Annotated in this window: 54 protein-coding genes, 1 pseudogene and 1 riboswitch (1 of these 56 cut by a window edge); of the genes and pseudogenes, 26 read left to right on the forward strand and 29 right to left on the reverse strand. The window is 73.1% G+C overall.

What is annotated here, in order from left to right:
• Positions 1-192: 192 nt before the first annotated feature.
• Positions 193-1,041: a dihydropteroate synthase gene (folP, locus tag ABT160_RS18640; protein WP_351648741.1), complete on the reverse strand. Its 849-nt coding sequence runs from the start codon at positions 1,039-1,041 to the stop codon at positions 193-195.
• Between the two features lie 177 nt (positions 1,042-1,218).
• Here folP and metF point away from each other — a divergent pair, with 177 nt between their 5' ends.
• From metF to ABT160_RS18665, 5 genes are all read left to right on the forward strand, one after another.
• The gene (metF, locus tag ABT160_RS18645) at positions 1,219-2,130 is read left to right on the forward strand and encodes a methylenetetrahydrofolate reductase [NAD(P)H] (RefSeq protein WP_351648742.1); all 912 of its coding nucleotides are present in this window, start codon (positions 1,219-1,221) and stop codon (positions 2,128-2,130) included.
• Between the two features lie 211 nt (positions 2,131-2,341).
• Positions 2,342-2,509, forward strand: a complete 168-nt coding sequence (locus ABT160_RS18650; RefSeq protein WP_351648743.1) for a hypothetical protein — start codon at positions 2,342-2,344, stop codon at positions 2,507-2,509.
• Positions 2,506-2,811: a hypothetical protein gene (locus tag ABT160_RS18655; RefSeq protein WP_351648745.1), complete on the forward strand. Its 306-nt coding sequence runs from the start codon at positions 2,506-2,508 to the stop codon at positions 2,809-2,811. Before ABT160_RS18650 ends, ABT160_RS18655 begins: the two co-directional genes overlap by 4 nt.
• 127 nt (positions 2,812-2,938) lie before the next feature.
• Positions 2,939-4,534, forward strand: a complete 1,596-nt coding sequence (locus ABT160_RS18660; RefSeq protein ID WP_351648746.1) for a right-handed parallel beta-helix repeat-containing protein — start codon at positions 2,939-2,941, stop codon at positions 4,532-4,534.
• Between the two features lie 247 nt (positions 4,535-4,781).
• A complete protein-coding gene (locus ABT160_RS18665; protein ID WP_351648747.1) occupies positions 4,782-5,162 on the forward strand; it encodes a hypothetical protein in 381 nt (126 codons plus the stop codon).
• Between the two features lie 105 nt (positions 5,163-5,267).
• Here the strand turns inward: ABT160_RS18665 and ABT160_RS18670 are convergent, their stop codons facing one another.
• Positions 5,268-6,140, reverse strand: a complete 873-nt coding sequence (locus ABT160_RS18670) for an SDR family NAD(P)-dependent oxidoreductase (protein WP_351648749.1) — start codon at positions 6,138-6,140, stop codon at positions 5,268-5,270.
• A 185-nt stretch (positions 6,141-6,325) separates the two neighbouring features.
• On the opposite strand from ABT160_RS18670, the gene ABT160_RS18675 reads away from it, so the two are divergent.
• Together ABT160_RS18675 and ABT160_RS18680 are read left to right on the forward strand one after the other, a co-directional pair.
• Positions 6,326-6,997, forward strand: a complete 672-nt coding sequence (locus ABT160_RS18675) for a TetR/AcrR family transcriptional regulator (protein ID WP_351648750.1) — start codon at positions 6,326-6,328, stop codon at positions 6,995-6,997.
• A 33-nt stretch (positions 6,998-7,030) separates the two neighbouring features.
• A complete protein-coding gene (locus ABT160_RS18680; protein WP_351648751.1) occupies positions 7,031-7,696 on the forward strand; it encodes an NAD(P)H-binding protein in 666 nt (221 codons plus the stop codon).
• Positions 7,697-7,715: 19 nt separating this feature from the next.
• On the opposite strand, the gene ABT160_RS18685 is transcribed toward ABT160_RS18680, so the two are convergent.
• Complete coding sequence (locus tag ABT160_RS18685) at positions 7,716-8,279, reverse strand: TetR/AcrR family transcriptional regulator (protein WP_351648753.1); 564 nt, start codon at positions 8,277-8,279, stop codon at positions 7,716-7,718.
• Between the two features lie 125 nt (positions 8,280-8,404).
• Between ABT160_RS18685 and ABT160_RS18690 the strand changes: the two genes are divergently transcribed.
• On the forward strand, positions 8,405-9,091 hold the full coding sequence (locus ABT160_RS18690) for an SDR family oxidoreductase (RefSeq protein WP_351648754.1): 687 nt from the start codon (positions 8,405-8,407) through the stop codon (positions 9,089-9,091).
• A gap of 16 nt (positions 9,092-9,107) precedes the next feature.
• Here ABT160_RS18690 and ABT160_RS18695 read toward each other — a convergent pair whose 3' ends face one another.
• Positions 9,108-10,556: a carboxylesterase/lipase family protein gene (locus tag ABT160_RS18695; RefSeq protein WP_351648755.1), complete on the reverse strand. Its 1,449-nt coding sequence runs from the start codon at positions 10,554-10,556 to the stop codon at positions 9,108-9,110.
• Between the two features lie 211 nt (positions 10,557-10,767).
• Here ABT160_RS18695 and ABT160_RS18700 point away from each other — a divergent pair, with 211 nt between their 5' ends.
• Entirely contained in the window at positions 10,768-11,025 is a 258-nt protein-coding gene (locus ABT160_RS18700) for a hypothetical protein (protein ID WP_351648756.1), read from the forward strand.
• Positions 11,026-11,127: 102 nt separating this feature from the next.
• Here ABT160_RS18700 and ABT160_RS18705 read toward each other — a convergent pair whose 3' ends face one another.
• Positions 11,128-11,640 carry a hypothetical protein gene (locus tag ABT160_RS18705; protein WP_351648757.1) on the reverse strand — a complete coding sequence of 171 codons (513 nt, stop codon included), beginning with the start codon at positions 11,638-11,640 and terminating at the stop codon, positions 11,128-11,130.
• Between the two features lie 236 nt (positions 11,641-11,876).
• Between ABT160_RS18705 and ABT160_RS18710 the strand changes: the two genes are divergently transcribed.
• The gene (locus tag ABT160_RS18710) at positions 11,877-13,670 is read left to right on the forward strand and encodes a SpoIIE family protein phosphatase (RefSeq protein ID WP_351648758.1); all 1,794 of its coding nucleotides are present in this window, start codon (positions 11,877-11,879) and stop codon (positions 13,668-13,670) included.
• 90 nt (positions 13,671-13,760) lie between these two features.
• Positions 13,761-14,360 carry a hypothetical protein gene (locus tag ABT160_RS18715; RefSeq protein ID WP_351648760.1) on the forward strand — a complete coding sequence of 200 codons (600 nt, stop codon included), beginning with the start codon at positions 13,761-13,763 and terminating at the stop codon, positions 14,358-14,360.
• Positions 14,361-14,435: 75 nt separating this feature from the next.
• Here ABT160_RS18715 and ABT160_RS18720 read toward each other — a convergent pair whose 3' ends face one another.
• Complete coding sequence (locus ABT160_RS18720; protein ID WP_351648814.1) at positions 14,436-14,876, reverse strand: DUF3159 domain-containing protein; 441 nt, start codon at positions 14,874-14,876, stop codon at positions 14,436-14,438.
• A gap of 418 nt (positions 14,877-15,294) precedes the next feature.
• On the opposite strand from ABT160_RS18720, the gene ABT160_RS18730 reads away from it, so the two are divergent.
• Positions 15,295-16,161 carry an alpha/beta fold hydrolase gene (locus ABT160_RS18730; protein WP_351648761.1) on the forward strand — a complete coding sequence of 289 codons (867 nt, stop codon included), beginning with the start codon at positions 15,295-15,297 and terminating at the stop codon, positions 16,159-16,161.
• Positions 16,162-16,201: 40 nt separating this feature from the next.
• On the opposite strand, the gene ABT160_RS18735 is transcribed toward ABT160_RS18730, so the two are convergent.
• The 8 genes from ABT160_RS18735 to ABT160_RS18770 all read right to left on the reverse strand — a co-directional run bounded on the left by ABT160_RS18735 (position 16,202) and on the right by ABT160_RS18770 (position 24,369).
• The gene (locus ABT160_RS18735) at positions 16,202-16,969 is read right to left on the reverse strand and encodes a L,D-transpeptidase family protein (protein ID WP_351648762.1); all 768 of its coding nucleotides are present in this window, start codon (positions 16,967-16,969) and stop codon (positions 16,202-16,204) included.
• Between the two features lie 216 nt (positions 16,970-17,185).
• Positions 17,186-18,790, reverse strand: coding sequence for an alpha/beta fold hydrolase (locus ABT160_RS18740; protein ID WP_351648764.1), 1,605 nt, complete (start codon positions 18,788-18,790; stop codon positions 17,186-17,188).
• 164 nt (positions 18,791-18,954) lie between these two features.
• Positions 18,955-20,247, reverse strand: coding sequence for an adenylosuccinate lyase (purB, locus tag ABT160_RS18745; protein WP_351648765.1), 1,293 nt, complete (start codon positions 20,245-20,247; stop codon positions 18,955-18,957).
• 82 nt (positions 20,248-20,329) lie between these two features.
• Positions 20,330-20,752 carry a GNAT family N-acetyltransferase gene (locus tag ABT160_RS18750; RefSeq protein WP_351648766.1) on the reverse strand — a complete coding sequence of 141 codons (423 nt, stop codon included), beginning with the start codon at positions 20,750-20,752 and terminating at the stop codon, positions 20,330-20,332.
• A gap of 145 nt (positions 20,753-20,897) precedes the next feature.
• Positions 20,898-21,563, reverse strand: a complete 666-nt coding sequence (locus tag ABT160_RS18755) for a pyridoxamine 5'-phosphate oxidase family protein (RefSeq protein WP_351648767.1) — start codon at positions 21,561-21,563, stop codon at positions 20,898-20,900.
• 162 nt (positions 21,564-21,725) lie between these two features.
• On the reverse strand, positions 21,726-23,132 hold the full coding sequence (locus ABT160_RS18760; protein ID WP_351648768.1) for a NarK family nitrate/nitrite MFS transporter: 1,407 nt from the start codon (positions 23,130-23,132) through the stop codon (positions 21,726-21,728).
• A 92-nt stretch (positions 23,133-23,224) separates the two neighbouring features.
• A complete protein-coding gene (gene merB / locus ABT160_RS18765) occupies positions 23,225-23,848 on the reverse strand; it encodes an organomercurial lyase (RefSeq protein ID WP_351648769.1) in 624 nt (207 codons plus the stop codon).
• Positions 23,849-24,087: 239 nt separating this feature from the next.
• Entirely contained in the window at positions 24,088-24,369 is a 282-nt protein-coding gene (locus ABT160_RS18770) for an STAS domain-containing protein (RefSeq protein WP_351648770.1), read from the reverse strand.
• Positions 24,370-24,842: 473 nt separating this feature from the next.
• Between ABT160_RS18770 and ABT160_RS18775 the strand changes: the two genes are divergently transcribed.
• A complete protein-coding gene (locus tag ABT160_RS18775; protein WP_351648772.1) occupies positions 24,843-26,555 on the forward strand; it encodes a PP2C family protein-serine/threonine phosphatase in 1,713 nt (570 codons plus the stop codon).
• Between the two features lie 34 nt (positions 26,556-26,589).
• Here the strand turns inward: ABT160_RS18775 and ABT160_RS18780 are convergent, their stop codons facing one another.
• Complete coding sequence (locus ABT160_RS18780; protein ID WP_351648773.1) at positions 26,590-27,363, reverse strand: SDR family NAD(P)-dependent oxidoreductase; 774 nt, start codon at positions 27,361-27,363, stop codon at positions 26,590-26,592.
• A 117-nt stretch (positions 27,364-27,480) separates the two neighbouring features.
• On the opposite strand from ABT160_RS18780, the gene ABT160_RS18785 reads away from it, so the two are divergent.
• Positions 27,481-28,314 (forward strand): helix-turn-helix transcriptional regulator, encoded by an 834-nt coding sequence (locus tag ABT160_RS18785; protein ID WP_351648774.1) that lies wholly within the window; start codon positions 27,481-27,483, stop codon positions 28,312-28,314.
• Positions 28,315-28,406: 92 nt separating this feature from the next.
• Here the strand turns inward: ABT160_RS18785 and ABT160_RS18790 are convergent.
• From ABT160_RS18790 to ABT160_RS18800, 3 genes and pseudogenes are all read right to left on the reverse strand, one after another.
• Positions 28,407-28,814, reverse strand: a pseudogene (locus ABT160_RS18790) (DoxX family protein); the annotation flags it as partial.
• 327 nt (positions 28,815-29,141) lie between these two features.
• A complete protein-coding gene (locus tag ABT160_RS18795; protein ID WP_351648775.1) occupies positions 29,142-29,990 on the reverse strand; it encodes a polysaccharide deacetylase family protein in 849 nt (282 codons plus the stop codon).
• Positions 29,991-30,117: 127 nt separating this feature from the next.
• Complete coding sequence (locus ABT160_RS18800) at positions 30,118-30,822, reverse strand: NADPH-dependent F420 reductase (protein ID WP_351648776.1); 705 nt, start codon at positions 30,820-30,822, stop codon at positions 30,118-30,120.
• Positions 30,823-30,922: 100 nt separating this feature from the next.
• On the opposite strand from ABT160_RS18800, the gene ABT160_RS18805 reads away from it, so the two are divergent.
• Positions 30,923-31,273, forward strand: coding sequence for a winged helix-turn-helix transcriptional regulator (locus ABT160_RS18805; protein ID WP_351648777.1), 351 nt, complete (start codon positions 30,923-30,925; stop codon positions 31,271-31,273).
• Positions 31,274-31,308: 35 nt separating this feature from the next.
• On the opposite strand, the gene ABT160_RS18810 is transcribed toward ABT160_RS18805, so the two are convergent.
• Positions 31,309-31,776, reverse strand: coding sequence for a GNAT family N-acetyltransferase (locus tag ABT160_RS18810; RefSeq protein ID WP_351648778.1), 468 nt, complete (start codon positions 31,774-31,776; stop codon positions 31,309-31,311).
• 109 nt (positions 31,777-31,885) lie between these two features.
• Positions 31,886-32,896, reverse strand: coding sequence for an NADP-dependent oxidoreductase (locus ABT160_RS18815; protein WP_351648779.1), 1,011 nt, complete (start codon positions 32,894-32,896; stop codon positions 31,886-31,888).
• A 181-nt stretch (positions 32,897-33,077) separates the two neighbouring features.
• Here ABT160_RS18815 and ABT160_RS18820 point away from each other — a divergent pair, with 181 nt between their 5' ends.
• On the forward strand, positions 33,078-33,659 hold the full coding sequence (locus ABT160_RS18820) for a TetR/AcrR family transcriptional regulator (protein ID WP_351648780.1): 582 nt from the start codon (positions 33,078-33,080) through the stop codon (positions 33,657-33,659).
• A gap of 32 nt (positions 33,660-33,691) precedes the next feature.
• Here ABT160_RS18820 and ABT160_RS18825 read toward each other — a convergent pair whose 3' ends face one another.
• On the reverse strand, positions 33,692-33,883 hold the full coding sequence (locus tag ABT160_RS18825) for a DUF4236 domain-containing protein (RefSeq protein WP_351648781.1): 192 nt from the start codon (positions 33,881-33,883) through the stop codon (positions 33,692-33,694).
• Between the two features lie 262 nt (positions 33,884-34,145).
• Between ABT160_RS18825 and ABT160_RS18830 the strand changes: the two genes are divergently transcribed.
• Positions 34,146-34,697, forward strand: coding sequence for a CchlQ (locus ABT160_RS18830; protein ID WP_351648782.1), 552 nt, complete (start codon positions 34,146-34,148; stop codon positions 34,695-34,697).
• A 128-nt stretch (positions 34,698-34,825) separates the two neighbouring features.
• Here the strand turns inward: ABT160_RS18830 and ABT160_RS18835 are convergent, their stop codons facing one another.
• Positions 34,826-35,143 (reverse strand): STAS domain-containing protein, encoded by a 318-nt coding sequence (locus ABT160_RS18835; RefSeq protein ID WP_351648783.1) that lies wholly within the window; start codon positions 35,141-35,143, stop codon positions 34,826-34,828.
• 404 nt (positions 35,144-35,547) lie between these two features.
• On the opposite strand from ABT160_RS18835, the gene ABT160_RS18840 reads away from it, so the two are divergent.
• On the forward strand, positions 35,548-36,585 hold the full coding sequence (locus tag ABT160_RS18840; protein ID WP_351648784.1) for an FG-GAP repeat domain-containing protein: 1,038 nt from the start codon (positions 35,548-35,550) through the stop codon (positions 36,583-36,585).
• A complete protein-coding gene (locus ABT160_RS18845) occupies positions 36,582-39,011 on the forward strand; it encodes a GDSL-type esterase/lipase family protein (protein WP_351648786.1) in 2,430 nt (809 codons plus the stop codon). Before ABT160_RS18840 ends, ABT160_RS18845 begins: the two co-directional genes overlap by 4 nt.
• Before the next feature lie 59 nt (positions 39,012-39,070).
• On the opposite strand, the gene ABT160_RS18850 is transcribed toward ABT160_RS18845, so the two are convergent.
• From ABT160_RS18850 to ABT160_RS18865, 4 genes are all read right to left on the reverse strand, one after another.
• A complete protein-coding gene (locus ABT160_RS18850) occupies positions 39,071-39,481 on the reverse strand; it encodes a hypothetical protein (protein WP_351648787.1) in 411 nt (136 codons plus the stop codon).
• Positions 39,482-39,499: 18 nt separating this feature from the next.
• Entirely contained in the window at positions 39,500-40,228 is a 729-nt protein-coding gene (locus ABT160_RS18855) for a 2-phosphosulfolactate phosphatase (RefSeq protein WP_351648788.1), read from the reverse strand.
• Between the two features lie 151 nt (positions 40,229-40,379).
• The gene (locus tag ABT160_RS18860) at positions 40,380-42,110 is read right to left on the reverse strand and encodes an amidohydrolase (protein WP_351648789.1); all 1,731 of its coding nucleotides are present in this window, start codon (positions 42,108-42,110) and stop codon (positions 40,380-40,382) included.
• Positions 42,111-42,324: 214 nt separating this feature from the next.
• Complete coding sequence (locus tag ABT160_RS18865) at positions 42,325-43,962, reverse strand: penicillin-binding transpeptidase domain-containing protein (protein ID WP_502984258.1); 1,638 nt, start codon at positions 43,960-43,962, stop codon at positions 42,325-42,327.
• A gap of 331 nt (positions 43,963-44,293) precedes the next feature.
• Between ABT160_RS18865 and ABT160_RS18870 the strand changes: the two genes are divergently transcribed.
• The 3 genes from ABT160_RS18870 to ABT160_RS18880 all read left to right on the forward strand — a co-directional run bounded on the left by ABT160_RS18870 (position 44,294) and on the right by ABT160_RS18880 (position 46,324).
• The gene (locus ABT160_RS18870; RefSeq protein ID WP_351648791.1) at positions 44,294-44,974 is read left to right on the forward strand and encodes a DUF6585 family protein; all 681 of its coding nucleotides are present in this window, start codon (positions 44,294-44,296) and stop codon (positions 44,972-44,974) included.
• 65 nt (positions 44,975-45,039) lie between these two features.
• Positions 45,040-45,312, forward strand: a complete 273-nt coding sequence (locus ABT160_RS18875; protein WP_351648792.1) for a DUF6332 family protein — start codon at positions 45,040-45,042, stop codon at positions 45,310-45,312.
• Between the two features lie 130 nt (positions 45,313-45,442).
• Complete coding sequence (locus ABT160_RS18880; protein WP_351648793.1) at positions 45,443-46,324, forward strand: aldo/keto reductase; 882 nt, start codon at positions 45,443-45,445, stop codon at positions 46,322-46,324.
• Here ABT160_RS18880 and ABT160_RS18885 read toward each other — a convergent pair.
• Positions 46,321-47,424 carry a cobalamin B12-binding domain-containing protein gene (locus tag ABT160_RS18885; protein WP_351648795.1) on the reverse strand — a complete coding sequence of 368 codons (1,104 nt, stop codon included), beginning with the start codon at positions 47,422-47,424 and terminating at the stop codon, positions 46,321-46,323. The two genes, ABT160_RS18880 and ABT160_RS18885, sit on opposite strands and share 4 nt — an antisense overlap.
• Before the next feature lie 55 nt (positions 47,425-47,479).
• Positions 47,480-48,856, reverse strand: coding sequence for a PP2C family protein-serine/threonine phosphatase (locus ABT160_RS18890; protein ID WP_351648796.1), 1,377 nt, complete (start codon positions 48,854-48,856; stop codon positions 47,480-47,482).
• A 252-nt stretch (positions 48,857-49,108) separates the two neighbouring features.
• Here ABT160_RS18890 and ABT160_RS18895 point away from each other — a divergent pair, with 252 nt between their 5' ends.
• Positions 49,109-49,732 carry a hypothetical protein gene (locus tag ABT160_RS18895; protein WP_351648797.1) on the forward strand — a complete coding sequence of 208 codons (624 nt, stop codon included), beginning with the start codon at positions 49,109-49,111 and terminating at the stop codon, positions 49,730-49,732.
• An 85-nt stretch (positions 49,733-49,817) separates the two neighbouring features.
• A riboswitch (M-box (ykoK) riboswitch) is annotated at positions 49,818-49,986 on the forward strand.
• Between the two features lie 419 nt (positions 49,987-50,405).
• Complete coding sequence (gene mgtE, locus ABT160_RS18900) at positions 50,406-51,782, forward strand: magnesium transporter (protein ID WP_351648798.1); 1,377 nt, start codon at positions 50,406-50,408, stop codon at positions 51,780-51,782.
• Between the two features lie 284 nt (positions 51,783-52,066).
• On the opposite strand, the gene ABT160_RS18905 is transcribed toward mgtE, so the two are convergent.
• Positions 52,067-52,750, reverse strand: a complete 684-nt coding sequence (locus ABT160_RS18905) for a GAF and ANTAR domain-containing protein (protein WP_351648799.1) — start codon at positions 52,748-52,750, stop codon at positions 52,067-52,069.
• Positions 52,751-53,184: 434 nt separating this feature from the next.
• Here ABT160_RS18905 and ABT160_RS18910 point away from each other — a divergent pair, with 434 nt between their 5' ends.
• On the forward strand, positions 53,185-53,667 hold the full coding sequence (locus tag ABT160_RS18910) for a hypothetical protein (protein WP_351648800.1): 483 nt from the start codon (positions 53,185-53,187) through the stop codon (positions 53,665-53,667).
• A 222-nt stretch (positions 53,668-53,889) separates the two neighbouring features.
• Positions 53,890-55,534, forward strand: partial view of a helicase-like domain-containing protein gene (locus tag ABT160_RS18915; RefSeq protein ID WP_351648802.1) — the 5' portion only. Its footprint extends 26,930 nt past the window's final position; 1,645 of the gene's 28,575 nt are visible here — the first part of the coding sequence; it begins with the start codon at positions 53,890-53,892; its stop codon lies off the right edge, out of view.

Raw genomic sequence — 55,534 nt, forward strand, 5'->3', positions numbered from 1 at the left:
GGGGGGGGGGCCCCCCCCCCCGGGGCCGTCGCCGGGGGCGGGGGGGGGGGCGCCCCGCCCGCCGCCCCCGCGGCGGGCCCCCACCGCCCGCCTCGCGTGGTGACGGGACGCACCGCCCGCTTCGTGTTTCGAGTGGTGACGGGACTCACCGCCCGCCTCGTGTGGTGCGCGGGTCCGCCCGGGAGGGGACGGTCAGTGGCGGGTGGTGGTCAGGGGCGTGGTGGTGCGTGCGCGTGCGCGGTGCTCGGCGGCGCGCAGCGCGGACCCCACGCGCACGGCGTCGGCGGAGTCCGCGACGTCGTGGACGCGTACGGCCCACGCCCCCCGGGCGGCGGCCAGCGCGGACACGGCGGCGGTCGCGGCGTCCCGGGCGCGGGCGGGCCGCGGCTCACCGGTCTCCGGGTCGGCGAGCAGCGTGCCCAGGAACCTCTTGCGGGAGGCGCCGACGAGCACGGGACGGCCCAGCCGGGACAGCGCGTCGATCCCGGCGAGCAACTGCCAGTCGTCGTCGCGGTCCTTGGCGAAGCCGAGGCCGGGGTCGACGATGACCTGACCGGGATCGACGCCGGCGCCCACCACGTGATCGAGCTGCCGCGCGATCTCCCGGGTGACGTCGGCGACCACGTCGTCGTAGGAGGCGAGCTCGTCCATGCCGCGGGAGTGGCCGCGCCAGTGCATCACCACGAACGGCACGCCCGCGCGGGCCGCCGCACGGGCCATGTCCGGATCGGCGCGTCCGCCGCTGACGTCGTTGATCACCCGGGCCCCGGCGTCGACGGCGGCCCGCGCCACCCCGGCCCGCATCGTGTCCACGCTGACCAGCACCCCGGCGGCGGCGAGGTCCCTGACCACGGGCAGGACCCTGCGCAGCTCCTCCTCGTACGGGATGCGCCGGGCACCGGGCCTGGTCGACTCCCCTCCCACGTCGATCACGTCGGCGCCCCGTTCGACCAGGCGCAGCCCGTGCTCGACGGCGCGGGCCGGGTCGATCCAGAGTCCGCCGTCGGAAAAGGAGTCCGGTGTCACGTTGAGAATGCCCATGACGCCGCAGCGTCCCCAGACCGGAAGGGAATGCGGAAATCCGGTGTCCGTGTTCTTCATGATGGGGATTGTGCCGGTTCGGACGCCGATTGTGTACCGGGGGACGGCATTTATTCGGCGCGTATCAGCAAGTGGATGCGGACTGCGTCGATTTCACACGACGGATAGGGTTGAGCCATGTCTCTTGGAACTCCAAGTACCCGTTCGGACAGTGCCCGTTCCATTCGCGACCTCCTGGCGCGCGGAGGCCGTTCCTATTCGTTTGAATTCATGCCTCCGCGCAGCGAGGAGGCCGCGGTCGGGCTGTGGAAGGCGATCCGGCGGCTCGAAGCGCTGTCGCCGACGTTCGTGTCCGTCACCTACGGCGCCGGGGGGTCGACGCGCGGGCGCACCATCGACGTCACGGGCCGCATCGCCGCGGAGACGACGCTCACCCCGGTCGCCCACCTCACGGCGGTGGACCACAGCGTGGCGGAGCTGCGGAACATCCTGGGCCACTACGCCGACCAGGGGGTCCGCAACGTCCTCGCGCTGCGCGGCGATCCGCCGGGCGACCCGCTCGGGACCTGGACCACGCATCCGCAGGGGGTCGGGTACGCGGCGGAACTGGTCCGCCTCATCAAGGAGTCGGGCACCTTCTGCGTGGGGGTGGCGGCCTTCCCCGAGATGCACCCGCGCTCCACGGACCGGGCCCTCGACGTCCGCCATTTCGTCGAGAAGTGCCGGGCCGGGGCCGATTACGCGATCACGCAGATGTTCTTCGACGTGGACGAGTACCTGCGTTTCCGCGACGCGGTGGCGGCGGCCGGGTGCGATACGCCGATCATTCCGGAAATCATGCCGGTGACCACGATCCGCTCGCTGCGCCGCATCCCGACGCTCTCCACGGCGCGGATCCCCCGGGCCCTGTCCGACCCCATGCTGGCGGCCGAGGACGATCCGGCCGCGGTCCGGGCGGCCGGGATCGAGTACGCGACGGAAATGTGCCGGCGCCTGCTCGCGGAGGACGTGCCGGGCCTGCATTTCATGACGATGAACTTCTCCACGGTGACGACGGAGATCTACCAGAACCTGGGGTTGCACGCGTAACCGTCGAAACCCCCCGCACCCGCGCGAACAAACCCCTCGCACGAGCGAACAGAACAACTGCTCGCACGCGTGAACAAAGGAACAGGAGTGCGTACCGGGTGAATCGGGTGCACCGCGTCCCGATTCGGCGGAGTTCAGCGGACCTTCGGGGACGTAGTCCTTCCGATACCGCAGACGAGTGCGCGGTTCAGTGACACGATATGAACGGACGGTGATCAGGGAAGGGGAGGCCATGCCCGGCGACGACGAACAGCTGCCACGCCAGAAGACGTGCACGGACTGCGGGGGAACCGGCACGACGGAGTGGACCAACCACCACGGCGACCTGGTGAAGCGCCGGTGCTCGGGGTGCATGGGCTCGGGGACGGTCCTGGCATGAGCTCACGCGCACGACTCCAGCCCCTCGACCCCGAGGTCGTGGGCAAGCTGCCGTGCCAGCGGTGTGCCAGAAGACCGATGAAGCTCCCGGCGCCCACCTCCGCCAAGGTGATCGGCATGTGCATCGGCTGCTACTCCGACACCCGGATCGCGCAGATCCAGCGCGCGGCGAACACCGGGACCCCCACGCCGGCCTGCTTCGTCGGCGACCCCTGCCTGGGCTGCGGGAGCGACGACGTCGACGCGGACGGTTCGTACTTCTGGTGCAACGGCTGCGGCATGCAGGTCACCATCGCCTCGTGAGCGGCACGGGGCGCGCCGTCGGGCGTGCGGGCGACCGCCGCGGCGTCGGTAGGCCCGCGGCGTCGGTGGCCCCGCGCCCCCTCCCGTACCCTCCCCGTGATCACTGATCACGAACTGGGGAGGACGCATGGAGCGTCGGGCGTTGATGCTGGCCATGGGCGGTTTCGCGGGGGCCTGGGGGGCCGGACAGCTGGCCGGGGCCGCACCGGCGGCGGCAGCGGGCACGGGCGGGGCCACCGTGGTGGACGTGACCGCGCACGGCGCCCGGGGCGACGGATCCACCGACGACACGGCGGCCTTCCGGGCCGCGCTCGCCGCGCTGAAGGCGGTTCCGGGCGGGGCCACGCTGCTGGTCCCGCCGGGCACGTACCCGATCGGTACGGCCCTGGTGCTCGGGGCGGGTTGCACCGTCGTCGCGTACGGCGCGCGGGTCGTGCGCACCGGGGACACCGGGGCGCTGGTGAAGAACTTCGACACCGCGACGCCCGTGTCCGGCTACGCGGGTGCCGGGCGCGTGGCCGTCCTCGGCGGGGTGTGGGACATGCGCGGCGCGCGGTTCAGCCGGCAGAGCGACGCCTTCGGGTTCGCCCACTGCGACGGGGTCCTGGTCAAGGACTGCACGTTCGTCGACGTGCCCTCCGCCCACGCGGTGGAGTTGAACGCGGTACGGAACGCGGCCGTGGTGGACTGCGTCTTCGACGGCCACCACCCGGGCGACGGCGCGAGCCTCACCACCAAGGAGGCCGTCCAGATCACCTGCGCCACCGAGGGTAACCTGCCCGCCCCGGCCTACGACTCCACGCCCTGCGAGAACGTCCTGATCACCGGCTGCACCCTGCGGGCCGGCACCACCACGGGTCCCTTCGGCGCGCTGTGCGGCGACCACTGGGGCGCGAAGGGCGTGTTCCACCGCGGGATCCGGGTGATCGGCAACACCGTGGAGAAGAGCGGCGCCTTCGGCGTCCGTGCCGCCGACTGGCAGGACTCCGTCATCGCGGACAACCTGATCGAGAACGTCGCCTCGCACGCGATCTACCTCAACTCCCCGCAGGGCAACGGCCTCAGCGGGATCACGGTCAGCGGGAACACCGTCCGCGCCGTCGAGGGCGGGGGCGGCATCTCGGCCACCGTCCCCGCGAACGGCGCGCGCCACCGCTCCCTCACGATCAGCGGGAACACGCTCACCTCGGTACGGGGCGAGGCGGGGATCTACGCGTCGCAGACCGACGGCCTCACCGTCAGCCGCAACACCGTGACCACCACCCTGCGCACGGCCCCGACCGGCAACGCCCAGGGCATCCACGTCCAGAACGCGCCGAACGCCCTGGTCGCCGGCAACCGCGTGAGCGACGTCCAGGGCGACGGCATCGGCGTCGACACCGGCTCCACCGGGGCGCTGGTCGCCGACAACACGGTCCTCACCACGACCGGCCCCGGCATCAACACCGGGTCGGACCGCACCACCGTACGGGGCAACCGGGTGGACGGGGCGACCACCTACGGGGTGCGCGTGGGCGGCGCGGCGGCCGACACTCTCGTACAGGGCAACACGGTCACGGCCGTCAACGCCGCACCGGGCTCGGCCGAGACGGCCGCGATCTGCGTGGTGGCGTACTCCAGCGGTACGTGGGTGGTGGGCAACGACCTGACGGGGCGCGGCGCCCAGGCACAAGCAGTCGCCGACCACGGCACGGGCACGACGGCCCAGCAGAACGCGAGCTGAGCGACTGGGGGCCGTCGCGGGCTGAGCGGCGGCGGGTGGCCGTCGCGGGCTGAGCGGGCAGGTCTCGGGCGACGGAGTTCCCGGCGCCGGGGGTGAACCCGACCGGGCCCGCGGGACGTTCAACCGGTGACGGGGCGTCCGCCGGAAAGGGCGTCCCGGCCCCGGGTCCGGCGCGCCCTCCCTGTCACCCCGAGCGCGCCGGACCCCATGGGCACTCCCCGCCGACACGCTCCCGGGAGGCTTCCCCGTGTCCCCGCACTTCCGCTTCGGCGCGCACCCCCGGTACGGCTTCGTGGCGTACGCCTCCCCGGGCGTCGCCCCGCACCTGGCCCGCTGGTTCATGTCCCGGGAGCAGTTCGAACCCGTTCCCGGCACGCCGGGCCTCTTCCGTCTGAGGGACCCGGACTGGGACGGCGTACGACGCACCCGCGCGGCGGTGTGTGCCCTGCGGGTGCACCGCTTCGAGGTCCGCGCCGACCCGGTCCTGGACCCTGACGTGCCGACCGGGGCGGCCGGGCCGGGCAACGGCCTGCTGGCCCGCCGGGCTCCCTCGGCCCCGGTCCCGGTCACGCTGCCGTCCTTGTCCGGCTTCGGTACGGAATCCGGGCGGGTGGCCGTCGAGGACTGAGGCGTGGAGGCCGAAAGCCCCCGGACATCGCCCAAGGCCCTGCCCCTGACATCGGCCAAAGCCCTTCCCCGGACCGTGCGCAACGCCCGCCCCCTGACCGGGACTTCAGACCCAGGCCGACTCGGAGACCTCGCGCCACTTCTCGTCCGACGCGGACAGTTCCTGCGCCGCGTCCCGCCACAGGCCCACCGCGTCGCGGCCCAGGAGCAGCCTGGCCGGGGCGTCGTCGCGGCCGGCGAGGTCGGCGATGATGCGGGCCACGCGCGCGGGGTCGGCGGTGGCGGCCGTGACCGCGTCGGCCTCCTGGTTCCTGATCATGTCGGCGAAGAGACCGACGGTCGCCCGGTACGGCTCGCTGACGGGCGGGACGGTCATCGAGGAGCCGGCCCAGTCGGTGCGCATGCCGCCCGGTTCGAGGACGGTGACCCGCACGCCGAACGGCGCGAGTTCCTGGGCGAGTCCGAGGGAGAAGCCACCGACGGCCCACTTGGCGCTCTGGTAGGCGGTGAGCCCCGGCGAGGCGATCCGGCCGCCGAGCGAGGAGACCTGGAGGACGTGCCCGTACCCCTGGCGGCGCAGCACGGGCGCCATCGCCTTGCTGACGTGGACGACGCCGTAGAAGTTGGTGTCGATCTGGGCGCGGAACGCCTCCATCGTGGTGTCCTCGACGGCGGCGAGGTCGCCGTAGCCGGCGTTGTTGACGACGACGTCGTAGCGCCCGAAGACCTCCAGGCCCTCCTCGACGACGCGCAGCACGGCCCGTTCGTCGGTGACGTCGAGGGCGACGGGGTGGACGCGGTCGCCGAAGCGGGCGACGAGGTCGTCCAGCCGCTCGGGCGTGCGGGCGGTGGCGACCACGCGGTCGCCGTCCTCCAGCGCGGTGGTGACGACGGCGCGGCCGAGGCCGCGGGAGCTTCCGGTGACGAACCAGACCCTGGGCGTGCGGGGCGCGGTGGACGTCTGCGAGGTACGGGACATGGGTGGGCTCGATTCGTACGAGTGGAGGGATACGAGTGAAGGAAGGGAAAGGGGCGCGCGGCGACCCGTGCGGGGTGTGCGCACGACCGTCACGCCGTTTCAGACCGGCGGTCTGTTGTTCCACGACCAACGTAAGGGACCGCCGGTCTGATGTCAAAAGACCGGCAGTCTGTAACATGGTCGGCATGACGACTTTCCAGCGCGCGCGCAGCGAGGAGCAGCGGGAGATCCGGCGGCGGGCCGTACTCGACGTGACCGCCGCCATGCTCGAAGAGCTGCCCGTCACCGCCGTCAGCCTCAACGAGCTGAGCCGCCGCGTCGGCCTCGCGAAGTCCAACGTGCTGCGCTACTTCGAGTCCCGCGAGGCGATCCTGCTGGAGCTCCTCGACCGCGCCTGGCGGCAGTGGAACGCCGACCTCCCCGCGCTCCTGGACTCCGCCGTCGACGCGGCGGCACCGGCGGACCGGCGCGGCGAGCAGCTCGCCGCCGCCCTGACCGGCTCGCTCGACGGCCGCCGGACCCTGTGCGACCTGCTGAGCGCCCAGGCGGGCGTGCTGGAGCACAACGTCTCCCCGGAGGTCGCCGCCCGCTACAAGAGGGCCGCCATCGCGCGCGTCGCGGAGCTGGCCGCGCTGGTCCGTGGGCACCTTCCCGAGCTGGGTGAGCACGGCGCCACGCGGCTGACCGCCGCCGTGATCATGACGGTCGGCGCCGTGTGGACCCACGCCCGGCCCTCGGAGGCGATGCTCGCCGCCTACGAGGCGGACCCGGCGCTCGCCGCGTTCACGATGGACTTCGCCGACTCGCTGGACGAGATGCTGACCACCCTCACCGCGGGCGCGCTCGCCCGCGCCTGATCCCCGCCCCGCCCCCGCACCCCAGGAGCCCCCATGCGCGTGATCGTCTTCGGAGCGTCCGGACTGGTCGGGCACGGCGCCCTGCGCGCCTGCCTGCTCGACGACGACGTCACCGAGGTGCTCGCCGTACTGCGCCGCCCCCTGCCCGTCAGCCACCCCAAGCTGCGGCAGGTCGTCCACGAGGACTTCACCGACTACAGCGCCCTCCAGGACCGGCTGACCGGTCTGGACGCCTGCCTCTTCTGCCTCGGCACCTCGTCCGTCGGCATGGACGAGGCCGCCTACACGCGCGTCACGTACGACTTCGCGCTCGCCGCGGCCCGGGCACTGCAGGCCGCGAGCCCGTCGCTGGTGTTCGCGTACGTCTCCGGCGCCGGCACCGACCCCACCGGGACGAGCCGCCAGATGTGGGCCCGCGTGAAGGGCCGTACGGAGAACGAGCTGAGCGCCCTGCCCCTGCGGACCGTGATGGTCCGGCCCGGCTACATCCACCCCGTCGGCGGCGCCGTCCCCCGCTCCCGCGCCCTGCGGGCCCTGCGGCCGCTGACCAGCGCGCTCTTCCCGCTGCTGCGGCGCGCCTTCCCCGGCCAGGTCACGACGAGCGACGCGCTGGGCCGGGCGATGCTGGCCGCGGTGCGCTCCGGCGGGACCTCCGGAGCCGTACTGGACACCCCCGCCATCAACCGCCTGGCGGCCTGAGGCCGCCGGTCCTGGCGGTTCACGCCCGCGGTGCGGTCAGCGCCGTGCGCACGGTGTCGAGGATGTCGTCCGACAGCGGCGTGCCGCGCGTGGCCCGGGCCAGCACCAGGGCGCCGACCATGGCGCTCAGGCGGGTGAGGCCGTCGCCGTCCCCCTCGCCCGCGCCGTCCGCGAGCTGGCGGGCGAAGGCTTCCACGCCGCGCGCGTACGTAAGACGGGCCTCGCTGTCCTCCTCGGACCGCGCCATGTCGGTGGCGAGCCCGGCGACCGGGCAGCCGACGGCCGGGTTGTCGCGATGGTCGGCGGACAGGTAGGCCCCGACCAGTTCCGCGCGGGCGTCCGGGCCGGGCGCGGCCCCTCCCCCGTACGCCCCGGCGCGCTCGGCGAAGGCGTGCGCGGTGGCCTCGTCGACCAGCGCCTCCTTCGAGGCGAACTGCTTGTAGAAGCCGCCGTGGGTCAGGCCCGCCGCCTTCATCAGGTCCGCGACGCTGACGTCGACGCCCTGCTCCCGGAACAGCCGCGAGGCGGTCTCCACGACCCGCCGGCGGTTCTCCCTCGCCTGCGCCTGCGACACCCGCCCCATGGGACACCTCCGCCTTCTCCGTATTCGATGACGCTTGACATCTATCCTACCCGGGCTGTTGGATTACATCCATCATCTATTGAGTGCGGCCGGCCACCGGCCGCACCACCCCCCTGGGAGGACCCGTGGAACTCAAGAACGCCGTCGCCCTGGTCACCGGCGCCAACCGGGGCCTCGGCCGCCACCTCGCGAGCCAGCTCGTCGAGCGGGGCGCGAAGGTGTACGCGGCGGCCCGGCGGCCGGAGACGGTCGACCTGCCCGGCGTGACCCCGCTGCGCCTGGACGTGACCGACGAGGAGTCGATCCGGAAGGCCGCCGCGATCGCCGCCGACACCACCCTGCTGGTGAACAACGCGGGCCTGTCCAACGGCGCTTCGCTGTTCACCGGCGAAGTCGACGCGGTCCGGGCCGAGATGGAGACGAACTTCTACGGCCCCCTGGTCCTGACCCGCGCCTTCACCCCCGTCATCGAGGGCAACGGCGGCGGGGCCGTGCTCAACGTCCTCTCCGTGCTGTCCTGGGCGCACCCGGCCGCCCTGGGCTCCTACGCCGCGACCAAGGCCGCCGCCTGGGCGCTGACCGACGCGTCCCGCGAGGAGCTCGCACCCCGGGGCATCGCCGTATCGGCCCTGCACGTCGGCTACATGGACACCGACATGGCCGCGCACGTCCCGGCGGACCAGAAGTCCGACCCCGCCGAGGTCGCCGCACTGGCGCTGCGCGGTGTCGCCGACGGGCTGCCGGAGATCCTCGCCGACGACCTGACGCGCCGGGTGAAGAAGGGCCTGGCGGTCGCCCCGGGCGCCGCGTGACCCGGCGCGACGCGCCTCACCCGAAGTGCCGGACGAACGTCCCGTCCGGCTCGTAGGGCCGCCAGTCGCCGACCGCGCCGGTCGTGACGAACTCGGCGACCGCGGCGGCGAACGCACGGCCGAGCACCCGGTCCGCCTCGGTGGGCGTGCCCAGCATCGGACTGTCCGGATAGGCGTCGAAGGTACCGAAGAGGAAAGGGAGTTCGCCGCAGTGGGTGGCGCCCAGGCCGTACGCGTCATCAGCCGGCCGGCGGTCGAACCGGTAGGCGTACACGGCGTTCCCGGCCGCCGCGTGGTGGTCGGCGACGCGCAGTGAACCGGTCCGGAAGAGGCCGTCCGTCCGCACCGCGGTGAGCACCTGCGCGGGCGTCGCACCGGGCCGCGGGCCCGCGTACCGCTGGTAGACCTCTCGGGCCCGTGCGCCGTACGGCGGCTCCAGTGACTCCACCGCGCCGTCGGCGGTGAGGCCGCGGAGCCCCGGGTCGAAGGCGGTGAAGGCCGTCGCCTCGTCCCTCGTCGTGCCGATCAGCAGCGGCCGGTCCCCCAGGCCGCCCCGTGCGACCGCCGCGAGCAGGTCGTCCGGGATCCCGGGCCCGCCCAGGACCGGGTACATCGGCGGGGTCGCGTCCCCGGGCCGCGCGAGCCGCCCCACGAGGCGTGCGTACGCGGACAGCAGGTGCTCGACGGGCTGGGCGCGCAGGGCCTTCACCGGATCGGCGCCTTCCCGGACGCCCAGGATCCGCAGGTACGCGGCGGTGACCTCGGCCGCCTGTTCCGGGTCCTGTGGCGGAAGGCCGAACGGGCCGCTCTGCAGCAGGACTTGGCGCACCATCCCGGCCGTTCCCGGATCGAGTGCCAGCGCCAGCGCGGAGTAGGCGCCGGCCGACTGGCCGCCCACCGTGACCCGGCGCGGGTCACCGCCGAAGAGGGCGATGTTGTCGCGGACCCAGCGCAGCACGGCGGCCTGGTCCCGGGCCCCCAGGTTCACGGCATCGGCCTCCGGCAGGTACGGGTAACCGAGCGGGCCCAGGCGGTAGTTCGCCGTCACCACCACGATGCCGCCCAGCGCGGCGAGGCGCGCACCGTCGTACCAGTCCCAGCCGCCGGACCCACTGCTGAAGCCGCCGCCGTGCCACCACAGCAGCACCGGCCGCAGCTCGTCCGCCTCCAACGCCCCCGCGGGGGCGTGGACGTTGACGGTCAGACAGCCCCCCTCGTCCCAGTCCGGCGCCCGACGGCCCATCACGCGTTCGAGCCGGGAGGGCCCCTGCGGCACGGCCGGACCCGCCGACACGACCTCCCGCACCCCGGTCCACCCGGGATGCCGACGCGGAGGAGCCAGGCGCAACTCGCCGACGGGGGACGCGGCATAGGGGACGCCCCGGAACGAGGCGACCCCGTCCCGCACCAGGCCCCTGACCCGCCCCCGGTCCGTCTCGGTGACCCAGTCCCCGGTCCCGGCCATCGCCCTCGCCCCTTTCGCTCGCGGCCCGTCCGTCCGGACCCGTACCCCCACACGACTGGCCCCGCACACGACACGACCGTGTGTCCACACGGGGCACTCCGGTCGGGGCACTCCGGTCCCCACCGGCGCGCGCCTTCCCGGTCGGCCGTGCCGTACGCGGTACACAGAAGCTCCCCACAGGAGACGACCGGAACCAGCCCAGGAGCAAGACATGAGCCTCGACCAGCTGTCAACGCCGGGTACCGACGGCGAACCCACCTGCGAACTCGACCCGGTCACCTGGGACGCGTTCGTCGACGCGCTCAAGCGCCACGGGGTCGACGACGACACCCTGAGCAAGGCGTGCCACGACGCGCTGCGCGCCATCAACAGCACCCCCGCGTGGGTGCGCGAGCAGTGGCTGGCCACCGGCGCCGACCCGCGTGCGACCGGGGCGTGCGAACTCCCGGGCACCGACACGGCGTCCTAGCGGGTCGCTGCGGACGGGTCGCGGGTCCGGACCGTGTCGCGGGGGCCAAGGTGTCCGGGCCGGATCGCGGGTCCGGACACTGCCCCGCCCTTCTTCCGCCGATCAGGAGCCGGGGGTCCGCGGGGGTACCTCGTGCCGGGCCGGGGCGAGGTGGCGCTCAAGTGTCTCGGCGCGGGGATCCGCCCACTGCTCCTCGTAACCGGGCAGCGCCTCGTGGCCGCTCAGGAGCAGGGGCAGGATTTCGCGCAACGTGCCCGGGGAGGCGAGACGCGGAACCGGCAGGGACGTCCACTGCTCCCCTGTCGTGCCCCGCTCGTCCCGCAGCGGTGCGTAGGACCATCCGTCGCTCTCGTTCCATCCCAACGCCAAGCCGTGCGGCCACACGTGGCCGTCGACCACGGGAGTCAGCGTCTGCTCCGCACCTCGGTGGTCGGTGACGGTCGTCAACTCGGTGCGGCGGTAGTGGAAGACCGCGGACATGCGTCCGCTCGCGTCGCGGTAGGCGGTCCACTCGTCCGGTGCGAAGGGCCCCGCAGGGCCGTTGTCGCAGTGGGCGACGGCCTCGGCATAGGAGTAGTGGGCCAGCCCGGCGGAGGACGTGGTTCTGTCGGTCATGGGTCGGTCCTCCCTGATCGTCCGGCATGTGAGGTGGTGCACGACCAGCTCCTGTCCCGTGCACCGCCTCGTATGCGTGGTGTGACGTGGAACCGGTCTCCGATTCGCTCAGGCATGCGGTGGGGCGGATCGCGGACGTGTGGAGGTGCGGGTCGAGCGGGTCGGCCGGTAGGGTCTGTCAGCTGCGTTGACGGCGTCGTGGTGACGACGTGCTTGAGCGGATGGTGGACGGACCCGTGGAGAACTTTGCGCGCCTGACGGCCGGCGTGCTGGGTGCCTGGGGGGCGGTGGTCGCGTCCGCGGCGTCGCTTCCCGGTGGCGAAGTGGATGTCGAGGTGGTCGGGAGCTGGCCTTCGGGCTGGGCGCACGACGTGCCGGAGTTCGCGGACGTGCTGCGTCGGGTGGCGGGCGCCGGGCGGCCCCGCCTCGTCGAGTGCGCTGCCGGCGTGGCCGCGCGGCGAGTGGGGTGTGAGGCGTTCGTCGCCGTTCCTGTCCGGGGCAGGGCCGGTGAACTGCTCGGGGTGCTGGCCGCCTTCGAGACGGAGGCGCGGTCCTGGAGCGACCAGAACCTCAGGGACCTCACGGATCTGGCGGATGCGTGCGCGGCGGAGCTGCGGCTGCGCGCAGGCGAGACGGCGCCGCAGGCCACCCGGCGCGGCGCACGGGAGCCGGGGCACGCGGCGGCGGGGACGCGGTGGGTGCCGGAAGAGAGCATCGGGCAGGCGCACGAGGGCGCGCGGGCGCTGAAGGACCAGCTGGACCGTTCGGAGCTGCTGCTGCGGGCGGCGGAGCTGCTGGCGGACACGTCCGGGCTGGGTGAGGTGCGTCGTACGGTCAGTGAGCTGGTCAGCGGGGACCTGAAGCCCGCGTACGTGGGTCTGGTGCTGCGTGAGGACGACCAGGTCCTGCGGCGGGAGGTGGACGCGGTCACCGGGCCGGTGGCCCTGGAGCAGGAGCTGCCGCGCTACGGCTTGTCGGACGCGTGGCCATCGGCGCAGGCCGCGCGGGAGAACCGCATCGTGGCCGTCCCGGACCGGCAGACCCTGATCGAGGGGTACGCGCCGCAGACGGTGGCGGTGTTCGACGCGATGGGCCTGGACTCGGCGGTGTGCGTACCGCTGCCCGGACCGAGCCGGGCCGCCTTGGGGACCCTGGTGGTGGCCTGGGACGAACCGCATGAGACGGACGTGTACGAGCGTGCGGTGCTGACGGTGATCGCCGGGTACACCGCGCTGGCCGTACAGCGCGCCCTGCGCCTGGACGAGCGCGTGAGCGTGGCGCGCCAGCTGCAACAGGCGATGCTCACCGCCCTTCCCCAGGCGCACGGTCTCGAGCTCGCGGCGCTGTACCGGCCGGCCTCGAAGGGGGACATGGTCGGAGGCGACTGGTACGACGCCTATCCCCTCCCCGGCGAGCGGGCCGCGGGTGAGGAGCGGCGGCCGTGGGCGGTCACGGTCGGGGACATCACCGGGCACAACACGCGTGCCGCCACCCTGATGAGACAGGCCCGCAGCATGCTGCGCCAGGCTGACGTCGACCGTGCGGGCAGCCCCGGGGCCGCGGTCGCTTCCGTCGAGCGCGCCAACGAGCACCTGGGGACGGGGATCAGCGGCACGCTCGTCCACGCCCACCTCCTGCCCCGCCCCGAGGGCAGCTGGCTGCTGCGGTGGATCAACGCGGGCCACCCGCCCCCGCTCCTGGCCCGCCCCGGCCAAGCGGTCGAGCACCTGTCCGAGCACGGCCGGCTGCTCTTCCCCGGACTCACCCCACGGGAGGGCCGACCGGTCTACGAACGCGTCCTCGAACCCGGGTCCGTGCTGGTCATGTACACCGACGGCCTGGTCGAGAAGCCGGCGCGCGGCCTGGAGGAGACCACCGCACACGCGGCCCGACTGCTGGGCCGCGAGGCGGACGAGCACACCCCGCTGCCCCGGCTGCTCGACCTGCTGGCCGACACGCTCGCAGGGCGGGAGCACACCGATGACGTCGTCCTGCTCGCGTTGCGGGTCGTCACCCCCGGCGCGACCTGACCTCCTTAGGATGGTTACTGCGTCGCGCACCACGGCCTCCGGCAACTCCGCACCCTGGTAGGCCACTTCGCGACTCAGGGAGGGGTATTCGTGTCGCACGCGGGAGTGCTCCAGGCAGGAGTGTCGCCAGGCGTGCTCACGGTGGGCGTCGTCGTGTCGGTGGCGGTCGCGGCGCTGATGGCGAAGGCGTTGGACCTGGCGGTCAGGCGGCGGTCGTGGGTGGCCGGGCGGTGGGGCCCATGGGCATGGCTCGAACTGCTCGGCCTGTGCGTGAGCACGGCCGTCGTCACCGTGGCGCTCCGGCGGCCCTTTTCCGTGGGCATCACGGACGAGGTGTGGGTGAGTTGCCTGCACGGCCTGCAAGGCCCGGGCGCAGGACGGCAGTTGGGTGAGCTCACCGCGCGCGTGCAGGTCCTTCCGCTGTCCTACGGATGCGAGTGGGCCTCCGGCGCGCATGCACAGGTGATGCCGTCGTGGGCGGCGCCGTGCCACTTCGCCGTCATGGCCGCGGCTGCTTCGCTGGTCGTCTTCGCCCGCCCCCTGGTCCGCTGGTGGTCCTCCGGCACCGGGGAGGAACCCACCTGGGACGTGCTCGTGGTCGAGGATCCCTGGCCCCAGGACCCGCGGGCCGCGGGGACGGAGCGCCTCGAAGCCCCGGACCCCCACCGCCGGCCGCCGCATCCGCACTGAGCCGCCTCGACGCAGGGCCGGGCGGGCGGCAGGGCTCCCGGATGCCTGCGCTCCCGGATGCCGCGCGCTCCCGTGTCAGTGGCCGCGGTGTACGGTCCGCGGGATGCGCGGGTACTGCGGCGCAGCGGGCGCGGTGGCGGCGGACGCAGTAGCGGCGGGCGCGGTGGCGGCGGCTACGCGGGCCTGGGCGGCGAGCCGCTTGTCCGACCGGCGGGCCGCCCACACCACGACGATCAGGGCCAGGGCGAGCAGCGGGTAGCCCATCGCGATCTTCGCCGCGGCCAGCCAGCCGGTGGCGTCCGCGTCGTACAGCCACTGCTGCACGACGAAGCGGGCGGCGAAGACGGCGGTCAGGGCGAGGGTGGCGAGGTCGTAGGCGCGGACGGAGGGCCTGTCGCGCAGCCAGCGCGTACCGGTGCCGTTCAGCGCGCCCCACACGAGGCCGGCCAGCGGACGGCGCACCACCACGGACAGCAGGAAGACCGCGCCCAGGAGGAGGTTGGACCAGATGCCCAGGAGGAAGTAGCCCTTGGCCGACCCGGTCTTCCAGGCGTCGAGAGCCCGACCGCCGCGGCGATCTGATCACCACTGGTCGCGTCGACGCCCTGGGCCCAGAACAGGCGAGCCGCCTCGCGGGAGATCTCCAACCGGAGCCGGCCGCGCCGCTGTTCGCTCATCGCGCCGCCGCCCCGACCCGCCCGAACCCCCTCGGGCTCCCCGGTCGCCCTCACCCTCGCGGCGCCCTCGGTCCCGTCGCGCGCCGAACCGGCCATCACAGCCACTCTCTCCTCGCAGTCCTGGTTCCACGATCGTGTCACCAAGTGACACGGAGGCACAGCCCATACCTAACCTCTCTAAGACACTTGACCGGTTAGCCCCTCGCATGCTTGCATGGCACATACCTAACCGGTTCAAGCACTCAAAGGGGTTAGACATGAGCTCGGTGCACCACCGGACCGCCACCGTCGAGGGCCGCGAGATCTTCTACCGCGAGGCCGGGCCCGCGGACGCCCCCGTGATCGTCCTGTTGCACGGCTTCCCGACCAGCTCGTTCATGTTCCGCGACCTCATTCCGCTCCTGGCCGACAAGTACCACGTCATCGCACCGGACCACCTGGGCTTCGGGTTCTCCGACGCCCCTCGCGCCGACGAGTTCACGTACACCTTCGACGCCCTCGCCGACCTCACCTCGGCGCTCCTCGACCAGCTGGACGTCGTCCGCTACGCCCTCTACGTACAGGACTACGGAGCCCCGATCGGATGGCGCCTCGCGCTCCGGCACCCCGAGCGCATCACGGCCGTGGTCACCCAGAACGGCAACGGCTACGAGGAGGGCTTCGTCGAGTCGTTCTGGAAGGACGTGTGGGCCTACGGGGCGGACCCCGGCCCCGCCACCGAACCCGCCGTCCGCGTGGCGCTGGACATCGACGCCATCCGCTGGCAGTACCTGCACGGCGTGGCCGACCCGAGCCTGGTCAGCCCGGACACCTGGGAACACGACTTCGCCCTCGTCTCCCGCGAGGGCAACGCCGAGATCCAGCTGGCGCTGTTCCGCGACTACCAGAACAACCGCCCGCTCTACCCGCGGCTGCACGAGTTCCTGCGCAGTAGCCAGGTACCGGTGCTCGCCGTATGGGGGGCCAACGACCAGATCTTCCAACCGGCCGGCGCCGAGGCCTTCGCCCGAGACGCCAAGGACGCCGAGGTACACCTGGTCGACGGGGGCCACTTCCTGCTGGAGAGCCACCTGGACGTGGTCGCCGGCCACCTGCGCGGGTTCCTCGGGCGAGTGCTGGGCTGAGGCAGCGGGCCTCTCCGGCCCTCGCCGTCTCCGGCACCGCTCAGGGCCTGCGCCCCCAGAGCACCACCTCGTCGCCCTGTCGCAGCACCTTCCACAGGGCCGCCGCGTCGGTCATGCGCAGGTTCACGCAGCCGTGGGAGGCGGGCTCCCGGTACACGCTCCCCCAGGTGCCGTGGAAGGCCTGGCCCCCGTCGAAGAACTGCGCGTACGGCATGGGCGCCTGGTACAGCGTGGAGTAGTGGTCGCGGTTGCGCACGCCGATGGCGTAGCGGCCCGGCCGGGTCGGGTACGCGGGCCGCCCCGTGCGCACCGGCACGGGGCCGAACACCGCCCTCCCCTTCCTCTGCACCCACATGATCTGCCGGTCCAGGTCCACGCACGCCACCGGCCGCGCGGTCCACGGGCAGCGCCCGCCCCGGTTGGGCCGCGCCCGCTCGCCCCGCAGCACGATTCGGCCCCAGGTCACCTCGCCCGCGTACCCGATGGCGGGCAGGATGCCCTCGCGGCTCTGGAAGCGCGCGAGCGCCGCGCAGTCGGCGGGCGACTGTCGCCCGTCGACGCGCAGCCGCAGGTGCCGCTCCAGCTCGCGCTGGCGAGGCCCGGTGGACTTGGTGCAGTACGGCGGCTGCTTGCTCGTCTGCCCCGCGGGCACGTCCTCCAGCCTGGGCCAGGACGGCTCGGGACCCGCGGGCGCCACCGCCTCGACGGGGGCGCTCCCCGCCCCCGCGGCCGAGCCCTGGGGTGCGGCGCCGAGGGCGAGGGCGGCCGTGAGGGCCAACAGCAGTACTGTGCGCGCGGTCGCGGCCACGGGCGGGCCTCCTCGTTCTCCGTGTTCTCGCGTTCTGGTGTTCTCGCGTTCTCGTGGTTCTCCGTCCGGTACGCCTGCCATCGTGGTCGGACCACGCGAACCCGGCGCGCCGGGCGTGCCACACGTGTGACGCGCGCGGTGAGGAGGGTGAGGGGGTGTCAGCGCCCGTTCCCGAAGGCGCAGGGCAGCGGCCCCGGCGTTCCGTACGGGCTCTTCTCAGCGACCGCGTCCGGCGGGCCCCTTCGGGAGGTCCGGGACGGGAGCGCCCTCGTACGCCGCCGCGGCGGGCATACCGGAGACGAGGAACGCGACGGCCGCGCGGGCGGGCGCGTCGAGGTCCTTGAGCGAGGCGTGCACGTCGTCGTCGATGACGCTCAGCGAGCCCCCGATGTTCTTCTTCATCTCCTTCGCCCACGTCAACGGCGTGTTGGTCTCGTACTCGTGGGCGAACATGAGCAGCGGACTGTTGCCACGCTCCAGCTTCGCGGGCCGCGCGGGCAGCGGCCAGCCTGAGCACTTGGTCGTGCCCGAGGCGGAGTAACCGCCCACCGGGTAGCGCTTCTTGAGCTCCTGGCCCTGCCTCCAGGCCGTCTCGAAGGTGCGATCGCCCGCCGCGTCCGTGCACTGGTACGCCTTGTTGTTGAACTCGTAGTCGCCGTCCGCCTCCGGCCGGTCGTAGCCGTTGGCAGCGGTGCCGGCACCGGGCTTCGGTGCGGGGGCGTCGCCGTCCGCCGGGGCCGCGGGCGTCCTTCCCGCGGCGATGTCCCGGAGCGCCTGGGCGGCCGAGGCCCACTCGGCGCGCGACGACGTCAGTTTCAGTTGCAGGTCCTCCGCCGTCAGGTCGCCCCGCGGCTTCTTCTCCAGCGCGTCGCGCAGGGCGAGGAGCTTCCTCGTCACCGCGTCGGGCGTGGCCCCCAGCCGCAGTTCGCCGTCGCGTGCCGCCATCCAGGCGGCGAACCGTCCGAAGAGGCGTTCCTTCGCCGCGCTCCCGGCTCCGATGTCGAAGGTCGACTGTCCCGGGGCGAGGATCGAGTCGAGCACCATGCGGTCCACCCGGTCGTCGAACTGGCTCCGGTAGGAGGCGCCCAGGGCGGTGCCCCAGGAGACTCCGAAGTAGCTGATCTTCTTCTCGCCCAGGGCCTCGCGGACACGGTCCATGTCCTTGGCGGCGGTGGCCGTCGACGTGGACCGGGCGAACGCCTCGTCCCGCTCCGCGCAGGTCTTCAGCCCGCGGCCGATGGCGTCGTCGAGGAACTTCGCCCTGGCCTTGCCCTTCAGCCCGGCCGGCGGCTCGGGGATGTTGTCGACGGAGAGCTCGGCGCACCCCGGTTTGTCGCTGTAGCCCATGCCCCGGTTGTCGAACCCGATCAGGTCGAAGCTGCGGCCCAGGTCCGCCAGGCGCGTACCGAGCAGTTCCCTGGGCTGGTCGACGCCGCCGTAACCGGGGCCACCCGGGTTCAGGAAGAGCACCCCGCGCCGCTTGGAGGGGTCGCCGGCCTTGATCCGGCTGACCGGGATCCCGACCTTTCGCCCCTCGGGCTTCGCGTAGTCGAGCGGCACCTCCACCGTCGCGCACTCTGTGGCCTTGTCGCCCTTGTCCCAGCCCTTGGCCACGTCCGCGCACCGGCGCCAGTCGAGCTTCCCGCCCGTGCCGCCCGGTTCGCGGCCCGCGGCGTGCGCCTCTCCGGTTCCGGGCAGGCCGAGCGACACCGCCAGGACGGCGACGGCCGCGCCGGCGGTGGCGCGCGCCCGGATCCGGGACGACGCCGGCGGTGCGGCCGGGCGGTGGGTGGCGGACAGGGCGGGGTGCGGCTTCGTCATCGAGGTCTCCGTTGTGTGTCGGAAAGTGCGAGAACTCCGTGAAGCCACCCTGTGGGGCGTTTGTGTACGTCTGGTCTCGGGTCCGTATCCCCCGGCGCGCGCTCCGGCGTCGGACCGGCGTCCCCACCCACCGACGTCCGGATCAGGACCCGCCAGCCCCCGCTTCAGGACCCGGTGCGCTCCCGCAGTTCCTCCAGGCGGCGGCGCAGGACGTCGTGGTGGACCAGGAAACGGTCCGGGGTGAGCGGGGCGCGCGGGGTGATGCCGTGGCGGGCCAGGGAGGACGCGAAGGGCTCGCCGGTGGTGGCGGTGTCCGTGGCGGCGGCCTGGACGGTGCGGTAGGCGTGCTCGCGCTCGACGCCCTCGTCCAGGAGGTCGGCCAGGACGGCGGAGGAGTGGACCAGGCCGTCGGTCTGGTCGATGTGGGCGGCCATCGCGTCGGTACGGACCGTGAGCCCGGCGACCAGTTCGGCGGCCTTGACGCTCTGGAAGTGGGCCACGCAGAAGGCGTCGGGGAGGACGACGCGCTCGACGCACTGGTGGGCGAGGTCGCGCTCGTGCCACAGGGCGACGTTCTCCATGGCGGTGTCCGCGTAGCCGCGCAGCAGCCGGGCGAGGCCGGCGAGGCGTTCGCTGGTGGTGGGGTTGCGCTTGTGGGGCATGGCGCTCGACCCCTGGTAGGCGCCGGTGCGGGGCTCCTCGACCTCGCGCACCTCGGTGCGCTGCAACAGGCGCAGTTCCAGGGCGAGGTGTTCGACGCAGGCGCCGAGGAGGGCGAGTGCCTGGAGGAGCTGGGCGTGGCGGTCGCGGGCGACGACCTGGCTGGGGACCGGCTCGGGGGTGAGGCCGAGGGCGCCCAGGACGTCCTGTTCGACGCGGGGGTCGATGAGGGAGTACGTACCCACCGCGCCGGAGATCGTGCCGACGGCTATCGCCTCGCGGGCGGCGGTGAGGCGGGTGATCGAGCGGTCGACGGCGAAGGCGAAGACGGCGAGCTTGTGGCCGAAGGTGGTGGGCTCGGCGTGGACGCCGTGGGTGCGGCCGATCATCACGGTGTCCCAGTGCTCCAGCGCCCGTTCGACCAGGACGCGGCGCAGCCCGGCGGCGGCGTCCAGGACGAGGTCGGTGGCGCGGGCGAGGGTGGCGCCCTGGGCGGTGTCGACGAGGTCGTAGCTGGTCATGCCGTGGTGGACCCAGCGCGCCGCCTCCTCGGGGATGTGCTCGCAGTAGGCCGCGAGGAAGGACAGCACCTCGTGGTCCCGGACCTCCTCGTGCTCGGCGACCCGGGCGCGGGTGGGGACGGGTGCCTGGAGCATGGCGTCGACGGCGCTCTGCGGTACGGCGCCGATGCGGGCCTGTGCCTGGGAGGCGAGGACCTCCACCTCGGCCCACAGGGCGTAGCGGGCCTCGTCGGTGAACAGTGCTCCCATGGCGGGGAGGGTGTAGCGGGGGATCACGCGGTGCCTTCTTCCTCCGCGGACGCGGGGGCGCCTTCGCGTCCCCGGCGTCCGCCCGGACTGCTGGTTCGGTTCGGGGTGGTCAGCCCTCGCGGCCCGGCAGCGGCCCGCCCAGGGTCCAGGCCGATTCGTGGCGGGCGAAGCCGATGCGCGGGTAGTAGTCGACCGCGGCGGGGGCGGCGAGCAGGATGACCTTGGCCTGCGGGGCGGCGGCCTGGGTGGCGGCGAGCAGGTCCCGGCCCACGCCCCGGCGCTGGAAGTCCGCGTCCACGGCGAGGTCGCTGACGTACGTGGCGTAGGCGCCGTCGCTGACGGAGCGGGCGATGCCGATCAGGCGGCCCTCCGGGGTGCGGGCGGTGAGGACGAGGTTGGCGCCGGCGAGCATCCGCGTGAAGCGGTCGGTGTCCTCGACCGGGCGCCGTTCGGCGAGGGTGGACGCCCGGTAGAGGGCGGCGACTTCGGCCACGTCCAGGCTCGCTCCGACGACCTGCTCACACTGCCACATGGACAACCCGCTTTCTCGTTTGAACTAGTTCAATCACTGTATTGCACTAGGTTGACCAGTTCATCGTACGGGATAACCCCGGGGACGCGTCGAGGCCCCACCGTGGATAACGGTGGGGCCTCGGAGTGCGTGCGTACGGCCGGGCTCAGCGGTCCTGGCGGAAGCGGTGGACCTCGGGGTCGTAGACGGGGGGCGGGAAGCGGTCGCCGGTGATGGCGTCCGGCACCGGCTCCCCCGGGGTCGCGGTGAGCGGGATCCACCCCGCCCACGCCTCGACCGCGTCGTCCTTGGGCTCGTCCCTGGCGAAGCCGGCCCGCACCTTGATCGAGAACTCCTCGATGGGCACCTTCAGCACCGCGGTGTAGTGGGCCTCCTCCACGCTCGGCCGTCGCGCCGCGTTCGGTCCGGACAGGCGGCCGGGGATGACGCTCTCCACGACCCGGGCCAGCACCTCGGCGCGCTCCCGCTCGTCCTCCACCGCCGTGGCCCGCCCGAAGATCATCACGCTGCGGTAGGCCGCCGAGTGATGGGAGGAGGCCCGGCCGAGGATGACCCCGTCGATGAGCGTCGCCGTCACGCACAGCGGCGCACCGGCGGCGGCGGTCGTGATGAACCGGCCGAACGCCGAGCCGTGCAGCAGGAGTTGGTCGCCCTCGCGCATGTGCAGCGTGGGCACGACGACGGGGCCGTCCTCGGTGGTGAACCCGACGTGGACGGCAAGGGCTTCGTCGAGGATCGCGTACGCGTCGTCACGGTCGTAGGTGACGCGCTCCGGGTATCGCACCGCTGTCGTGCGTTTCGTGGGGGGCATGACGCGAAGATAAGTCGATGAGTCGACGAATCGTCGCATTGAACGGGCGGGAATCGTACGGAATGTCGCACCCGGCCCGACGCCCGGCACGCCAGCGCGTTCTCGTGCAGGCCGGACCGGCCCGGGTCGGTCCGGGCCGGTCCGGGGTCAGCAGGGCCGGGGTCAGCTCGGGGCTTCGGCGCCCTTGCGGGCGTAGAACCACCAGCAGACCACCAGGCACGTGGCGTAGAAGGCGACGAAGCACCAGAGGGAGCTGGTGACCGCGAAGTTGGCGAACATCGCGGGGATGAAGAAGAAGCCGTACGCCGCGATCGCGGAGGAGAAGCCGGTGACCGCGCCCGCCTCCATCTCGGACTGCTTCAGCGCCGCCGCCTGGGCCTCGGGGCCCTTGCCCGCGGCCATCTTCGTGTGGTGGTCGCGGAAGATGACCGGGATCTGGCGGAAGGTCGAGCCGTTGCCCAGGCCGGAGAAGAAGAAGGCGACCAGGAAGCCGATGTAGAAGGTCCAGAAGTTGCCCCCGTCCCCGCCGCTCGGCAGCGCGGTGATCACCACGACCAGCGCGGCGGCCATGCCGACGAACGACACCATGGTGACCCGGGCGCCGCCGATCTTGTCCGAGAGCCAGCCGCCCGCCCAGCGCATGACGGCGCCGACGAACGGGCCGATCCAGGCGTAGGTGGTGGCCTGGTAGCCCTGGGACTGGAAGTTGTCCTTGATCAGCAGCGGGAGGCCGGCGGCGAAGCCGATGAACGAGCCGAAGGTGCCCACGTACAGCCAGGTCATCACCCAGTTGTGCTTGCGCTTGAAGATGATCTTCTGCTCGCTGAAGGGGGCCGCCGCGACCTTCAGGTCGTTCATCAGGAACCAGGCGAGCAGGGCCATGATGACGAGCAGCGGCACCCAGAGGAAGGCCCCGTTCTGCAGCCACACGTCGGTGTTCTTCTTGGTGTCGCGCAGCGGGTCGCCGGCCGGGGCGCCCAGCACGGCGGCGGTCACCACCAGCGGCGCGACCAGCTGGACCACGCTGACGCCGAGGTTGCCCAGGCCTCCGTTGAGGCCGTTGGCGCTGCCCTTCTCGCGCTTGGGGAAGAAGAAGCCGATGTTCGCCATGGAGGAGGCGAAGTTGGCGCCGCCGATGCCGCAGACGGCCGCGATGAGCACCATCTCCCAGTACGGCGTGGAGGTGTCCTGCAGCGCGAAGCCGAGCCAGAGCATCGGCGCGACGAGGATGAGGGTGCTGAACGCGGTGAACTTCCGCTCGCCGAAGATCGGCCCGATGAAGGTGTACAGGATGCGGAAGGTGCCGCCGGTGATGCCCGGGATCGCGGTGAGCCAGAACAGCTGCGACTTGGAGAAGCCGAAGCCGACGTCACCGAGCCTGACCACGGTGACCGACCAGACCTGCCAGACCACGAACCCCAGCATCAGCGCCGGGACGGAGACCCATAGGTTGCGGTTGGCCACCTTGCGGCCCACCGACTCCCAGAACTTCTCGTCCTCGGGGCGCCAGTCCTCGATCGTCGAACCCGGACGGTACGTGTCCGTGGACCCGCTGCTCTGAATCGTCACACGGTCACGTTATGAGCGTTTCGCCGCTTTCGCCCGTTTTACTGCTCCGCTGCGCTGCCGCTCCGGTGCGTGCGGGGCGCGCCCCGCACGGCTCAGAAGAGGCCCGCCAGGCGCTTCCCGACCTCCCAGGCCTCGTCCACCGTGCACGGCTCCAGGTCGTGGTCGCGGTCGGCGGCCTCGGCGGCCAGCTCCGGCGTGGCGTAGAAGTTGACCCGGTCGCAGAAGACCTCGCGGTATTCGCCGCCGCGCGAGGGCGCGAGGGTCACCGCGACCGTCCCGGACGACAGGTCGCGCACGCCGTCGGGGGTCACGACCAGGGATATCGGCTCGCCCGAGGCCGCGCAGCGCGAAGTGACCCTGCTGTTGGGCTCCTTGAAGACCACGGGGAACATCAGCACGTCCATGGCGCACCAGCCGTACCGCCGCGCGCCCTGGATCTCCATGGTGTGCGGGCGCTTGTCGTCGAGGGAGACCCCGGCCCCGGTGATCCGGCCCTCGCCGTCGGTCTCCAGGTCGAACTTCATCCCGTGGAAGCGCTCGTGGACCTCGCCCTCGGGCCAGCCGAGCAGCTGGGCGGCCTGGGCGGTGGTGAGGGGACCTCTCTCCAGCAGGCCTCCGACGAGGGTGGCGCCCGCCGCCATGAGCTTCACACCCTGCGGCGAGGCCCAGGTGGCGACCAGCTGATTCGACAGTTCCTGAATACGCGCCTGCGGCATGAACAGCCTTTCCTCCGGGTCCGAGCAGCGCCGGAACGTCCGTCCCCCTTCCAAAGTACGGGTTGCGGCCCGATGGGGACATTCATTGGCTGAATGGTCACGGAACGCACAAGCTTGGCCCATGACTGCCCGGACCACCCCTGACGCGGACCACGCCCGGCTCGGCACCCCCGCCGGTGCCCCGATCGCCTCCGTCACCTACTGACGGCGGGCCGCCGTCCGCCGGCGGCGGGCCCGGCTCACGCGGCGTCGAGCGCCGACGCGGTGTCGACGTGCAGTTCGAACGCCTCGGTCGTGCCCGTCTGCTCAAGCAGGTGCAGGACCGAGGGGGACGCCGCGATCAACATCACGGGCCGGTGGCACCTGGTCGCCAGGAAGTGGTTCAGGAGCGAGGAGTCGCATCCGCGGACCTCGCCGAGCCGGAAGGCGATCGGACCGTGCTGCTCGGCCATGCCGGCCGCCGTCGCGGTCGTCAGGTCGTCGATGAACGTGTAGTCGATGTGCCCTTCGAGTTCGATCACGTATCCGCGACCGTAGGCGTAGGACTGGGAAATGAGGGACCGGCGCACCGTGATTGATCCTCTGGAGCTCTGAACCGTACGAACTGGACTGCTCGGCACACCGTAGCCGCCGAAGTGGCGTGACGTTTTCCCGCACGACGCCTTCCGTACGACAACTGGGCCCGCCCCTGGGCCATTTCACCCGTACCGGCTATCCGGGGAACGCGTGCGCGAGCCGAACTCGCTTCTGCTTGAGCGCCGTTCGCACCTCTGTCACCTGCGCCGTCTCACCCGTCGGTCACGAGTGGGACGAGTAGTACGGAAATCGGAAAGCCTTTGCTTGAAGCCCGGGTAGGAGGGTGGTGAACTGGCTCCGGAAGCAGCGGAGTTCGACATCCGCTCGGCTTGCCATTCGACTCGTCATCCGGAACCCCATTCGACACCCCTTTCGACACCCCCGAGGGAGTGAGGGCGCTGGCACAGGCCCACCACTGATGCGTACTTCACGAGTGAAGTCCTGTCCCGAAGCCGCCACGGCGGTCGCGGCGACCGGAGCCCCGGCGCCCGAAGTCGTCCCCGCACCGCGCCCCATGGTGTCGCTCAACTCCTGCGGACGGCTCGTCTCCCTCAACCCCTCTGCCCGCGAGCTCTTCCCGGGCGCGCGCCCGGGTCAGCTCCTCTCCGCGTTCGCCCCCGCCTGGCTCGTACGCGCGCACGTCCGCCGCACCGGCCTGGCGGCCCGTGACGCCTGCCAGCCGGTGCGCGGGCACCTGGGCGGGCGCACGCTCGACGCGCTCCCCGGGTACGCGCCGGACGGCTCGGCGGTCTGGTGGCTCGTCGACGCGTCCCCGGCCCAGCTGCCGGAGGACAGCTGCGGACCGGAGTCGGCCGCCGAGGCCCTCGCCGACGAGCGCGAGCGGACCCGCCTGCTGGAGGAGGTCTCGGGCCAGCTGCGCGGGCCTCCGGACGTACGGACCTGCACGACCACCGCCATCCGCCTGGCGGCCGAGCACCTCGCCGACGCGGCGATGGTCGTCGGCGCGGGCGGTGGCCACTCGCGTCCCGTGACCTGGTGCGTGCGGGGCGGAGAGCCCGTGCACGGCCGACTGGCCCTGGACACGTCCGAGCTGCCCGCCCTGGACGAGGCCCTGCACGGGCTGCCCACACCGGGCTCCGCGTGGCTCGACCCGGGCCTGCTGCCCTCCTGGGCCGTCCCCGACGACTTCGCCGGCACGGTCGCCGACATCGGGTCGGTCCTGGTGGAACGGCTCCCCGGCCACGGACGCGCGATGGGCGCCCTGGTGCTGCTCCGGCGGCGCGGCAGGGCGGGCTTCGACGCCGGGGAGGAGGCGTACGCGGCACAGTTCGCCGCGCGCGTCGGAGCGGCCCTGGAGACCACCCGCCTGCACTCCCAGCAGGCCCAGCTCGTCAGCATCCTGATGCCCGACCTCGGCCTGCCGCTGCTTGAGCGGGCCCAGGGCACGGACTTCTCCGGGCGGCGGCGCGGGCACACCACGTCCATCACCGGCCACGGCGACTTCTGCGTCGTGTACCCCGCCGCGACCGAGGACGGGGAGAGCCTCGCCGTCCTGGGCGACGTGGCCCTCAAGGACATGGAGGGCATCGTCGTCGCCAGCCGGATGCGCAACTCGCTCGACGCGCTGCTGCCGTTCGCGGACGACCACGAGCACATGCTCACCCTGCTGAACCGCGCGCTGCTCGCGGCGCGCCCCCTGTCGTACGCGACGCTGGTGCTGGTCTCCGTCGGTCGCGAAGGCGCCCACACGCGGCTGCGCGTGACCAACGCGGGCCACCCCTCGCCGCACGTGCTGCGCGCGGACGGCGAGGTCGAGGAGGTCCGGGGCCGGGGTACCGCCGTGGGCGCCCTGCCCGACATCAAGGTCACCACGACCACCACGACACTGGCTCCGGGCGAGACCCTGCTGCTGCACACCAGCGCGGTGACCCAGGCCCAGGGCGGCCCCGTCGGCGACGAACCGTTCGACGACGAGGGGCTGCGGGCCGGTCTCGCCGAGTGCGCGGGGCTGCCCGCGTACGCCACCACGGAACGCGTCCTGATGCTGGCCTCGCAGTGGGCGGGCCGCACCCCGCACGGCGACATGGCGCTCCTGGCCGTCAGCGCCCGGCACGGCGCGCACCTGTCGGCCGTGGACGGTCACACCAGGGGGCGGTACACCCCGAGTTGACGGCACGTCAGCCCTAATTTCCGGCGCGACGCGGTCAGTCGAACCGGCGGGTCGCCGTGATGCCCCCGTCCACCGGCAGGGTCACACCGGTCACGTACGAGGACCGGTCGCTCAGCAGCCAGGCCGCCGCCTCGGCCACCTCGGCGGCCCGGGCCGGGCGGCCCAGCGGCGTGGAGCGGGCCACGAGCGCGGCGAACTCCGGGCCCGCCGCGAAGTAGGGCTCGGTGGCGGGCGTGCGCACCACGCCGGGCGCGACCGCGTTGACCCGGACGCCGTGCCCGGCGCACTCGGCGGTGGCCGCCCTCACCAGGCCGGTCAGCCCGTGCTTGGCGGCCTGCTGGGCGCCGTCGCCGAAGCCGCCGACCAGCGCGCCGACCCCGGAGTTGAGCACCACCGAGCCGCCCCGTCCGGCCGACCGCAGCGCCCGCAGTTGGGCACGCAGACAGAGCCAGGTGCCCCGCAGGTTGAGCGCGTGCACCTCGTCCCACTCGTCCGGAGAGCGCTCGGCCAGCGGCGCGGGCACCGGGCCGTTGCCCGCGTTGTCGAACGCGCCGTCCAGCCGGCCGAAGGCATCGAGCGCCGCCTCCACGGGCCGCTCGGCACCCGCCTCAGTGGTCAGGTCGGCGGCCACCGCCACCGCCCGGGCGCCGTCGGCGCGCAGTTCCGCCGCGAGCGCCTCCACCTCGTCGCCCGAGCGGGCGGCGAGCACCAGCAGCGCGCCCTCCCGGGCGAACAGCCGGGCGGCCGCGGCGCCGATGCCCCGCCCGGCACCGGTGACGATCGTGACCTTGTCGTCGAGGAGTCCCATGAGGCGAGCCTGCCGCCGCCCGGACCGTGCCACCAGCGGCCGGTCCTTCCGGGGACCGGCCAACCAGGGACGGCCGGGTCCTGGTTGACCCCGCCGGGCTGTGGCAGCCTGGCGCCCATGCCCGAGACCCCGCTGGGCGCGTTCCTGCGCGCCCGCCGTGCCCGACTCGCGCCCGCGGACGCGGGCCTGCCCGCCGCCGGGCGCCGCCGCACACCGGGACTGCGCCGTGAGGAAGTGGCCGTCCGGGCCGGGATCTCGGCCGACTACTACGCCCGCCTGGAGCAGGGCCGTCAGCGGGTGCCGACCGGGCCGGTCCTGGACGGGCTCGCCGAGGCCCTGCGCCTGACCGGCCCCGAACGCGCCTACCTGCACCGGCTCGCCGCCCGGCGCGACCGCGCGGTGCCCGTGCCCGACGAGCCCGCGGGCGTCCCGGCGACCACCCTGGCCCTGCTGGACACCCTGGACGCCGCGCCCGCCTTCGTCACCGGCCCCACCTTCGACCTGCTGGCCTGGAACCGGGCCGCCGCGCTGCTGCTGGCCGGGCCCGAGCGGCGGCCGCCGCACGAGCGCAACCTGCTCTGGCAGGTCTTCTGCTGCCCGTACCGCGATCGCTCGCCGGGCAACACGGCCGCCGACCGGTCCATCGGCGCCGACCTGGTCGCCTCGCTGCGCGCCCACCACGCCGACCGCCCCAGGGACCGGGCGCTGCTCGCACTGGTGCACCGGCTGTCCGGCGACAGCCCCGCCTTCGCCGCCCTGTGGGACCACCACCGCGCGGCGCCCCCGCGCCCGGGCCGGCTGCACGTGCGCCACCCCGCGCTGGATGCCACGGTCTTCGACTACACCGTCCTGCCCCTGCCCGAGGAAGGCCGACACGTCTTCGCCTTCCTCGCCCCGCCGGACAGCCCCACGCGCCGGGCCTTCGCCGCGGCGCGGGGGCTTGGCGTCTAACGGGGCACCCGGGGCTGGCGGGCGCCCGTGAAGACCACGCGGTTCGCGATCGCCGTACGGACACGCAGCACCGCACCGTTGCCGACCCGCCGGGCCTTCGACCGGGCCCTGTCCCTCCGGGGCGGGTCCGTACCGGGCGGGGTGGGCGGGCCGCCGCCCCGGAGGCCGCCGAGGGCGAGGGCGCCGGGGCCGGTGAAGACGAGCAGCAGGAACGCCCAGGCGAAGAGCGCCGAGAGCTCCCCCTCGTTCTGCAGGGGCATCAGGGCCTCGGGCTGGTGGACCGTGAAGTACGCGTAGGCCATGGAGCCGGAGGACACGAGGGCCGCGACCCGGGTGCCGACGCCGAGCAGGACCAGCAGACCGCCGGCGAACTGGATGAGCGCCGCGTACCAGTTGGGCCACAGCCCCACCTCCACGGCGCTGCCGCTGCCGAGGGCGCCGCCGAACCAACCGAAGAGCGACGCGGCGCCGCGCAGGGCGAAGAAGAACCCGAGGACCATGCGGAAGAGGCCGAGGGCCAGGGGCTGGGCGCGGTGGAGGCGGGCGGAGAGCCGGGGACGGTCGACGAGGTGACTCACGAGGGGACTCCTTCGATACGAGACCGGGACGCGGGACCGGGACGCGGAACCGACGCCGAACGCCAAGGTGGGCGAATCGGACAGTTTGTATCGAATGGGAACAAAGGAAACCCCAGACGCGCGCATGGTGACGCTCCAGAGAACCCCAGGTGAACAACAGGGGTGCTTGAACTAGTAAGCACCCCTGTGACCTGCATGTTTACAGATCACCATCGCTCCGCGTAATCGGGGCGCGACTCCCCCCGCGCTTCAGCGGACCGGGAAGCCGAAGGCGTAACCCTGCTCCTTGAGGTGCGGCAGAAGTCGGCGCAGGGCCTCGACGGTCTGGGAGCGGTCGCCGCCCGCGTCGTGGAACAGCAGGGTGGGGCCGTTGTGGAGTTCGCGCTCGACGGTGGCCACGATGGCGTCCGCGCCCGGCCGTTCGAAGTCCTTGGTGTCGACGTTCCAGCCCAGCGGGCGCATCCCGCGCGAGGCCGCGAGCTTGCGGCTGTACGGGGTGAACGCGCCGCCCGGGGCCCGGTAGTACATCGGCCGCACGCCGCCGGACGCCTCAGTGATCATCCGTTCCGCCGCCAGGATCTGGCGCGCCTGGTAGTCCTGCGAGCGCTTGTCCATGGCCGTGTTGTGCGACACCGAGTGGTCGCACAGCCGATGGCCCTCGGCCACGACCCGCTTCACGAGGTCCGGGTGCGCCTGGGCCTGCGTACCGACCATGCAGAACGTCGCCTTGATCCCGTACCGCGCCAGCAGCCTCAGCATCGGGGGCGTCCAGCGCGGGTCCGGGCCGTCGTCGATCGTGATGTTCACCGCGCGCGGGCCCGCCTCCGAGGCGTGGGCTATCGACTCCGAGACCGGCTTCACGGCCGGCTTCACGGCCGGCTTCCCGGCGGGTTTCGCCGACGGCTTCTTCGCGGGCTTCCCCGACGGTTGCGACCCCTTCGGCTTCTCCTTGGGGCTCGCACCCGCCGGGGCCTCGGAGTTGACGGCGTCACCCGCCTGCGCCGTCCACACCGAAGCCCCGGTCGCGAGCAGCGCCACGCCCAGCGCCGACCCCAGCACCTTGCCGTACCAACCCCGCCCACCGTTGTGCCGTGCCATGTCCGCCCCCTACAGCGCAGTCGGCCGTTCGCCGCCGGCCGCCGTCACCTCGTGACACCCCGACCATACGAGCCGGGCCCCGCCTGCGGATACGGCCGTTACCGACCTCGGACAAACCCGGTGCCATTCATGGCCGAAACGCCCCCTCGCCCCCGTCCGCGCGCCCGTCCGCCGCCCCTCGGTCGCCCGGCCCCGCCGCGTACGCGAGCGGCGGGGCGATCGCCTGCGCGTCCGCGCCCTCGCCGACCCACAGCGCGATGAAGAGCGCGGCCGTGGCCTCCAGTTGGCCCGCGCGGTCGAGCCCGCCGCCGTTCACCGGCGTGCAGCCCACGTCGCGCACCAGGACCCGGACGCGCTCCACGGCCTCCTCGTCGTCACCGCAGAGGGGCACGGCGAGCGGGCGTCCGCCGAAGACCGGAGGCCGCATGCGCCAGACGTCCTCGTGGCACAGGTTGAACGCCTTGACGACCCGCGCTCCCGGTGCCGCGTCGGCGAGTTGGTGTGCGGCCGAGGGTCCGCTCTCCGTGAGCAGCCGGAAGCCGGGACCCACCGGGTTGGAGCAGTCGACGAGGGCGGTGCCCTCCAGGGCCGCGCCCAACTCCCGTACGACGAAGGCCCCCGCACCGTAAGGCAGCGCGGCCAGCACGGCGTCCCGGCCGAACTCCGCCGCCTCGCGCAGCCCTCCGGCCCGCGCGCCTCCCCCGATACGCGCCGCGCGCAGCTCCGCCTTCGCCACGTCCCTTCCACCGACGAGCACGTGGTGCCCGGCCCGTGCCCAGTGGGTGGCGAGCGCGTCGGCCATGTTGCCCGTTCCCAGTACGCCGATCCTCATCAGCGGTTCCCCTCCCGTGCGTGGCCCGTGTCAGCGCCCTGCGCTCCGACTTCGGCCGTTCACCGAGACGTTAGGGAGTGGCTCGGGCACCATCTGGTACGTGACCACCGACGCCTTCCTCGCCGACTGCCGCGCCCGGCTCGCCTTCGACCTGTTCTCCCACACCTGGAACGCCGTGGTGCTGTGGGCGCTGCGCGACGGCCCGAGGCGCCCGGTCGAGCTCCGGGAGCACATCGGGGGCATCAGCTCCAAGGTCCTGACCGAGACGCTGCGCAGGCTGCGCTTCAACGGCCTGGTCGAACGCCGCTCCCACCCCGGCACCCCGCCCCGCGTCGACTACCGCCTCACGGACCTGGGGAGGACGCTGCTCGGCCCGATCGACGCCGTGGGCGCGTGGGCCTTCGAGTACGGGGACGCGGTGATGGAGGCGCAGGAGGCCGCCGAGGGGTAGGCCGGGGCGCGGGGCGGGCCGCGCCCGGGGCGCCGTCAGACGGCGGGCCGCGCCGTGGTGCGCGGGCAGCGGTAGAAGAGTTCGGGGTCGCCCTCGTCCAGGCCCTCGACGAAGCCGGCCGCCTGCCAGCCCTCCGCGTCCAGCAGTCTCCGCATCCGGAGGTTGGAGGTGTTGGTCGAGGTGTACAACTTCTCGGTGGTGCACTCCCTTTCGAGCGCGGCCAGCAACAGCCCGCCGACGCCGCGGCCCCGCGCGGCGGGTGCCACCATCAGCATGCTGACGAAGCCCTGCTCGAAGAAGGTGTACTCGAGCACCCCGTAGCCGATCGGTCCGGAGGCGTCCGCGGCGAGGTGCGCGAGCCCGCGTTCGCACCACTCGCGGATCGCCGTCGCCCGCTGCGGGCTCCCCGCCAGCGCGACCGAGTCCACGGCGGTGAGCGCCTCGGCGTCCGCGGCGACTGCCCGGCGGATCGAGGCCGTGCCCATGAGGTCGTCGTCCGTCATGCGCGCATCCTCCCAGGAACCGGCACGAGCGGGCCCGGCCCGGCACGAGCGAGCTCCGGTCCGGTCCCGACCCGTCCGGTCCCGACCCGTCCGGTCCGGTCCGGTCCGGTCATTCCACCGTGAGCACGATCTTCCCCCGGATGTGCCCCTCCGCCGCGCGTGCGTGGGCCTCGGCGGCCCGCGCCAGCGGGTACGTGCCGTCGATCGCGACCCGCACCGCGCCCGTCTCCAACAGCTTTCCCAGTTCGGCGAGTTGGGCGCCGTTCGAGCGGACCTGCGTGCTCGACACCGTGACGCCCAGGCGTGCGGTCTCCGCCGCGTCGAACTCCCCGGGGAACACCGGGAACAGGGCCCCGCCCCGCTTGAGCACGGGCAGGAAGCGGCTGGTGCGGGGGCCGCCGACCGCGTCGAGCACCAGGTCCGCGCCCCGTACGAGGTCCTCGGGGCTGCTGGTGGTGTAGTCGATGAACTCGTCGGCGCCGAGGTCGCGCAGGAACGCCTCGTGCCCGCCGGACGCCACCGCGACGACCCGCGCCCCCCGCCACTTCGCCAGCTGGACGGCGAAGTGCCCGACGCCGCCCGCCGCGCCGTTGACCAGGACCGTCGTCCCGGGGCCGAGCGGCACCGGCCGGTGGCGCTCCGCCTGGAACGGCGACGGCTCGTCGTGGCCGAGGTCGAGCAGGAACTGCCAGGCCGTGAGCCCCGCCATCGGCGCCCCGGCGGCGTGCACGTGGTCGACGCCGTCCGGCTTGCGGGCGAGGTCGGCGGCGGGCGCCGCCACGTACTCCGCGTACGCGCTCCCCTCGAAGCCCGGGAACCGCAGCATGCCGAAGACCTCGTCGCCGACGGCGAACGCCCCGACGTCCGGGGCGACGGCCGCCACCGTCCCGGAGACGTCCGTCCCCGGGATCAGGGGCAGTTCGATCGTCGGCCGGTAGTCCTCCGGCATGCCGGACAGACCGCCGCGGACGTACCAGTCGGGCGGGTTGACGCCGACGGCCCGCACCCGGACGAGCACCTCGCCCGGCCCCGGCTCGGGCGTCGGCACCTCTTCGTAGCGCAGTACGTCCGGGCCGCCGTGCTCGTGCAGCCGGATCGCCTTCATCGTCTGTGCCGACATCGCCGTTACTCCTGTCCGTGCCGTGCGGTTAGGCTGAGCGGACCAGCGATCCGTTTATCCGGATCACTGAACCGAATATATGGACCACTGATCCGGATAGTCAAGGAAGCCCGCCCCGGGAACACGCCGGGACAGGCTTCGGGCACCGGACGGGGCCGGAGAACGTACGAAGGAACGAACCATGCGGGCCGACGCCAGGAAGAACCGCGAGCACCTCCTCGCCGTCGCGGGCGACGTCATCACCGAGCAGGGCGTCGACGCCTCCATGCGCGACATCGCCCGCCGGGCCGACGTCGGACTCGCCACGCTGCTGCGCCACTTCCCCACCCGCGAGGCACTCCTGGAGGCGCTGCTCCGTACGAACTTCGACCAACTGGCCGCCACCGCAGCGGACTTGGAGACCTCACCGTCCCCCGACGACGCACTGGTCCGCTGGCTGCGGGACTTCGTCGCCTCCGCCCGGGACTACCGGGGCGTGATCGCCTCCATGGTCACCGCCATCGCCGACGAGGAGTCGGCGCTCCACGAGTCCTGCGTCGCGATGCGCGCGGCGGGGACGCGCCTGCTCGCGCGCGCGCAGGCCGAGGGCGGCGCCCGGAAGGACATCGACGGGACCGACCTCTTCGCGCTGGCCGGATCGCTCGCCTGGCTCGGCGACCAGCCCTCGCTCGCCCCGCGCGCCGACCACCTCTTCGACGTCGTCGTGAGCGCGGTCCTGCCCCTGGCCGGGCACGCCACCGCGGGGCGGAAGGACCGCCCCTGACGGCGACGCGCCCCGCGGCACGGAGCGCCGGATCAGCGGCGGGTGGTCTTGCGCCAGCCGAAGGGCCCCGGCAGGTCCACCGAGGTGGTACGGCGCCCGGTGCTGCTGTGGGTGTGGCGCGGGCCGTGCTTGCCACCGCCGGTGGTGATCGACCACGACTTGCGGTTGATGTTGAGGCGGACGCCGGGCAGGATCCTGAAGCTCTTGCGGAACGTCAGCGGCATGACGTCTCACTTCCTCACTCAGCGGAGAACGGGGACTCGGGAATCGGTGGGCCGGGGGAACGGGTCGTTCGACTGCGCGTTCTTTTCGGCCACTTGACATGCGTGTGTCCCGCGCGACCCGTTCCATGCGCCCGGTGTTCCGACGACCGGGAGCCCCCGGGGATCCGCCGCCCGGGACGGCAGCCCGGGACGGCGGCCCGGGGCGGCGGCCCGGCCCGGCCGTCGGGCATGATCGGACCACGACACCGGGGAGGGGACCGAGATGGAGTGGGGAACGCTGGTCGCCACGCTGGGCGGTGGTCTGATCGCCATCGCCGGTACGGTCCTCGCCGACCGGCTGCGCACCCGCCAGGAACACCGCCGCGGCCTCCAGGCCCACCGCAGGGGCGTCTACACGGAGTTCATCGCGGCAGCGGGCTCGGCCCACACCGAGCTGCGCCGCCTCGCGCAGGACGGCTCCGGGGCGCGGGACCTGGAGGAGGCCACCCGCGCCGCGCTGACCGACGCCCGCGTCTACGAGGTGCGCGAGCGGCTCTTCATCGACGCCAGCTCGCGGATCGCCGGGGCCGGACAGACCATGTTCGAGCGGCTGCGCGCCCTGCGGAAGGTGGTCGCCGCGGGCGCCGGCATCTCGACCGCCGCGTTCCACGAGGTCTACCACCCCTACCTGGAGGCCGTCTGGGCCTACCGCGAGGCCGTGCGCGACGAGTTGGAGGGCAGCGCGCTGGCCCCGGCCGACTTCGGCTGGTCCGCCTGGGACGGCAAGGAGCGCTGCCCGCACTGCGCGGAACGGGCGGCCTCGGCCTCGGGCTGAGGGCCGCGCCGGAGCTGGGCGCGCCCGCCGTCACGGAGGGGCCGTGGACCGGGTTCAGGGCCGGGGCCTCAGGGCCGTACCGCACCGGGCGGCACGGAGGGGCCTTCAAGGACTCACCGCGCCAAGCCTCACAGCGTGGTCAGGTACTCGCGCACTCCCGCCAGGTCGAGCAGGTGCCCCACCGCGGTCGACATGCTGATCACCTTCAGGTCGCCGCCCACCTGGGTGCTGCGGTGGCGGTGGACCAGCAGCACGCTCAGGCCGGTCGAGTCCATGAACTCCACGCCCGACAGGTCCACCTGGGCCCGCTTGCCGACCAGCGGGGCCAGCGCGCGGCTCAGCTCGGGCACGGTGGCCAGGTCCGCCTCCCCCGCGACCAGGACCAGGACGGGGTCGACGCCGGGGACCACGTCCACGCGCAGTGGCCGGGGCGAGGGTCTGGTCAAGGCTGACTGCTTTCTCCAGGGGCGGACGCGGGCTCGGAACAGGCCGTGGACCTGTTCACCGGGACAACCCTTCGAAGGGCCATCGTCTTCCGTCATACCCGCCCCGCACAGCCGAACCCCGGCCGGAACCTTTCTCCCGGTAGATAGTTCTGGGCGCCGGCCCCGCGGCCGGGGCGTGGCGGCCGGGCGCAGGCAGTCCCCCGTACCCCGCCCGTTCCTTCACGTATCCCCACGTTCGTTCACGTACGTTCGCGGCCGGAAATGACCGGCGTATTTGACCATGCCCCCGTACCCGGGTCTTCCCTGGAAGCCGGGGGTGGGTCCGGCGAGCCACGCGGATGTGCCCCCGCGAAGGCTCTCGCGAAGTCCCTCGCGGAGTCCTGCCCGCGTACAAGGAGCACCAGATGACCGCACCACCCAGCCACCGGCCCGGACCCGGCAGAGGATCCGGCGGGAGTCCCGACGGGAGCGGAAGCCGAAGCGGGAGCGGGGCCGGACGCCGGTACCCGCGCCGCGGCCGCTCCCTCGCCGTCTCCGCCGCGCTGGTCCTCCTCGCGGCCGTCGTCCCCTCCCTCGCCGCGCCCCAGCCCGCCTCGGCCCTCGGGCCGTGCGGCGAGGTCCACGGGTGGTCGCCCCAGGGCCAGGTCGCGCCCGCGATAGCCGGGATCACCGATCCGGGCCCGGTGCGTTTCGCCGACCTCGACGGGGACGGGGACGACGACCGCCTCCTGCTGGACGAGATCGGCGGGATCAGGGAGTGGCGCAACGACCGTGACGGCACGTGGTCCTACCGGGGCCGGGTCGCTCTCGGCACCGGGTACGCGCCCGACCGCGTCAAGTTCGCCGACCTCGACGGGGACGGCAAGGACGACTACCTGGCCGTCAAGGGCGACGGCGCGCTCGACGGCTGGATCAACGCGGGCGGCGATCTCTCGACCCCGACGGGCATCGTGCCGGGCTGGAAGCCCGTGGGCCAGGTGGCGCGCGGGACCGGCACCCCGCCCGGCCAGATCCACTTCGCCGACCTCGACGGTGACGGCGACGACGACTACCTGACCCAGGGCGCGCCGCAGGACGACCTGTACGCGTGGCGCAACGAGGGCGGCGACCGGCCCGGCCGCGACGGCTGGGTGTCCTGGGGCAAGGTCTCCGAGGGGAACGCCCTGATGACCACCTCGCGCGCCGGTTTCGGCGACTTCGACTGCGACGGGCGCGACGACCGGCTGTTCCTGTACCCCGACAGCAAGCTTCTCAGCGTCGCCAACGCGGGGATGCGGGACGGCGTGCTGCACGACGGCCACGTCGGCGGCGCGGCGGGTACGCACGACCCGGTGGAGCGCATCTTCCTCGCCGAGCTCAACGGCGACGGGCGCGTCGACTACCTGACGATGGCCGAGGATGGCTCGTTCACCGGCTACCTCAACGACGGGGGCGACCGGTGAACCCGGCCGGGCGTGCCGCCCGGACGCCCCGCTCGGGCGTCCTCGCCACCCTGCTCGTCCTGGTGGCCGCGCTCCTCGCCGTCGTACCGGCGAAGCCCGCCGCGGCCGAGGACCGCCCGTTCAGCAGCACCCCGCTGGCGACCTGGAACATGCGCGGCGCCAACGAGTCCGGCGCCAACACCAACAAGTGGTACAACAACGTCCGCCACTACGCGCGGGCCTACGGGATCGTGCTCCTCCAGGAGGCCGGGGCGATGCCGGCGAGGAGCGCGCGGCCGCAGGCCGACATCACCCGCACGACGGTCGACCCCAACGGGGTGATCACCACCCACACCGTGCAGCACTACCTCTGGGACATCCACACGGACCACGCCGTGGAGAACCGGCACGTGTACTTCCTGCTCACCCAGAACGGCGAGGGCGGCCGGGTGAACCTCGCCGTGGTCGTCAACGGCCAGCCGGACGAGGTCAACGTCGTCGCCAACCCCAGGACCCCGGGCCGCACCGCGCTCGGCGTACGGTACGGCGCGCACTGGTACTTCACCGTGCACGGCATCGCCAGGGGACAAGGGCCGGACTCCGCCGCGCTGCTCGACGCGATCGACACCCAGGTGGACCGGTGGGCCGCCGACCGGCGCGTCTCGTACGAGTGGACCGTCGGCGGCGACTTCAACGCGACCCCGGACGTGCTGGCGAACCGGACGGGCTTCCCCCCGGCCATGATCGTCAGCACCGAGCGCGGCGTGGCCACCCACGACAACGGGGAGCGCCTGGACTACTTCGTGACCAGTGACGTCACCGCGGCCCAGCGCCACCGGCACGCCCACATCCTCCGGCTGTCCGAGTTCGTCGGGATGCCGCCGTCGGACCACCGGCCCGTGGAGGTGGGCCATCTGCGGGCGGCGGGCGAACCACCGAGCTCCATACGGCTGATGCCGGTGGGCGACTCGATCACTCAGGGCCTGGGCAGCGTGAACGAGTCAGGGTTCCGCGACGAGGTCCAGGACGGCCTCGGCAAGATCAACCGCAACGACCTGTTCGGCAACGACCTGCTCTCCCCGATGTACGACCTGCTGGCCAAGCGCGACCTGGTCGGAGAGCGCAGGACGGGGCGCGGCATCCCGGACACCGACCACGAGGGCTGGCCCGGGTACACGATCGACCAGATCGCGCAGGAGGCATCCGACGCCGTGCCGCAGATGCGGCCCAACGTGGTGACCCTGCTCGCCGGTACGAACGACATGGTCCGCAGCGTGGACGTGGCGGACGCCCCGGCGCGGCTGAGCCGGCTGATCGACCAGATCTACCAGGGCTCGCCGGGCGTGACGATCGTGGTGGGGACGCTGACGCCGTCCTCCAACCCGGCGATCCAGCAGCGCATCGAGGCGTACAACCAGGCGATCGGGCCGATGCTCGACGCGCGGGTGGCCAAGGGCGACCACCTGGTCCAGGTGGACCTGAGCGCGGTGACGACGGCCGACCTCGTCGACGAGGTGCACCCCACCGACACCGGGTACCGGAAGATCGCCGAGGCCTTCCTCGAAGGCATCCGCGCGGCCCTGGAGCAGGGCTGGGTGGGCGAGGCGGCGACGCCCGACCCCGGGGGCCCGCGCGGCGGCTACGAGCCGAAGGGGCGGATCTGGGACGGCCTTCCGGGCGACCCGGACGCCGCCGGCGCGATGAAGTACCCGGACCTGAACGGCGACGGGCGGGACGACATCGTGTGGGTCTCCCCCACCGGCGCGGCGACGGCCTGGCTCAACCACGAGGACCAGGGCCGGATCTCGTGGACGTACCGGGGCGAGATCGCGATGGGGACGGGCCTGGGGCCCGACCGGGTGTTCTTCGCCGACCTCGACGACGACAAGCGCGACGACTACGTCGTAATCCGTCCCGACCACACCATCGACGCCTACTACAACAAGGGCGGTGACACGACCACCCCCGACGGCTGGAAGCCCGGCTTCGAGCCGCACCCGGACTACGGCCGGGGCACCGACACCCCGGTGGACCGCATCAGGTTCGCCGACATCGACGGCGACGGCCGCGCGGACTACGTACGGCTGCTGGACGGCGACACCAAGGTCGACGTGTTCTACAACCGCGGCGGCGACACCCCGGGCCACGACGGCTGGGAGCCGGGCGGGGCGATCCTGACCAACCTCAAGTCCCGTACGAACGAGCAGATCGCGTTCGCGGACCTCAACTCCGACGGCAAGGAGGACTACGTCGCGCTGGACGGCGACGGCGTCCCCAACGCCTGGTTCAACACCGGTCGGGCCGACTGGACCGAGCGCGGGAAGATCGCCACGGGGACCGGCGGGACGGTGGCCTTCCCCGAACTCGACGGCGACGGCCGCGCGGACTGGGTGAAGATCGCCCGCAACGGCGCGCTCGACGCGTGGCTCAACAAGGGCGGCGACTGACCCGAGCCGGCGGTGGCGGTGCGCACCCTCCGGGGGCCGCGCACCGCCACCGGCCGGCTTCACCCGGTCCGGCCGCCCTCGACAGCGGGGCCCGTGCCCGGACGCTCCGCCAGCATCGGCCACGCGTCGCGCAGTTGCTCGGCCGAGGCTCCTTCGCACCACTGGTCCAGCAGAGCGGCGACGACGGCCAGGTCGTCGGTGCTCCCGAAGGCCCCCCACGGCCGGCCCGTCTCCGTGGAGATCTCGATGCGGAACTCCCGCTCGTCCTGGCTCGTCGCGTACACCGCGAACCAGGCCTCCCCGCTCGTGCAGCGGGTGGCGACCTCCGCCGCGTAGCCCTCGACGGGTCCCGTGTGCCGGACGACGTAGCCCCGGGCGGCCGCCGCGCGCGCCAGCGACTGCGGCAGGCCGCCGGTCGCGGCCAGGTCAGGGTAGGGCCCGGCGGCCGGCCGTCTCGGACGTTCGTACATGAACCCCTCCATCAGCTGTCAGACGGATGCCGCGCCGGTCGGCGACGGCACCGGGTGCGGGCGCAGCACGAGGAGCCCGTCCTCCTCCCCCGCCACCAGCGCGAAGGGGAACCGGTCGAGTTCCAGGCACAGTTCCACGTCGTCGGCGTGGACCCCCTCGCGCACGCCGTTCGTCAGCTCGGCGGCGGCCCGCGACCCGGCGGCGCGGGCGAGGTAGGGACCGGCGTCCTCCTCCCCCGTGGCCGCCCGGCGTGCGATGTACTGGGCGCAGGCCAGGTCCTCGTCCGCCGTGCCGTCCTCGCCGGTCACCACGAAGGTGACTCCCTCGTCGGCTTCGGACGCTTCATCCGCTTCGTCCGCGCGGGTGCGCAGGACGTGTGCGGTCGCCCCCGCCACCGCGAAACTCGCGCAGAGCACCAGCGAGGCGTCCTTCACAGCGAGGGCGCCGACCGTCCCCGCCGTGGTCTTCTGTACGACGGTGCGCCCGGTCAGGTCGCACGTCCTCAGCAGGCCGGGCGAGTTGACGAGATCGAACCCGGGGGCCGCGGGCCCGTCCTTCAGCGCCACCCACTCCGGGTGGCGCTCCTTGAGCGCCAGGGCCTCGTCCAGCGATCCGGCCAGGACGATCTTCTCCGCCCCCCGGGCGAAGATCCAGGCGGCCACCGTGAAGGCGCGCATGACGTCGACGACGACGGCCACGGAGGGGACTTCGTCGAGCTCATCGATACCGAGGAAGCGAGTGTCCATCGGGTCATGATCGCTTACGGCCCGACCGCGCCGCCATCACGGGGGCCCGCCCGCGCGAACGGGGCCCCGTCATGACCAACTGCCGTACACGACCACCCACTTCACCCGAGCGATGTCACCGTAAAAGATGGTTCCGGGTGTTTGACACGTGTTACTTCTGCGGCGCGAGATCGGGCCCCAGCGAGGCGAATTTCTCTTGCGACACGATCCGCCGGGGCGGCCACGTGATGTTCTCCGGCGGCCAGCTCTGCCGGGTCCGCTTCAGGAACCAGGCCGGGGGCTCGTACATCGGCGGCTCGTAGTCGTCCGGCAGCGCCGTCTTCCACTCGACGCCCTTGGTGCGCTCCGCGAACTCGGCTTTGATCGCCTTGAGTTGCTCGGGCTGGGTGATCAGGTCGACGGCGGTGGCGGCGAGGTAGCGGGCCGCCGTGAGGACCGCGGCACGGCCGGGCGCGGCGGCGGCGCAGGCCGCGGTGGACCAGGTGTGCATCTTGGTGCCGATGGGGGCGAGGGCCACGCCCAGGGAGACGGTCGGGACGTTCCAGCTGATGTCGGCGACGTCGGTGGAGCCGCCGCCGAGGAACGCCGGGTTGGGCGGGGTGAGTTCGGCGACCTGGGTGTGCATGCCCGCGGCGGGCAGGCCGAGCGACTCCTGGAGCTCCTTGGCCAGCTTCTGGGCGTCCGCGGTGTAGACCGGCGGCCCGATGGTCCGCATGTTCTCGTGCAGCAGCTCGGCGAACGCCTTGGCCGGGAGCTGGTTCCAGCACGCCGAGGTGACGCGGTGGCGCACGGTGGTCTGGGACGCCTTGGCCGCGGCCTCGGCCACCGCGACCACCTTGTCGAGCAGCACCCGGACGCGCTCGGGGCTGCCTTCGCGCACGTAGTACGAGATCTCGGCTATCTCCGGGGTCACGTTGGGGATGTCGCCGCCGTTGTTGATGACCCAGTGCAGCCGGCCGCTGGGCGCCAGGTTCTCCTCGCGCAGGAACTCCGACATGGTCGCCATCATCACGGCCGCGTCGAGGGCGCTCTTGTTGCCCAGCGGGGTGCCGCCGTGCCCGGCGACGCCGAGGAAGGTGAAGGTCACGGCCGTCATGGCGGTCGTGGTGCCCCAGCCGGTGGCGTTGGCGGTCGAGGGGTGCCAGTCCAGGAACGCGTCCAGGCCCTCGTACACGCCCTTGGTCACGGCGTACGTCTTGCCGATCAGGGTCTCCTCGGCGGTCGAGCCGAAGAACTTCACGGTCACCGGGAGCCGGTGCTTCTTGGCCGCCTGGGCCACGGCCGCGGCGGCCGCCGCGGCGGCGGTGCCGAGGGCGCTGTGGCCGCAGCCGTGCCCGGGTCCGTAACCGGGGGCGAACGGGTCGTGGACGTACTCCAGCGGGTCGTGGTGGCCGACGCCCTTGCGCTGCGAGAGGCCGGGCAGCGCGTCGTACTCGCCGCTGAAGCCGAGCACGGGCCCGCCCCTGCCCTGGCGGTACGTGGCGGTGAACGCGGTCGGGAAGCCGGCGGTGCCGAACTCCACGTCGAAACCGGCCCGTTCCAGGAACTCGGCCTCGGCCAGCGAGGACTTCCACTCGCGCAGGCTGAGTTCGGCGTTGCCCCAGATCTCGTCGTTGAGGCCGGTGATGTCGTCCTGGTGCGCGGCGATCCAGGCGAGGGCGGCCTTCTTGGCGGGGGTGTCGGCGGCGCGGCCGGCCGGCGCGACGTACCCGGCGGGGGTGGCGTCGACCGCGGCGGCCTGGGCGGGGTCGGCGGCGGCGACCTGGGCGACGCCCGCGGTCACCCCCGCCGCGCCGAGGAGCTGCATGACGTGGCGCCGGCTGAGCTGGGGCGCGCCGGCGGGAAGGTGGTCGTGCTCGTGCTGGTCGTGCAGGTCACACACGGGGGCCTCCGGAACGGATGGGCGGACGGGACCGTACGGTGTTTGTAAGGGCCATGCGGAGAGCACCCTCGACCGAGAAGGTTGCAGCGTCAACATCCCTGGATGACAGCGGTGTTACGCAACGTTCCGATCAGCCGTTCTCCGGCCGACTCCCGCACGCGCCCCGGCACGGACCCCGTGAGCCCGCTATCCGTACGGCCCTCCCGCCTCCCGGCTACTTCGCCGCGTCCACCGCCCTCAGCACCGCCGCCACGAGCAGCCCCGCGGACGTCCCGCCCCTGCCGCCGCGCTGCATCACGGCCGCCGCCGCGACGTCGCCGTGCCAGGCCGCGAACCAGCCGTTCGGCTTCTCCTGACCGATGACCTCCGCGGACCCCGTCTTCGCGCCCACGTCACCGGTCAGGCCCGACATCGCCGCGGCCGCCGAGCCCGCCGTCGCCGTCGTGTGCAGCAGGTCCCTCAGCTGCTTCTGGGCGTTGGCGTCGAGCGGGCGGCGCGCCGTCGCCAGGGTGCGGTGGCCGACGTCCGGCGCGACCAGGAAGGGCTGCGCGAAGCGCCCGGTACGGGCGGTGGAGATGATCGAGGCCATGGTCAGCGGGTTCATCCGCACCTGCGCCTGGCCGATGAGCTGGGCGGCCTTGGACGCCGCGTGCTCCACGGGCACGGTCCCGGTGAAGGCGGGCACCCCGACCGACCAGGGCTCGCCGATCCCGAAGACGTCCCGCGCCTGCCGGGAGAGCTCGTCGTCGGCAAGGCGGCCCGCCTGGGTGATGAAGGCGGTGTTGCAGGAGGCCGCGAAGCTGCGCCGGAAGGTGCTGCCCCCGATCTCGAAGTCGTCGACGTTGTGGAACTCCCAGCCGCCGTACGAGGCCGTCTTCGGGCACGGGTGCGGCTTGTCGGGGCCCGCCAGGCCCTTCTCCAGGAGGAGCGAGCCGGTGACGATCTTCATCGTCGAACCGGGCGCGAGCCGCCCCTCGACGGCCGTGTCGGGGCCCTTGCCCCCGGAGTTCGCGATCGCCAGGATCTCGCCGGTCGACGGCTTGAGCACCACGATCGAGGCGTCCGCGCGCTTGGCGACCTCCGCCTCGGCCGCCCGCTGCACGCGCGCGTCGAGGGTGGTCCGCACCTGCGCCGCCGCACCGGCCCCGACGGAGAGCAGGGCCGCGTCCCTGGCCGGTTCCGCACCGTGGTTCGCCCCGGACCGCGCCACCACGCGCAGCTCGACGCCCGGCCTGCCGCCGACGGTCTTGCCGAAGGACTGCCGCAGCCCCTCCACGACGGGCACGAGCGAGGGGAACGCCCGGGTGTCCAGCGGGTGCCCGTCCCGCCCGAGCGCCACGACCGGCGCGGTGCCCGTCTCCCGCACGGCGAGCTGCCTGCCGGGACCGAGCATCGGGTGCAGCACCTGGGGCGTCCAGTGCACGACCGGCTCGCCGTCCCCGGCCCGGCGCACCACGGTGAGCGAGGAGTCGTACGCCAGCGCGGCGCTCGCCCCCTCGTAGGCGAAGTCGGCCTTCACCGTGAACGGCACCTTCGTCCCGCTCGGCGTCCCCGCCCGCAGGTCCCGCGCCGCCAGGTGGGCGCGCTCCTGGTAGTCCCGCAGCGCGGCGCCCGCGTCGCCCGCCCGGTCCGTGCCGTCGGCCGCCTCCTCCACGTCGCCGTCGGCCCACGCCTCCAGGAAGGAGTCGGTGGCCGAGCGGACCTCCGCCGCCGAGAGCGGGCCGGTGCGCGGCGCCCCCGCCCCGCCGCACCCGGCGAGCACGCCCGCCCCGGCCCCGGCGAGGCCGAGCGAGAGCGCGCCCGTGATCCAGAGTGGCCGTCGCCTGCGCGTGCCCTGCCGCCCGCCGCCCATGGGGCCTCCGCCCTGCCTGCTGGTCGTCCCGGTGATCGACCCGAACCGCTCAAGGTAGGGGCGTGCCGTGGGCGCCCCGGCGGGAGCGCGCCGGTCGGAGCCGTACAACCCCCGGACGTACCAAAGCGGGTGCACGCGGGCGACGAACGCCCGTGCGCAGGGGGTGTCGACGGCCGGTCACCAATGGCCGGTCGTCTGTCCTGTCCGCCCACCGGCACCGGGGCCCAGCATCGGGACGTCAGCCGAGAGCGACGGCGCCCCGCGCGACACCCGCGCGGAACGCCGTACGCCCCGTCACGCCGCCGCGCCCGCGGCCGGGTCAGGAGTACCGATGAAAGAGCAGGACACCTTCGAGCAGCCGACCCGGGAGGCCGCCGCGCTCGCGGCCGAGCGCGGCCTCGGGCCGTGGTCGAGGACGTTCCGGATGAAGCAGAGCCGGCTGTTCGGCAAGCACAACGCCTCGCGGCTCTACATCCACGGCAACGGCGCCGTGGTGACCGGGCCCCAGGGCTTCCAGGCCGCGTACGACTGGCAGACGGTGCGGGTCCTGCGCTACCTGAGCACCCGCAACGGCGTTCCCTGGGACGCCCGTTACACCCTCCTGGACCCGAGCGGCGCCGGGGTGAACATCGGCCCGGGTCTGCGGGTGTTCCTCAAGGAGGAGAAGCAGGCCCTGGGCATCACCTCGATCGTGCAGGGCGCCCTCTTCCTCTGGCCGGACGTCTGGGGCGAGCACATCGTCCAGGCGGTGACGCGGACGCAGCTGCCGAAGGCCGTCGCGGCGGTCGAGCGCGGCGAGACGGTGGACTTCGGCGCGTACCAGGTCGACCGGCACCGGCTGTCCGGCCGCAAGCACTCGGCGCCCTGGTCGGACATCACCGAGATCTCCTCCTACAGCGGCACCCTGATCTTCAACGGGTCCCGCAAGCGCACGACCGTGGACAGCGCGAAGATGGAGAACATCGCCAACATGGACCTCTTCCTCCAGCTGTGCCGGCGCCTGCAGGACTGAGCGACCGTGACGACGCCGCCCGGATCGTCTCGTACCTACCGTGGAGCCCGTGTGAGACTGGCGGAATGGACGGCAGGAACGGCAAGGACATGGGGCGGGAGTCGCGCGGCGAGAAGGACACGGCGACGGTGGAGATCATGTTCGCCCTGGTGACCGCCTCCCTGCTGGCGGCGGTCGTGTTCGGCATCTTCTACGCGCCGACCCTGGTGGTCGGCACCACCACGGCCGAGGGGCGGGCCCTGCTCCTGGCGGGAACGGTGGCGGCCGGGCTGGCGTGGGTGTGGCGGGTCGTGCGCGTGCTGACGCGCTTCGACGCGCGGCGGCGGCTGGGGCGTTGAGGGGGGCGGGCCCTGCTCATGGCGGGGACGGTCACGCCCCCGCCTGGTTTCGATCTCTCCCCCGGCGGTTACGCCGTCTCTTGACGGAACACCCGGACGTGAACCGGGCCTACGGAAGTGGAGCGCATCGATGCGGACGCGGAACATCGGCAACGACACCGTCGGGCGGCACGCGGTGGGGGCCGTCGGGCTGGGCCTGATGACGTTCGACCAGACCGGCTCGCAGCCCCGCCGGCAGCTGCTCGACACGGTGTCCGCCGCCCTGGAGGCGGGCGTGACCCTCTTCGACACCGCCGACGCCTACGGCCCCGGCGAGGAGCTGGGCGCGGCGGCGCAGGGCGAGAACGAACGGCTCATCGCCGGTCTGCTCGACGAGTTGGGCGTACGCGACCGGGTCCTGCTCGCCACCAAGGCCGGGCACGTCCGTACCGAGGGCGGCGGCTGGGACACCGACAGCAGCGCCGCGCACCTGCGCAAGGCGGTCGACGACTCGCTCGGGCGGCTCGGGGTGGAGCAGATCGCGCTCTGGCAGCACCACCGTCCCGACCCGGACGTGCCGTACGAGGAGGTGCTCGGCACCCTCAAGGAGGTGCACGCGAGCGGCAAGGTCGCCATGGTCGGGCTGTCGAACGCGGACCCGGGGCAGATCCGGCGGGCGCACGCGGTGCTCGGGGACGCACTGGTGAGCGTGCAGAACCAGTTCTCCCCGGCGTTCCGCACCAGCCGCCCGGAGATCGACGTGTGCGCCGAGCTGGGCCTGGCCTTCCTGCCGTGGAGCCCGCTGGGCGGTCTGACGAAGGCCAAGGACCTCGCCGAGCGGCACCCCGGGTTCAGCGAGGTCGCGGACGAGCTGGGCGTCAGCCCCCAGCAGGTCGCGCTGGCCTGGGAGCTCGCCCAGTCGCCCGTCGTGATCCCCATCCCGGGGGCGAAGCGCCCTTCGTCGATCACGGACTCGGCCGCTGCGGCGGAACTGACTCTCTCCGACGATCAGTTGGCCCGACTCGACGGCTAGGTACTGTCCGTCCCGACCTTCTCGGCGAACTCCCGCGCCCGGGGGAAGTCCTGGAGGCGACGGGCCAGTACGAGGAGCGCGTCGCGCGGCCGGAAGGTGCCGGACACCGTGTTCGGCCGCGCGACCGAGCCCAGCCAGCGCACGCCGTCGCGCAGGACCGTGACGTCGTCCATGTACACGGCGGCCAGCAGGAAGTCGAGGACGTGCCCGGCGCACTCGACGTCTCCGTAGCCGCCGGAGCCGTATCTTCCGGAGGAACGTCCGCCGGTGTCCTGCCCGTCGGACGCGCCGTCCCCGTCGCCTGCCCGCTCCCCTTCGCGTGAACGTCCGGTGATCTCGCCCAGCAGGGCCGCCCGGCCGCCGCGCAGCAGGAGGTACTCCTCGACGTGCGGCGGCTCGAAGGTGACCCGGGTCAAGGGGCGCACCGGGCCGAACGCGGTCGTGTCGAGCAGTTCCGCGGCCGTCCGGGCCGTGACGGCGACCGCCTCCGCCGCGAGGCGGCGGCCGTACTCTCCCCGCCCGCCGAAGCCCGCCCCGCCCGCGAGGACCGGGACGCCCGTCTGGTGCGCCGCGCGGATCGCCGCGTGCGCCTGGGGCAGGCGCGTGGTCATGGAGGAGGAGAGGGCGAGCAGTCCGACCTCGAACCCGGCCAGGTAGCGGGCGAGTTGGCCGGTCGGCACGTGCGGTCCGAGGTAGGTGACCGACCAGCCGCGCAGGCGCAGGACGTCGGCCGCCAGGCGCGCGGCGAGCGCGTGCCACTCGCCCGGTACGCAGGCCATCGTGATCCGGCCGCGGGGCGGGATCGCGCGGACCGACGGGTGGGCCATGGCCAGCGTCGCGGCGCGCTCGCTGATGGCGGTGGCGAAGTGCTCCTGCACCACGGTGAGCGTCCCGGACGCCCAGAGCGCGCCGATCTCCTCCTGGCAGGGGGCGAGCACGTCGAGCAGGAGGGACTCGGCGCCGAGCCCGTCGTCCAGCCAGGCGCGCGTGAGGGCGTTCGCGTCGTGCTCCGAGCAGGCGACGAGCGCTTCCATGAACAGCTTCTGGAGTTGCGGCAGAGGGGGCGTTCGGGGATCGGTCGGGATCGTGGGTCCGGTCATGCGCGCACCGCCGTCGTGTTCGTGGGTCGTACGGGTCGGGGCCTCGGCCGTGCCGTCACGTGCCCCGGTCCTGACCCGTGCGGGCCTGGATCGCGACGAGGGTCAGGTCGTCGTGGTCCGCGCCGTCCAGCCAGCGGGCGATCAGCATGTCGAGCCGTTCGAGGAGGGCGGCGGCGGGCAGGCCCCGGCACGAGGCGAGGAACTCCGCCAGGCGCTCCTCGCCGAGCAGCGGCCCGGGGGCGGGGCCGCGCGCGTCGGTGGCGCCGTCCGAGTAGACCAGGCAGGTCTCGCCGGGCTCCAGGCGCAGCCGCTCGGTCTCGTACTCCGGGTCGGGCAGCACGCCGATCAGGACGCCCCGCGCCTTCGTGCGCCGTACGCGTCCGTCGCGACGCAGGACCAGTGGCGGCGGGTGCCCGGCGCTGCTGAGGCCCAGGTCGAGGCCCGGGCCGGCGTCCGTCACCGTGACCATGGCCAGCGAGGCGAAGGCCGGGTCCTCGACGCCCGGGTCCCCGGCGCCCGGTCCCTCGTCCTGGTCCAGGGCGTTGAGGCGGCGCAGGACGTCGCGGTGGTGCGGGCGGGGTCGGCTCAGGCCGATCAGCCGGTTGCGCAGGGCGGCGGCGCGCACGGCGGCGGCGGTGTCGTGGCCGCACACGTCCCCGACCACGACCGTGTCGGGCGTGCCCGGCGGCAGGAAGCAGTAGAAGTCCCCGCCGACGCCCGCCCCTTCGGGGCGCGGGCGGAAGGAGACCGCTATGTCGGCCCGGCCGAGCAGGCGTTGCGCGGTGGCGGGCAGGGGGCGCCTCAACTGTCCGGTGAGGCGGTCGAGTTCGTGCTGGAGTTGGGCGGCGTGCAGCGAGAGCGCGGCCATGGCGGCCACCGCGCGCAGGGCCGGGCCGCCGTCCGGCGTGACGAAGGCGGGGGCGGGGTCGCGGCGGAACAGCAGGACGGTTCCGGCCCTGCGCCCCCAGACGCACAGCGGCAGCAGCAGGGACTCCCGGTAGGCGACGGGCTCCCCGGGCAGCAGCCAGGCGGGCGGCGGATCGGGGAAGGGGCAGTGCACCGGGTCGTCCCCGGGGTCGGCGGACGGCGCCAGGGCGTCGGGGAGGCCGGGGAGGAGGTGCGCGGCGGCGGCGGCTTCGGGGCACCAGTACGAGTCGTGGCCGCCCGAGGCGTTCCTCCGCGTCACCCGCGCGCCCCGGGCGCAGCCCTCGGTGATCAGGACGACGGCCTCGGCGAACGGGTGCAGGCTCTCCAGGACCTGCTCCCGCACGCGGGCCGGCGTGCCCGGCCCGTACTGCCCCGGCCACGGCGTGGGCCTGTTCTCCGCCAGTGCGGCGGCGCGGACGTCCGGCTGGGGCGCGCCGGGACCGGGCCGGACGCCCGCGGTGACGGCACCGCGCGTCCGGCCCGGCCTGCCGGGGCGTGGCTTCATCGCGGGCCCTGTCGCACGGTGTGACCAGGCATGGACGCCTTCCGGGGCTCGCTGGGGGCTGGCAGGAGGGAGGATCAGTGCGCTCATGCTGGCAGGTCGCCCGATCCGGCGGAGCAGTATGCGGATCCGGCCACCGGCCGAGGGGGTGGGTGGGAAAATGTGCCCGGCCGCACTGCAAAAACGTTCGTTCCGTCGCCGCGGCCCCCGCCCCGCCGAGTCGCCGACCGGCCCGGCCCGCGTGAGACTGCCGGTATGACCCCCGTGTGGACCAGCAAGGACGCGATGATCGCCGCGCTCGGCGAGGGCGCGGAGGCGTTCGCGTACACCACCTTCGGCGACCGCGACTCCCCGTGGTTCGGCGAGGCCTGGCGCGCCGGTGACGGTACGGGCGTGCGGTACGGGGTGTACGGCGAGGGCCCCGAGCCGTTCGCGGCGGTGCTGGAGGACCTGGCGGGCGAGGACGACGAGGGCTGGGCGGTGCAGGCGGCGAACACCGCCCTGGCGAAGGTGGTCCTGGACTGCGTCGCCGCCACGCCGGAGCTGGCCGCCCTGGAGTGGCGGCGCGACAACGGGGACGCGCTGGCGGTCGCCTGCGCCCCGGACGGCGAGTGGCATGCGGCCTGGTGCTTCGACGGGGAGTACGACCAGGTGGGCTGCGGGGACGACCTGGGGGAGGCGTGGCGCCCGGCCGCCGAGGCCGTCCTGCGCGCCGGGCTCGTCGACGAGACGGACGAGGACGCGTTCGCCGGCGAGGCGGACCTGCGCACGGCCCTGGCGGTGGAGGCCTGGGCGGCCGCCGTGCTCTCCGACGCCACGGCGGACCGGATGAGGGCGGCGGGCTGCAAGGGCGACGAGGGGTTCCGTACCGGGATGTGACCGCGTAGCGGGATGTGACCGCGCGTCTCGATCCGGGATTTTGCTATTTGACCCGGAAAAGAATTTCCTTTTACACTCCTTTACGCATGCACCTCGCTAGGTGAGGCGTCTGCACGGACACAGGCCACTGACCCCAAACGTCGAAAGACGCCCCGGGTCAGGACAGCTCCTCCCGACTTAAGGGTTGAGCCCAAGTGGCTCCCACCTCGTGGGCACGCCGTGCAGTGCCGAAGCTCTGACGAAAGGGGTGCCGGCCCGACGATCCGCGTCCGCGGGTCCCGTTTCGCCTCCCTGTGTGCACCCCGGCGCGTCCGACCGCGCCGGTGACGTACGTCCGGTGGCGCCGTGTGCGCCTGGTGTGGGTGGAGGTGACGGCTGTGAGTTCGGGTTCCGGTAGTTGTTCCGGTGGTTCCCGAGGCCGTGGTCGATCGTGCACTCCGCGCCGCATCCCGTGATCCGTCGCTGACCTCGCACGCCCACCCGCGCCCCCTCTTCTCCGCCCAGGCGTCCCGTCGTCCTCCGGCCCGCCCGGATTCGGTCCGCCCGGATTCGGTCCGCCCGGATTCGGTCCGCACCGGGCGGGGATAAGGCACTCCCCTGCCCCCGCGCAGTTTCCCCTCCTCCTTTTCAGACCCGTGCGCTATTTCAGCGTGCCGTTTTCCAAGAGGCTTTCATGAATCGCGAAGACGTCATTTCCCGTGCCCGCGCACTGCTCGACCGACCGGACGGGGAGGGCTTCGCGCGGCTGATGCGGCACGCGTGGCCCGCCGACGTGGCGGACGCCGTGTGCGACGCCCCCGCCGACCGCATCGCGGCCCTGATCGAGTCCGCGACGCCCCAGGACCGTACGCGCCTCTTCGTCGCCCTCACCGACCCGGTGCAGGACGCCGTGATCGGGGTGCTGTCACCCTCGACGAAGGCCGACCTGGTCTCCAGGCTGCCCGCCGACGAGCGCGCCGACCTGTACAACCGGCTGCCCGAGCACACGCGGCAGCGCCTGCTGCCGTCGCTGTCCCGGGCCGAGCGCGAGGACCTGCTGCGCCTCGCCCACCACCCCGAGGGGACCGCGGGGGCGGCCGCGACGTCGCAGTACACCGCCGTGGGGTCCGGGACGGCGGTGGCGGAGGCACTGCGCTCCATCCGGGCCACGGCCTCGGACAAGGAGACCATCTACGTCGTGTTCGTCCTCGACGTCCAGGGGCGGCTGCGCGGCTCGGTCTCCCTGCGGGACCTGATCCTGGCCGACGAGGACACCCGGGTCGACGCGCTGGTGGGAGCCGACGCGGTGAGCGTGCGGGCCGGTGACCCCGACGAGCGGGCCACCGAGCTGATCCGCCGTCACGACCTGCTGGCCGTTCCGGTGGTCGACGACGAGGACCGCATGGTCGGGATCGTCACGGTCGACGACGCGATGGACATCGACCGCGAGCAGGACGCCACCCAGCTGGCCCGGTACGGCGGCACCTCGGCGCTCGGCGGGCCCGACCTGGACCTGCGCGAGTCGCCGTTCCGCAGGATCTTCGGCACGCGCGTGTTCTGGCTGGGCCTGCTCACCGTGTTCGGCCTGGTCACCAGCAGCTTCGTGGCCGCCCAGGAGGCGATCCTCGAGGAGGTCATCGTGCTCGCGGCGTTCATCGCGCCGATCATCGACATGGGCGGCAACACCGGCAGCCAGGCCGCCACCCTGGTCATCCGGTCCATGGCGCTCGGCCAGATGCGGACCTGCTGGCAGGACTTGTGGTTCGCCGTGCGCCGCGAGCTGGGCGTGGCACTGGCCCTCGGCGCGAGCATCGCCGCCCTCGAGGTCGTCCTCACGTACTTCGTCAAGGACGGGATCTCCCCGGGCGTGCTGGCCACGGTCGGCCTGAGCATGCTGGTGTGCACCGCGCTGGGCGGTGTCATCGGTGCCGCGCTGCCCTTCCTGGCCCGCCGCATCGGCACGGACCCCGCCACTCTCAGCGCACCGCTGATCACCTCGATCATGGACCTGGTCGGCGTCTTCGTGTACTTCGGCCTCGCGTACGCCTTCCTCGGCCACCTGCTCGCGTGAGCAACCACCGCCCGCACCGGACGCGTGGGCCGGCGCGGGCGGGACGGGGATGTCCCTGCTCTTCCGCCCGATATCCGCCCTTGCGCCGGGCGAATGGTCCCCATCCGGCAAGCAGGCACCCGCCCTCAGGTGTGGGCCCGCCCTCGCTGGGGACTCGGCGCGGAGGGCCGGGTCCGGCCGCGTATCCCCCGGGGGTGCCGGCCCTGCCCAGGCTTCTCTGGTTCAGCAGCAGAGCCGGGGAAGCCGTACCCCGCCCCTGACGAAGGGGACTCGGCAGGGGCGGGTCAGAAGCCTCCGTGGGCGCAGACGCGGCGGGCGACCTCGCGCAGCTTGACGTTGTTCTCCTGGGAGTAGCGCCGCAGCGTCTCGAACGCCTGCTCCTCCGTGAGGTGGTGGGCGCCCATGAGGATCCCCATCGCCTCGCCGATGACGTGCCGGGTGGCGACGGCCTGTTCCATCTGGGCGTGGGTACGCGCGCTGGAGAAGGCGATCGCCGCGTGCGAGGCGAGGAGCCAGCCCGCCAGTTCGCTGGTGTCGGTGAACGCCCCCGGCTTGCGCGAGTAGAGGTTGAGCGCGCCGAGGTCCTCGTCCTCGGTGAAGAGCAGGAAGCCCATCACGCTGCCGATGCCCAGCTCCCGCGCTCGGGGGGCGTAGGCGGGCCAGCGCTCCTCGCGGTCGAGGTCGGCGATGCGGAACACCCGGTCACCGGTGGTGCTGCGCGCGGCGTCGAAGCAGGGCCCCTCGCCCACCTGTTCCTGGAGCCTGTCGCTCGCCACGACCAACTCGTCGGTGGCGGCGAGGGTCTGCGCGCCGTTGCCGTCCAGTACGAGGATCCCCGCCGCGTCGCAGCCGTCGACCAGGTCGATCGCCGACGCGGTGATCCGTTCCAGGGTCGCGCCCACCGAGTCCTGCGCCAGCAGGTCGCGCGCCATGGAGGCGAGCCGCAGCGCGAAGCGACTCCAGTCCACGTCAGCCTCCGCCCCCGTCCCGGTCGGGACGTCGTCTCCGCTCTGTCGCCGGAGACGATTCTGCGACGCGCCGCGCGAGGAGAACAGCCGATACCGCGCCTCACTCTCCGTCATGAAACCGGCGGCCCGAGGCTGTTCACCTACGCGTGGGCCGCACCGTCACGACCGGCCCAGGCGGTCCGCGGACGGGGCGTCGGCGCCCGGGCGCGGCGCCGGGACGGCCGGCTTCCCGCCACGGGGCCGACGCCCCCTCTGCCGTACGGAACGCAGCACTTCCACGGCCCCGTGGCAGACCGCGAACCCCGCGTCGAGCGCGGCGCCGCGCAGTCGCCGGTACACGACCGGTGCGTGCGAGTCCCGGCTGGCGGCGTAGGAGATGCCTCTGTGAGTCCTCGATCGTCCTGCGCTGCCCACCGGACGTGGGGAGTGTGGACGTGAACAAGTACGGCCGACGGGCACAGAACCACTGGGTCGAGCACCGGCCTGACGAACTGGCAGACCTGGACGACTCCAAAGCCTTCTTCGCAGATCTCGGGGCAGACGTTGCGCACGAGGTTCGTACGCGCTGGACCGAGGCTCGGCTGACCGCCTCACGCGGTGAGGGTGAGTCCTTCCTCGAGCGGGTCAGCCGGCTGCAGTACATGCGTCACGAGGCGGAGCGGGAGGCTCTGCGTGAGCTTGTGCTCCTGCCAGCTGAGCCGGACCCCGATCTGCCAGCCGACTCTCTGATCACTCAGGCTGAACTGGTTGAGGAGCAGTGGCGTGAGCAGCACCTCGAGGCTCTCGCTGCGGGTCGCAGCCGTGCTGCGGACTTCAGTGCAGCAGAGCGTGCTCGGCTGCGTGCCGGAGCTGTTCCCCGGCTGCTGGAGCTGACCGGCCTCTCTGATGTCGCGCTTGCCCGCCAGGGGCTGAGGTAAGTGCCGTCCGTAGAGGGGGAGTTCCGGCCCCGGGACCAGAGTGATCTGGCTCCTGCGGCTCCGCTGCCGCGGCTGGAGGCGAACCTCGCCGCGCTGCGGGTTCTGCGGCAGATCCAGGGTGAGGGGCGTGAGGCAACTGGTGAGGAGCGTCGGGTCCTGGCTCGATGGTCGTCGTGGGGGGCGCTGCCGAATGTCTTCGACCCTGCCAGGGAGCGCACGAGGGTGCGCCGGGAGAAGTTCGCGGCGGCGCAGGCGGAGCTTCGTCATCTGCTGAGTGAGAAGGAGTACGAGGCCGCTCGCCGCACGACGCTGAACGCGCACTACACGGATGCCGCGTTCGTGAGGGTGATCTGGCAGGCGTTGCAGGTTCTGGGGTTCTCCGGCGGCCGAGTGCTGGAGCCGGGCTCGGGTGTGGGCACGTTCATTGGAATGGCGCCCGAGGGCGCAGAGGTGACCGGGGTTGAGCTCGACCCGGTCACGGCTGCGATCTGCCATGCCTTGTATCCGCAGGCCCGCATCGTGAACGAAGGCTTCGAGGCGTCGCGGGTGCGGCCGGGAGAGTACGACGCGGCGATCGGGAATGTTCCGTTCCACTCGGCCCGGATGCAGGACCCCCGATTCAATCCGGGGAACTTTGCGATGCACGACCACTTCATCATCAAGGCCCTGGAGGCCGTGCGGGTCGGGGGAGTGGCCGCGTTCATCACCTCCACCGGCACGCTCGACAAGAGAAGCAAGGCGGCCCGGGCTGAGATGGCCGAGCTCGCCGACCTGGTGTGCGCTATCAGGCTGCCCAACGGTGCCCATGCTGCGGCCGCCGGCACCGATGTCGCTACCGACTTGCTCGTGTTCCGCCGTAGGGCTCCCTCGCACAAGAAGCAGGGCGCCAGCTTCGCCAAGACCGAAGTGCTCACGGCCGACGACCGCGTGCAGATGGACATCAACGAGTACTACCAGGCGCATCCGCGCAACGTGCTGGGCACGTTGGTGCCCGGACGGGCCCGTGGGGACAGGCACCGGGCGGAGGTCCGCGCCGTCAGCTCGGATACCGCGGCCCGGCTGGAGCGGGAGCTGCAGCGCGAGATCGAAGCAGCTGTGGAAGCCGGTCTGGGGATGAGCGAGAACCCGGTCCGGCGTGAGGAGGAGGTGCGGGGCCCGGATGCGCGGGAGTTGTTCGGTCAGCATGCGGAGCGTTTTGACGGGCGCATTGTGGAGCTGGCCGACGGCAGCTTCTGGTCGGCTCGCCTGGAGGACAGCGAGCCTCACCCTTGTGCGAGGACTCAGCGCGGCGAGCTGAAGGCTCTGCTGCTGATCCGGGACGCGGTCTCTGAGCTCCTGGACGCCGAGACCTCGCCGGATGCCGATGAGGCCTGGCTCGGCTTTCTGCGTTCGAACCTCAACGTGCAATACGACGCCTACGTCGCGAAGTTCGGCCCGGTGTCCCGGTTCACCCGTCAGGAACGCGCGCGCAAGCTGACCTGGGACGACGTGCCCGAGGACCTGTCGGAGCAGCTCCAGGACGCTGTGCTGGAGGTGAAGGGCCGGCTCGGTTCCAAGCAGCAGGCGGCCATCGACAACCTGGGCGACGGCGTACTGACCGAGGCAGACTTGCAGGTCCTGCTCGCCTGGGATGCGGGCAAAGCGCCCAGCGGCCTGCGCCAGGTGCTGGCTGACCTGCAGGCGCTGCGCGATGAGATGCGGGATGCCGGACAGCTCAAGGTCTGGGCACGGGTGCCGCCGCCGCAGGGCGGGTTCGCCGACGATCCGCATGCCCCCCTGGTGTACGCGCTGGAGGACTACGACGAGGAGACAGGCACCGCCCGCAAGGCCGAGATCTTCACCCAGCGGGTCGTCGCGCCCCGCACGC

It is taken from the genome of Streptomyces sp. NPDC001941, from assembly GCF_040296945.1.
Taxonomy (GTDB): domain Bacteria; phylum Actinomycetota; class Actinomycetes; order Streptomycetales; family Streptomycetaceae; genus Streptomyces.

Coding starts and splice junctions, on each gene's coding strand:
- folP (WP_351648741.1), bottom strand. CDS start 1,041: ATGGGCATTCTCAACGTGACACCGGACTCCTTTTCCGACGGCGGACTC.
- metF (WP_351648742.1), top strand. CDS start 1,219: ATGTCTCTTGGAACTCCAAGTACCCGTTCGGACAGTGCCCGTTCCATT.
- ABT160_RS18655 (WP_351648745.1), top strand. CDS start 2,506: ATGAGCTCACGCGCACGACTCCAGCCCCTCGACCCCGAGGTCGTGGGC.
- ABT160_RS18660 (WP_351648746.1), top strand. CDS start 2,939: ATGGAGCGTCGGGCGTTGATGCTGGCCATGGGCGGTTTCGCGGGGGCC.
- ABT160_RS18670 (WP_351648749.1), bottom strand. CDS start 6,140: ATGTCCCGTACCTCGCAGACGTCCACCGCGCCCCGCACGCCCAGGGTC.
- ABT160_RS18675 (WP_351648750.1), top strand. CDS start 6,326: ATGACGACTTTCCAGCGCGCGCGCAGCGAGGAGCAGCGGGAGATCCGG.
- ABT160_RS18680 (WP_351648751.1), top strand. CDS start 7,031: ATGCGCGTGATCGTCTTCGGAGCGTCCGGACTGGTCGGGCACGGCGCC.
- ABT160_RS18685 (WP_351648753.1), bottom strand. CDS start 8,279: ATGGGGCGGGTGTCGCAGGCGCAGGCGAGGGAGAACCGCCGGCGGGTC.
- ABT160_RS18695 (WP_351648755.1), bottom strand. CDS start 10,556: ATGGCCGGGACCGGGGACTGGGTCACCGAGACGGACCGGGGGCGGGTC.
- ABT160_RS18700 (WP_351648756.1), top strand. CDS start 10,768: ATGAGCCTCGACCAGCTGTCAACGCCGGGTACCGACGGCGAACCCACC.
- ABT160_RS18705 (WP_351648757.1), bottom strand. CDS start 11,640: ATGACCGACAGAACCACGTCCTCCGCCGGGCTGGCCCACTACTCCTAT.
- ABT160_RS18730 (WP_351648761.1), top strand. CDS start 15,295: ATGAGCTCGGTGCACCACCGGACCGCCACCGTCGAGGGCCGCGAGATC.
- ABT160_RS18740 (WP_351648764.1), bottom strand. CDS start 18,790: ATGACGAAGCCGCACCCCGCCCTGTCCGCCACCCACCGCCCGGCCGCA.
- ABT160_RS18750 (WP_351648766.1), bottom strand. CDS start 20,752: ATGTGGCAGTGTGAGCAGGTCGTCGGAGCGAGCCTGGACGTGGCCGAA.
- ABT160_RS18755 (WP_351648767.1), bottom strand. CDS start 21,563: ATGCCCCCCACGAAACGCACGACAGCGGTGCGATACCCGGAGCGCGTC.
- merB (WP_351648769.1), bottom strand. CDS start 23,848: ATGCCGCAGGCGCGTATTCAGGAACTGTCGAATCAGCTGGTCGCCACC.
- ABT160_RS18775 (WP_351648772.1), top strand. CDS start 24,843: ATGCGTACTTCACGAGTGAAGTCCTGTCCCGAAGCCGCCACGGCGGTC.
- ABT160_RS18780 (WP_351648773.1), bottom strand. CDS start 27,363: ATGGGACTCCTCGACGACAAGGTCACGATCGTCACCGGTGCCGGGCGG.
- ABT160_RS18785 (WP_351648774.1), top strand. CDS start 27,481: ATGCCCGAGACCCCGCTGGGCGCGTTCCTGCGCGCCCGCCGTGCCCGA.
- ABT160_RS18795 (WP_351648775.1), bottom strand. CDS start 29,990: ATGGCACGGCACAACGGTGGGCGGGGTTGGTACGGCAAGGTGCTGGGG.
- ABT160_RS18800 (WP_351648776.1), bottom strand. CDS start 30,822: ATGAGGATCGGCGTACTGGGAACGGGCAACATGGCCGACGCGCTCGCC.
- ABT160_RS18810 (WP_351648778.1), bottom strand. CDS start 31,776: ATGACGGACGACGACCTCATGGGCACGGCCTCGATCCGCCGGGCAGTC.
- ABT160_RS18815 (WP_351648779.1), bottom strand. CDS start 32,896: ATGTCGGCACAGACGATGAAGGCGATCCGGCTGCACGAGCACGGCGGC.
- ABT160_RS18820 (WP_351648780.1), top strand. CDS start 33,078: ATGCGGGCCGACGCCAGGAAGAACCGCGAGCACCTCCTCGCCGTCGCG.
- ABT160_RS18825 (WP_351648781.1), bottom strand. CDS start 33,883: ATGCCGCTGACGTTCCGCAAGAGCTTCAGGATCCTGCCCGGCGTCCGC.
- ABT160_RS18830 (WP_351648782.1), top strand. CDS start 34,146: ATGGAGTGGGGAACGCTGGTCGCCACGCTGGGCGGTGGTCTGATCGCC.
- ABT160_RS18840 (WP_351648784.1), top strand. CDS start 35,548: ATGACCGCACCACCCAGCCACCGGCCCGGACCCGGCAGAGGATCCGGC.
- ABT160_RS18850 (WP_351648787.1), bottom strand. CDS start 39,481: ATGTACGAACGTCCGAGACGGCCGGCCGCCGGGCCCTACCCTGACCTG.
- ABT160_RS18855 (WP_351648788.1), bottom strand. CDS start 40,228: ATGGACACTCGCTTCCTCGGTATCGATGAGCTCGACGAAGTCCCCTCC.
- ABT160_RS18865 (WP_502984258.1), bottom strand. CDS start 43,962: ATGGGCGGCGGGCGGCAGGGCACGCGCAGGCGACGGCCACTCTGGATC.
- ABT160_RS18870 (WP_351648791.1), top strand. CDS start 44,294: ATGAAAGAGCAGGACACCTTCGAGCAGCCGACCCGGGAGGCCGCCGCG.
- ABT160_RS18875 (WP_351648792.1), top strand. CDS start 45,040: ATGGACGGCAGGAACGGCAAGGACATGGGGCGGGAGTCGCGCGGCGAG.
- ABT160_RS18880 (WP_351648793.1), top strand. CDS start 45,443: ATGCGGACGCGGAACATCGGCAACGACACCGTCGGGCGGCACGCGGTG.
- ABT160_RS18885 (WP_351648795.1), bottom strand. CDS start 47,424: ATGACCGGACCCACGATCCCGACCGATCCCCGAACGCCCCCTCTGCCG.
- ABT160_RS18890 (WP_351648796.1), bottom strand. CDS start 48,856: ATGAAGCCACGCCCCGGCAGGCCGGGCCGGACGCGCGGTGCCGTCACC.
- ABT160_RS18895 (WP_351648797.1), top strand. CDS start 49,109: ATGACCCCCGTGTGGACCAGCAAGGACGCGATGATCGCCGCGCTCGGC.
- mgtE (WP_351648798.1), top strand. CDS start 50,406: ATGAATCGCGAAGACGTCATTTCCCGTGCCCGCGCACTGCTCGACCGA.